At 58.9% G+C, this 57,671-nt stretch carries 50 protein-coding genes, 5 tRNA genes and 2 pseudogenes (1 of these 57 running past the window's edge); 28 read left to right on the forward strand and 29 right to left on the reverse strand.

Annotation, left to right across the window (positions count from 1 at the left end; translation table 11 throughout):
• Positions 1–132: 132 nt before the first annotated feature.
• The 9 genes from MEB48_RS23800 to uvrB all read right to left on the reverse strand — a co-directional run bounded on the left by MEB48_RS23800 (position 133) and on the right by uvrB (position 6,733).
• Positions 133–570 carry an acyl-CoA thioesterase gene (locus tag MEB48_RS23800; protein WP_237886296.1) on the reverse strand — a complete coding sequence of 146 codons (438 nt, stop codon included), beginning with the start codon at positions 568–570 and terminating at the stop codon, positions 133–135.
• A 48-nt stretch (positions 571–618) separates the two neighbouring features.
• Positions 619–1,452, reverse strand: a complete 834-nt coding sequence (locus MEB48_RS23805) for an alpha/beta fold hydrolase (RefSeq protein ID WP_237886297.1) — start codon at positions 1,450–1,452, stop codon at positions 619–621.
• A 29-nt stretch (positions 1,453–1,481) separates the two neighbouring features.
• A complete protein-coding gene (locus MEB48_RS23810) occupies positions 1,482–2,021 on the reverse strand; it encodes a TetR/AcrR family transcriptional regulator (protein ID WP_237886298.1) in 540 nt (179 codons plus the stop codon).
• Positions 2,022–2,206: 185 nt separating this feature from the next.
• Positions 2,207–2,282 (reverse strand) — tRNA-Glu (locus MEB48_RS23815).
• Positions 2,283–2,362: 80 nt separating this feature from the next.
• Positions 2,363–2,438, reverse strand: a tRNA-Ala gene (locus tag MEB48_RS23820).
• Positions 2,439–2,491: 53 nt separating this feature from the next.
• Positions 2,492–2,567 (reverse strand) — tRNA-Glu (locus tag MEB48_RS23825).
• 79 nt (positions 2,568–2,646) lie between these two features.
• A tRNA-Ala gene (locus tag MEB48_RS23830) sits at positions 2,647–2,722 on the reverse strand.
• 223 nt (positions 2,723–2,945) lie between these two features.
• Positions 2,946–4,427, reverse strand: a complete 1,482-nt coding sequence (gene gltX / locus MEB48_RS23835; RefSeq protein WP_237886299.1) for a glutamate--tRNA ligase — start codon at positions 4,425–4,427, stop codon at positions 2,946–2,948.
• Positions 4,428–4,717: 290 nt separating this feature from the next.
• A complete protein-coding gene (gene uvrB, locus MEB48_RS23840; protein WP_237886300.1) occupies positions 4,718–6,733 on the reverse strand; it encodes an excinuclease ABC subunit UvrB in 2,016 nt (671 codons plus the stop codon).
• Between the two features lie 336 nt (positions 6,734–7,069).
• On the opposite strand from uvrB, the gene MEB48_RS23845 reads away from it, so the two are divergent.
• Together MEB48_RS23845 and MEB48_RS23850 are read left to right on the forward strand one after the other, a co-directional pair.
• On the forward strand, positions 7,070–8,266 hold the full coding sequence (locus MEB48_RS23845; protein WP_237886301.1) for an amino acid aminotransferase: 1,197 nt from the start codon (positions 7,070–7,072) through the stop codon (positions 8,264–8,266).
• A gap of 234 nt (positions 8,267–8,500) precedes the next feature.
• On the forward strand, positions 8,501–8,701 hold the full coding sequence (locus MEB48_RS23850; protein ID WP_095052117.1) for a hypothetical protein: 201 nt from the start codon (positions 8,501–8,503) through the stop codon (positions 8,699–8,701).
• Here the strand turns inward: MEB48_RS23850 and MEB48_RS23855 are convergent.
• A complete protein-coding gene (locus MEB48_RS23855; RefSeq protein ID WP_237886302.1) occupies positions 8,698–8,928 on the reverse strand; it encodes a hypothetical protein in 231 nt (76 codons plus the stop codon). The two genes, MEB48_RS23850 and MEB48_RS23855, sit on opposite strands and share 4 nt — an antisense overlap.
• A gap of 225 nt (positions 8,929–9,153) precedes the next feature.
• Between MEB48_RS23855 and MEB48_RS23860 the strand changes: the two genes are divergently transcribed.
• A tRNA-Asn gene (locus tag MEB48_RS23860) sits at positions 9,154–9,229 on the forward strand.
• Between the two features lie 180 nt (positions 9,230–9,409).
• On the opposite strand, the gene MEB48_RS23865 is transcribed toward MEB48_RS23860, so the two are convergent.
• On the reverse strand, positions 9,410–10,927 hold the full coding sequence (locus MEB48_RS23865) for a nucleobase:cation symporter-2 family protein (protein ID WP_237886303.1): 1,518 nt from the start codon (positions 10,925–10,927) through the stop codon (positions 9,410–9,412).
• Positions 10,928–11,181: 254 nt separating this feature from the next.
• Between MEB48_RS23865 and MEB48_RS23870 the strand changes: the two are divergent.
• Positions 11,182–11,462 (forward strand): annotated as a pseudogene (locus MEB48_RS23870) (BrnT family toxin).
• A 3-nt stretch (positions 11,463–11,465) separates the two neighbouring features.
• On the forward strand, positions 11,466–11,810 hold the full coding sequence (locus tag MEB48_RS23875; protein ID WP_237886304.1) for a BrnA antitoxin family protein: 345 nt from the start codon (positions 11,466–11,468) through the stop codon (positions 11,808–11,810).
• 72 nt (positions 11,811–11,882) lie between these two features.
• Here the strand turns inward: MEB48_RS23875 and MEB48_RS23880 are convergent, their stop codons facing one another.
• The 4 genes from MEB48_RS23880 to MEB48_RS23895 form a co-directional block, all read right to left on the reverse strand.
• Positions 11,883–12,710, reverse strand: a complete 828-nt coding sequence (locus MEB48_RS23880) for an arylamine N-acetyltransferase family protein (protein ID WP_237886305.1) — start codon at positions 12,708–12,710, stop codon at positions 11,883–11,885.
• Positions 12,711–12,823: 113 nt separating this feature from the next.
• Entirely contained in the window at positions 12,824–13,618 is a 795-nt protein-coding gene (locus tag MEB48_RS23885; protein WP_237886306.1) for an exodeoxyribonuclease III, read from the reverse strand.
• 85 nt (positions 13,619–13,703) lie between these two features.
• Positions 13,704–16,289: a bifunctional diguanylate cyclase/phosphodiesterase gene (locus MEB48_RS23890; protein WP_237886307.1), complete on the reverse strand. Its 2,586-nt coding sequence runs from the start codon at positions 16,287–16,289 to the stop codon at positions 13,704–13,706.
• Between the two features lie 183 nt (positions 16,290–16,472).
• The gene (locus MEB48_RS23895) at positions 16,473–18,044 is read right to left on the reverse strand and encodes a sensor domain-containing diguanylate cyclase (RefSeq protein WP_237886308.1); all 1,572 of its coding nucleotides are present in this window, start codon (positions 18,042–18,044) and stop codon (positions 16,473–16,475) included.
• Positions 18,045–18,299: 255 nt separating this feature from the next.
• On the opposite strand from MEB48_RS23895, the gene MEB48_RS23900 reads away from it, so the two are divergent.
• Positions 18,300–18,785: a hypothetical protein gene (locus MEB48_RS23900; RefSeq protein WP_237886309.1), complete on the forward strand. Its 486-nt coding sequence runs from the start codon at positions 18,300–18,302 to the stop codon at positions 18,783–18,785.
• Here MEB48_RS23900 and MEB48_RS23905 read toward each other — a convergent pair.
• A complete protein-coding gene (locus MEB48_RS23905; protein ID WP_237886310.1) occupies positions 18,782–20,533 on the reverse strand; it encodes a L,D-transpeptidase family protein in 1,752 nt (583 codons plus the stop codon). The two genes, MEB48_RS23900 and MEB48_RS23905, sit on opposite strands and share 4 nt — an antisense overlap.
• An 81-nt stretch (positions 20,534–20,614) precedes the next feature.
• Here MEB48_RS23905 and MEB48_RS23910 point away from each other — a divergent pair, with 81 nt between their 5' ends.
• The 10 genes and pseudogenes from MEB48_RS23910 to MEB48_RS23955 all read left to right on the forward strand — a co-directional run.
• Positions 20,615–21,319 carry a murein L,D-transpeptidase catalytic domain family protein gene (locus MEB48_RS23910; RefSeq protein ID WP_237886311.1) on the forward strand — a complete coding sequence of 235 codons (705 nt, stop codon included), beginning with the start codon at positions 20,615–20,617 and terminating at the stop codon, positions 21,317–21,319.
• Positions 21,320–21,463: 144 nt separating this feature from the next.
• Entirely contained in the window at positions 21,464–23,155 is a 1,692-nt protein-coding gene (locus tag MEB48_RS23915; RefSeq protein ID WP_237886312.1) for a copper resistance system multicopper oxidase, read from the forward strand.
• 11 nt (positions 23,156–23,166) lie between these two features.
• On the forward strand, positions 23,167–24,078 hold the full coding sequence (locus tag MEB48_RS23920) for a copper resistance protein B (protein WP_237886313.1): 912 nt from the start codon (positions 23,167–23,169) through the stop codon (positions 24,076–24,078).
• A gap of 55 nt (positions 24,079–24,133) precedes the next feature.
• Complete coding sequence (gene copC, locus MEB48_RS23925; RefSeq protein WP_237886314.1) at positions 24,134–24,505, forward strand: copper homeostasis periplasmic binding protein CopC; 372 nt, start codon at positions 24,134–24,136, stop codon at positions 24,503–24,505.
• Positions 24,506–24,508: 3 nt separating this feature from the next.
• The gene (copD, locus tag MEB48_RS23930; RefSeq protein WP_237886315.1) at positions 24,509–25,438 is read left to right on the forward strand and encodes a copper homeostasis membrane protein CopD; all 930 of its coding nucleotides are present in this window, start codon (positions 24,509–24,511) and stop codon (positions 25,436–25,438) included.
• Between the two features lie 145 nt (positions 25,439–25,583).
• Positions 25,584–25,994 carry a hypothetical protein gene (locus MEB48_RS23935; RefSeq protein WP_237886316.1) on the forward strand — a complete coding sequence of 137 codons (411 nt, stop codon included), beginning with the start codon at positions 25,584–25,586 and terminating at the stop codon, positions 25,992–25,994.
• A gap of 85 nt (positions 25,995–26,079) precedes the next feature.
• Entirely contained in the window at positions 26,080–26,286 is a 207-nt protein-coding gene (locus MEB48_RS23940) for a DUF2933 domain-containing protein (protein WP_237886317.1), read from the forward strand.
• A 102-nt stretch (positions 26,287–26,388) separates the two neighbouring features.
• Entirely contained in the window at positions 26,389–28,470 is a 2,082-nt protein-coding gene (locus MEB48_RS23945) for a copper-transporting P-type ATPase (RefSeq protein WP_237886353.1), read from the forward strand.
• A gap of 90 nt (positions 28,471–28,560) precedes the next feature.
• Positions 28,561–28,830, forward strand: a complete 270-nt coding sequence (locus MEB48_RS23950; protein ID WP_237886318.1) for a heavy-metal-associated domain-containing protein — start codon at positions 28,561–28,563, stop codon at positions 28,828–28,830.
• Positions 28,831–28,968: 138 nt separating this feature from the next.
• Positions 28,969–29,118: pseudogene (locus MEB48_RS23955) on the forward strand (transporter substrate-binding domain-containing protein); the annotation flags it as partial.
• A gap of 146 nt (positions 29,119–29,264) precedes the next feature.
• On the opposite strand, the gene MEB48_RS23960 reads toward MEB48_RS23955, so the two are convergent.
• A complete protein-coding gene (locus MEB48_RS23960; protein WP_237886319.1) occupies positions 29,265–29,462 on the reverse strand; it encodes a hypothetical protein in 198 nt (65 codons plus the stop codon).
• Between the two features lie 398 nt (positions 29,463–29,860).
• On the opposite strand from MEB48_RS23960, the gene MEB48_RS23965 reads away from it, so the two are divergent.
• From MEB48_RS23965 to tal, 3 genes are all read left to right on the forward strand, one after another.
• On the forward strand, positions 29,861–30,319 hold the full coding sequence (locus MEB48_RS23965; RefSeq protein WP_237886320.1) for a hemerythrin domain-containing protein: 459 nt from the start codon (positions 29,861–29,863) through the stop codon (positions 30,317–30,319).
• 356 nt (positions 30,320–30,675) lie between these two features.
• Entirely contained in the window at positions 30,676–31,671 is a 996-nt protein-coding gene (gene dusA / locus MEB48_RS23970) for a tRNA dihydrouridine(20/20a) synthase DusA (protein ID WP_237886321.1), read from the forward strand.
• 416 nt (positions 31,672–32,087) lie between these two features.
• Positions 32,088–33,014: a transaldolase gene (gene tal / locus MEB48_RS23975; protein WP_237886322.1), complete on the forward strand. Its 927-nt coding sequence runs from the start codon at positions 32,088–32,090 to the stop codon at positions 33,012–33,014.
• 175 nt (positions 33,015–33,189) lie between these two features.
• Here the strand turns inward: tal and rssC are convergent, their stop codons facing one another.
• From rssC to MEB48_RS23990, 3 genes are all read right to left on the reverse strand, one after another.
• Positions 33,190–33,672, reverse strand: coding sequence for an anti-sigma factor antagonist RssC (gene rssC, locus MEB48_RS23980; protein WP_007897104.1), 483 nt, complete (start codon positions 33,670–33,672; stop codon positions 33,190–33,192).
• Positions 33,672–34,853 (reverse strand): two-component system response regulator RssB, encoded by a 1,182-nt coding sequence (gene rssB, locus MEB48_RS23985; protein ID WP_237886323.1) that lies wholly within the window; start codon positions 34,851–34,853, stop codon positions 33,672–33,674. The genes rssC and rssB overlap by 1 nt, the downstream gene beginning before the upstream one ends.
• 402 nt (positions 34,854–35,255) lie before the next feature.
• A complete protein-coding gene (locus tag MEB48_RS23990) occupies positions 35,256–35,945 on the reverse strand; it encodes an MlaA family lipoprotein (protein WP_237886324.1) in 690 nt (229 codons plus the stop codon).
• Between the two features lie 200 nt (positions 35,946–36,145).
• Here MEB48_RS23990 and MEB48_RS23995 point away from each other — a divergent pair, with 200 nt between their 5' ends.
• The gene (locus MEB48_RS23995) at positions 36,146–36,766 is read left to right on the forward strand and encodes an HAD family phosphatase (protein WP_237886325.1); all 621 of its coding nucleotides are present in this window, start codon (positions 36,146–36,148) and stop codon (positions 36,764–36,766) included.
• Positions 36,767–36,875: 109 nt separating this feature from the next.
• Positions 36,876–37,139, forward strand: coding sequence for a DUF4404 family protein (locus MEB48_RS24000; RefSeq protein ID WP_205889667.1), 264 nt, complete (start codon positions 36,876–36,878; stop codon positions 37,137–37,139).
• 171 nt (positions 37,140–37,310) lie between these two features.
• Here MEB48_RS24000 and queF read toward each other — a convergent pair whose 3' ends face one another.
• Together queF and copI are read right to left on the reverse strand one after the other, a co-directional pair.
• Positions 37,311–38,141 (reverse strand): NADPH-dependent 7-cyano-7-deazaguanine reductase QueF, encoded by an 831-nt coding sequence (queF, locus tag MEB48_RS24005; protein ID WP_237886326.1) that lies wholly within the window; start codon positions 38,139–38,141, stop codon positions 37,311–37,313.
• Positions 38,142–38,202: 61 nt separating this feature from the next.
• Positions 38,203–38,739, reverse strand: a complete 537-nt coding sequence (gene copI / locus MEB48_RS24010; protein ID WP_237886327.1) for a copper-resistant cuproprotein CopI — start codon at positions 38,737–38,739, stop codon at positions 38,203–38,205.
• 154 nt (positions 38,740–38,893) lie between these two features.
• Here copI and MEB48_RS24015 point away from each other — a divergent pair, with 154 nt between their 5' ends.
• Positions 38,894–39,574: a heavy metal response regulator transcription factor gene (locus MEB48_RS24015; RefSeq protein ID WP_218399094.1), complete on the forward strand. Its 681-nt coding sequence runs from the start codon at positions 38,894–38,896 to the stop codon at positions 39,572–39,574.
• A complete protein-coding gene (locus MEB48_RS24020) occupies positions 39,574–40,923 on the forward strand; it encodes a heavy metal sensor histidine kinase (RefSeq protein WP_237886328.1) in 1,350 nt (449 codons plus the stop codon). The genes MEB48_RS24015 and MEB48_RS24020 overlap by 1 nt, the downstream gene beginning before the upstream one ends.
• A 125-nt stretch (positions 40,924–41,048) precedes the next feature.
• Here the strand turns inward: MEB48_RS24020 and MEB48_RS24025 are convergent, their stop codons facing one another.
• The 3 genes from MEB48_RS24025 to MEB48_RS24035 form a co-directional block, all read right to left on the reverse strand.
• Positions 41,049–42,293, reverse strand: coding sequence for a lipoprotein-releasing ABC transporter permease subunit (locus MEB48_RS24025; protein ID WP_237886329.1), 1,245 nt, complete (start codon positions 42,291–42,293; stop codon positions 41,049–41,051).
• 65 nt (positions 42,294–42,358) lie between these two features.
• A complete protein-coding gene (gene lolD, locus MEB48_RS24030; RefSeq protein WP_020700644.1) occupies positions 42,359–43,042 on the reverse strand; it encodes a lipoprotein-releasing ABC transporter ATP-binding protein LolD in 684 nt (227 codons plus the stop codon).
• A 7-nt stretch (positions 43,043–43,049) separates the two neighbouring features.
• Entirely contained in the window at positions 43,050–44,300 is a 1,251-nt protein-coding gene (locus MEB48_RS24035; protein WP_237886330.1) for a lipoprotein-releasing ABC transporter permease subunit, read from the reverse strand.
• A 94-nt stretch (positions 44,301–44,394) separates the two neighbouring features.
• Here MEB48_RS24035 and MEB48_RS24040 point away from each other — a divergent pair, with 94 nt between their 5' ends.
• Both MEB48_RS24040 and MEB48_RS24045 read left to right on the forward strand, forming a co-directional pair.
• The gene (locus tag MEB48_RS24040) at positions 44,395–44,976 is read left to right on the forward strand and encodes a PilZ domain-containing protein (RefSeq protein ID WP_237886331.1); all 582 of its coding nucleotides are present in this window, start codon (positions 44,395–44,397) and stop codon (positions 44,974–44,976) included.
• A gap of 14 nt (positions 44,977–44,990) precedes the next feature.
• Complete coding sequence (locus MEB48_RS24045; RefSeq protein ID WP_237886332.1) at positions 44,991–45,713, forward strand: glycerophosphodiester phosphodiesterase; 723 nt, start codon at positions 44,991–44,993, stop codon at positions 45,711–45,713.
• Positions 45,714–45,755: 42 nt separating this feature from the next.
• Here MEB48_RS24045 and sthA read toward each other — a convergent pair whose 3' ends face one another.
• From sthA to MEB48_RS24060, 3 genes are all read right to left on the reverse strand, one after another.
• Positions 45,756–47,150: a Si-specific NAD(P)(+) transhydrogenase gene (sthA, locus tag MEB48_RS24050; protein WP_237886333.1), complete on the reverse strand. Its 1,395-nt coding sequence runs from the start codon at positions 47,148–47,150 to the stop codon at positions 45,756–45,758.
• 206 nt (positions 47,151–47,356) lie between these two features.
• Complete coding sequence (locus tag MEB48_RS24055) at positions 47,357–48,301, reverse strand: FAD:protein FMN transferase (protein WP_237886334.1); 945 nt, start codon at positions 48,299–48,301, stop codon at positions 47,357–47,359.
• A 333-nt stretch (positions 48,302–48,634) separates the two neighbouring features.
• Positions 48,635–50,098 (reverse strand): glyceraldehyde-3-phosphate dehydrogenase, encoded by a 1,464-nt coding sequence (locus tag MEB48_RS24060; protein ID WP_237886335.1) that lies wholly within the window; start codon positions 50,096–50,098, stop codon positions 48,635–48,637.
• A gap of 362 nt (positions 50,099–50,460) precedes the next feature.
• Here MEB48_RS24060 and mfd point away from each other — a divergent pair, with 362 nt between their 5' ends.
• From mfd to MEB48_RS24075, 3 genes are read left to right on the forward strand one after another with little or no spacing between them, the layout of a single operon-like run.
• Positions 50,461–53,910, forward strand: coding sequence for a transcription-repair coupling factor (gene mfd / locus MEB48_RS24065; protein WP_237886336.1), 3,450 nt, complete (start codon positions 50,461–50,463; stop codon positions 53,908–53,910).
• A gap of 10 nt (positions 53,911–53,920) precedes the next feature.
• On the forward strand, positions 53,921–54,499 hold the full coding sequence (locus MEB48_RS24070; RefSeq protein ID WP_237886337.1) for a CsiV family protein: 579 nt from the start codon (positions 53,921–53,923) through the stop codon (positions 54,497–54,499).
• A gap of 11 nt (positions 54,500–54,510) precedes the next feature.
• Positions 54,511–57,207 (forward strand): DEAD/DEAH box helicase, encoded by a 2,697-nt coding sequence (locus MEB48_RS24075; protein WP_237886338.1) that lies wholly within the window; start codon positions 54,511–54,513, stop codon positions 57,205–57,207.
• A 151-nt stretch (positions 57,208–57,358) separates the two neighbouring features.
• On the opposite strand, the gene MEB48_RS24080 is transcribed toward MEB48_RS24075, so the two are convergent.
• Positions 57,359–57,671, reverse strand: partial view of a DEAD/DEAH box helicase gene (locus MEB48_RS24080; RefSeq protein WP_237886339.1) — the 3' portion only. 2,993 nt of this gene lie beyond the right edge of the window; the window shows 313 of its 3,306 coding nt (coding positions 2,994–3,306); the start codon falls outside the window, past its right edge — the gene reads right to left on this strand; the stop codon is at positions 57,359–57,361.

Raw genomic sequence — 57,671 nt, forward strand, 5'->3', positions numbered from 1 at the left:
AAATCCTGCCTTCAGGAGCGATCGGCCTCCCCCAGAAACGCACTTGCTGTTGTATGACTCCTTGAGCGTAACCTCTCTCGTTGGAGTCAGGGACAACATACAAGGAGCGAGGCTTGCCCGCGAAGGCTTCAACTAGCCCGCGACTTGCAACGCGGGACCATAGCCTTCGATAAATTCCGCCGGCATGCGCTTGGGCTTGCCGGTCGACAGTTCGATGCACACGAAAGTGGTCTGCGCCCGCAGCAACGTTGTGTTGTCACTGGGTCGCTTCAACTGAAAGTGTCGAGTCATTTTCAGGCGCTGGTCCCAATCGACGATCCAGGTCGCCAATTGCAGTTCGTCATCCTCATAGGCCGCCACCAGGTAATCGATCTCGTGCCGCACCACCGCCATCGCCCGATCCAGTCGACGATACTCGACCAGATCCAGGCCCAGCCGTTGCGAATGGCGCCAGGCGCAGCGCTCGAGCCAGGTCACGTACACCGCGTTGTTCGCGTGACCCAACCCGTCGATGTCCTCGGCGCCCACTTGCAGATCAATGATAAACGGCGTTGCCCGATCCCAGCCCATACCCCACTCCCCGTCAGATTATTTCGACCGGGGCAGTGTAACGGAAGCTCAGGCCGATTGGCGCGATTGCAGGCTTCGACCAGCCAGTAGCGAGAGAACGCCGTCGATCACCCGCGGATCGGCCAGGACCCGTTGATGACCGCCCTCCTCCAGGCGTAACAAACGGCTGTCGAACCAGGCTTCGTGGATCGACTGGGATTCCTTGACTGGAACAAAGTTGTCGTCCTCGGCATGGACGATCAGCCCCGGCATGTCGAGCTGATAGCGCGCGACATCCAGCGCAGCGGCGCGCATGCCGACGTCTTTCTCGACCTGGCGAATGAATGCAGAACGGGCTTTGGGCGGCAACCCCACATAGCTCGCGAACCCACGCAGTACCCCGAGAATTCGCGCCGGAGCGGCGATCGAGACCAGGGTTTCGGTGCGCAAGCCCAACTGAACTGCGAGCATGGCACTGGCGCCGCCCATGGAGTGACCGATCACCGCTTGCAGCGGCGGCAATTCAGCGGCCGCTTCGAGCATGGCCCGGGCGAACAGCACCACATTGGCCTCATTGCCAGGCGAGCGACCGTGAGCCGGGCCGTCCAGGGCAACCACGGTGTAACCGGCATCAACCAGCGCCGTGATCAGTGAGGCAAACTGCGTTGGCCGGCCTTCCCAACCGTGCATCAACAACACCGCCGGGCCTTGGCCCCAGCGCAGCGCGGAGAGACCAAAGCGCAAAGTGATTCGCTCGGACTTCGCCAGCAGCGGCAATTCCCAGTCACGCGGCAGTAATTGCCGCGGGGTCATGAATGCCAGACGCATCTTGCTCGCCACCAGCTTCGGCGCGAACCAGCCCAAGGTGCCATTAACGCCACGAACCCAGCTCAACGTGTTCATCGCCATCTCCTCAGGCTGACGCCTTTAGGTCACAGCACCGCCGACTTGGCGGCGCGCAGCAATCGATCGGACAACTCTCCTGGCCCCAGCGCCCGCGCCAGAGCCAAACCACCCACCATCAAGGCCATGTCGGCCAAGGCTTTGTCAGCCTCTTCCGGGCTGGCCGCCAACTGCGCGACCATCAACTCGACATGCTCATTCAACGCCACGCGGAATTCATCCGGCAGACGGCCCAGTTCGCCGACCGACGCCGGAATCGGACAGGCCTGCTCGGTGGAATCGCGGTGCCTGCGCGACAGGTAGAACGCAGCGACCAACGCGCGACGCTCTTCGCCGGTCAACTTGGCGTCCATATCGTCGATCAAATCCCGACGATGGCTGAGCAGCTGCTTGAATGCTTCCAGCATCAATGCGTCCTTGCTTTCGAAGTGCGCGTAGAAGCCACCGACCGTCAGGCCGGCCGCGCCCATCACTTCGCCCACGCTCGGCTCGGCCGGGCCGCGCTGAATCAGCGCTGCACTGGCAGCCTTGAGGATGCGTTCGCGGGTTTGAGCTTTTTTATCGTTCATCGTTGCCTCCGAATATTACGAGTAGAATATTATTCTCATAATAATTTTTCGCAAGTCGGGAATGCGACCGCTGGTCTGAAGAGAAATAGTTTTGAGGAAAAAGGAGAGTTGGCCAAACGCCAGACAAACAAAAGGGCCATTCAATAATTGAATGACCCTTAAAAATCCCGCAGAGCGGGTAATCGTGGCGTCCCCTAGGGGACTCGAACCCCTGTTACCGCCGTGAAAGGGCGGTGTCCTAGGCCACTAGACGAAGGGGACACAAACCCTTCTATACAATTGATCAGTGCTGAGAGCTGATCGATTCAAGGCCGGTGTGGCCAGACCTTGAACTGTAAAATTGGTGGAGCTAGACGGGATCGAACCGTCGACCTCTTGCATGCCATGCAAGCGCTCTCCCAGCTGAGCTATAGCCCCGGATTTTTCGCCTCGCGGCGGAGCGACATCTTGCAACATCGCTTCTGTAAAACTGGCGTCCCCTAGGGGACTCGAACCCCTGTTACCGCCGTGAAAGGGCGGTGTCCTAGGCCACTAGACGAAGGGGACGCAAACCCTTCTATACAACTGATCAACGCTGAGTGTTGATCGCTTCAAGGCCGGTGTGGCCAGACCTTGAAGTGTAAATTGGTGGAGCTAGACGGGATCGAACCGTCGACCTCTTGCATGCCATGCAAGCGCTCTCCCAGCTGAGCTATAGCCCCTCATCGCTGAGGACGGGGCGAATCTTAATGGCGCATCGAAAGACTGTCAAACTTATTTTCAACAATTTTCAAAATTTTTTGCCCACATAACAATCACTTACCGCCCTCCCCCCGCAAATTCGGGGTTTTTCCCCTGTAGGAGCTGGCTTGCCAGCGAAGACGACCGCAAGATCGATGCAAAGCTTCGAGGTCGCCTTCGCCGGCAAGCCGGCGCCTACAGGTGTCAGGCGATGGCGCCCAACAGCTTTTCCCACTCCTTGTTTTCCTTCTTCGACACGCCGCCCAGCAGGTCGATAGCCTGGCGCAGACGGAAACGGGTCAGGTCCGGGCCAAGGATTTCCATCGCATCGAGTACCGACACCGAGCTGGCCTGCCCAGTGATCGCGGCGAACATCAGCGGCATGGCGTCACGCAGTTTCAACTCCAGCGATTCAACCACCGCCTGAATCGTCGCGGTAATGCTGTCCTTCTCCCACTGACGCAGGCTTTCCAGCTTCCACAGGATCAACTGCATCAACTGCCGAACCTGATCGCCCGAAAGCTTCTTGGATTCGAACAGTTTGGCATCCGGGTTCACGCCACCGGCGAAGAAGAACCCGGCCAGCGGTGCGACCTGGCTGAAGATTTCAACCCGGCCCTGCACATGCGGTGCGATTTTCATCATGTAGTCAGGGTTCAGCGCCCACTTCTGCACACGAGCGGCAAACTCCTCTACCGGCAGATCACGCAGCCACTGACCGTTGAGCCACGACAGCTTCTCGATGTCGAAAATCGGCCCGCCGAGAGAGACACGTTTGAGGTCAAAATTATCGACCATCTCTTGCAGAGAGAACTTCTCGCGCTCATCCGGCATCGACCAGCCCATGCGGCCCAGGTAGTTGAGCATTGCTTCCGGCATGAAGCCCATGCGCTCGTAGAACGTCACCGAGGTCGGGTTTTTGCGCTTGGACAGCTTACTCTTGTCCGGGTTACGCAGCAGCGGCATGTAGCACAGCTGTGGTTGTTCCCAGCCGAAGTACTCGTACAAAAGGATCAGTTTCGGTGCCGAAGGCAGCCATTCTTCACCGCGCAGAACGTGGGTAATGCCCATCAAGTGGTCATCGACCACGTTGGCCAGGAAGTACGTCGGCAGGCCGTCGGTCTTCATCAGCACTTGCATGTCCATGCGATCCCACGGGATCTCGACGTCGCCACGCAGCATGTCTGGCACCACACACACGCCTTCGCTCGGCACTTTCATGCGGATGACGTGCGGCTCGCCGGCGGCCAGGCGGCGCGCGACTTCTTCCTTGGACAGCAACAGCGCACGGCCGTCGTAACGCGGTGTTTCGCCACGCGCCATTTGCTCGGCGCGCATCTGATCCAACTCTTCGGCCGTGCAAAAACACGGGAAGGCATGACCCATGTCGACCAATTGCTGGCAGTATTTCTGATAGATATCGCCGCGCTCGCTCTGACGGTAAGGACCGTGCGGGCCGCCGACGTCCGGGCCTTCGCTCCAGTCGATACCCAACCAACGCAGGGCGTCGTAAATCTGCTGTTCGGACTCGCGGGTCGAACGCAGTTGATCGGTGTCTTCGATCCGCAGGATGAACTCACCGCCATGCTGCTTGGCAAAGCAGTAGTTGAACAAAGCGATGTAAGCGGTACCTACATGGGGGTCCCCGGTAGGCGATGGCGCGATGCGAGTGCGGACGGTGGTCATGGCATGTCTCGAAAAGAATAAAAAGCGAAGATCAAAGCGAACTTCCAACAAGAGCCGAATGGTAACAGGCGTAGCCTGCCACGCTCCAGTGAGTGGGGTATTTACCTCCACATTACTTGTAGGCCGAGGTGGGTTGAGGGCGGGGGAAGCGCTTTAGCTGACGAATATGGCGTTCAGTCGTACGCCTTCGCGAGCAAGCCCGCTCCCACATTAGACCGCGTCCGCCTGGACAACTCGGTCAATTGTGGGAGCGGGCTTGCTCGCGAAGAGGCCCTGACAGACACCACAAATCAAACTGCGATCAACCGCTCCCGCAACTTGCCAATTTCGTCGCGCAACTGCGCCGCGGCTTCGAATTCCAGGTCGCGGGCGAGCTGGTACATCTTTTCTTCCAACTGGCGAATGCGTTTGCTGATCTCGCTCGGCGAGCGCAGTTCGGCCTCGTACTTGGCACTTTCCTCGGCGGCCTTGGCCATGCCTTTGCGCTTCTTGCTGCGCGAACCTGGCACGACCGCGCCTTCCATAATGTCGGCGACGTCCTTGAACACCCCCTTCGGCGTGATGCCATTGGCCAGGTTGAAGGCGATCTGCTTGTCGCGACGACGCTCGGTTTCGCCGATCGCCCGCTCCATCGAGCCGGTAATGCGATCCGCGTACAAAATCGCTCGACCATTGAGGTTGCGCGCCGCCCGGCCGATGGTCTGGATCAGCGAACGCTCGGAGCGAAGAAAACCTTCCTTGTCGGCATCGAGAATCGCCACCAGCGAGACTTCCGGCATGTCCAGGCCTTCACGCAGCAGGTTGATCCCCACCAGCACATCGAAGACGCCGAGACGCAAGTCACGGATAATTTCGACCCGTTCCACGGTGTCGATGTCCGAGTGCAGATAACGCACGCGTACGCCGTGGTCGGCCAGGTAATCGGTCAAATCTTCGGACATACGCTTGGTCAGCGTGGTGACCAGTACCCGCTCTTCCAGGGCGACACGCTTGGTGATTTCCGAGAGCAAGTCGTCGACCTGAGTCAACGCCGGACGGATTTCGATTTGCGGATCCACCAGACCGGTTGGGCGCACCAATTGCTCGACCACTCGACCGGCGTGTTCCGCCTCGTAATTGCCCGGCGTGGCCGAGACAAAAATCGTTTGGGGACTGATGCTTTCGAACTCATCGAAACGCATCGGCCGGTTGTCCAGCGCGGACGGCAGGCGGAAGCCGTACTCGACCAGCGTTTCTTTCCGGGAACGGTCACCTTTATACATGGCGCCGACTTGCGGCACGCTGACGTGGGACTCGTCGATTACCAGCAAAGCGTCGGCCGGCAGGTAGTCGAACAACGTGGGTGGCGCCTGGCCGGATTCACGCCCCGACAGGTAGCGCGAATAGTTTTCGATGCCATTGCAGTAACCCAGTTCGAGAATCATCTCCAGGTCGAAGCGGGTGCGCTGTTCCAGTCGCTGGGCTTCCACCAGTTTGTTGTTGGAGCGCAGGTATTCCAAGCGCTCCTGCAATTCGACCTTGATCCCTTCGGTGGCCTCGAGCAGGGTTTCCCGCGGGGTCACGTAGTGGCTCTTCGGATAGAAGGTGAAACGCGGCAGTTTGCGGATGACTTCACCGGTCAACGGGTCGAAGGCGGACAGACTCTCCACTTCATCATCAAACAGCTCGATGCGGATCGCTTCGAAATCGGATTCCGCCGGGTGGATATCAATCACATCGCCGCGCACCCGAAAGGTCGCCCGGGCGAAGTCCATGTCGTTGCGGGTGTATTGCAGGTCGGCCAGGCGACGCAATAGCGCGCGCTGGTCGAGCTTGTCGCCGCGATCGACGTGCAACACCATCTTCAAATAAGTTTCCGGACTGCCCAGACCGTAGATGCACGACACCGTGGTGACGATGATCGCGTCCTTGCGCTCCAGCAGTGCCTTGGTCGCAGACAGGCGCATCTGCTCGATATGGTCGTTGATCGAGGCATCCTTCTCGATGAAGGTGTCGGACGACGGCACGTAGGCTTCGGGCTGGTAGTAGTCGTAATAGGAGACGAAGTATTCAACCGCATTGTTCGGAAAGAACGCTTTGAATTCGCCATACAACTGCGCGGCCAGCGTTTTGTTGGGCGCCAGCACCAGCGTCGGGCGCTGTATCTGGGCGATCACGTTGGCGATGCTGAAGGTCTTGCCCGAGCCGGTCACACCGAGCAACGTCTGGTGCGCCAGCCCGGCCTCAATGCCCTCGACCATCAGGCGGATGGCTTCCGGCTGATCGCCGGCGGGCTCGAAGCGGGTGATTAGCTGGAATTCAGACATACGTACCTCTGGTTCACTCTTGTCCGGCTACACCGGACAGGAACGAGAAAGACCGCAAACGACCGATGTCGCCCGAGGAAAAAACTGGATTGTGCTCAATGTGGAGCCGTTTGCCATCGCTTTCAAGGTAAACGTCCTACATCGGGTAGAACCTTTGACGACATCACTCGACCAACGATCGAAAAATAATTCGAAAAACTTACCGTAAAAGCCGAATCGCCTGTCGCCATCAATCGCTGATGACCTCTATACTAGCTCCCCGTTTGTGCACCGCTCTAGTGCATTCGGCTGGAGCGCGACACGTCCCTCCACACTCCATTCAGAGCCGCCGCAATAATGAGCCTGTTCTCCGCTGTCGAAATGGCACCACGCGATCCAATCCTGGGCCTCAACGAAGCATTCAATGCCGATACCCGTACCAACAAGGTCAACCTGGGGGTCGGTGTTTACTGCGACGAGGAGGGGCGAATTCCACTCCTGCGCGCCGTTGTCGAAGCCGAGACGATTCGCGCTGCTCAACACGTTTCCCGTGGTTACTTGCCGATTGATGGCATCGCCGCCTACGACCAGGCCGTGCAGAAACTGCTGTTCGGCAATGACTCGCCGCTGATCGCTGCTGGCCGGGTCATCACCACTCAAGCCGTTGGCGGTACTGGCGCACTGAAAATCGGTGCCGACTTCCTCAAGCAACTGCTGCCGAACGCCGTCGTGGCGATCAGTGACCCGAGTTGGGAAAACCACCGCGCACTGTTTGAAACCGCCGGTTTCCCGGTGCAGAACTATCGCTACTACGACGCGGCCACCCACGATGTTAACCGTGCAGGCCTGCTGGAAGACCTGAACGCCCTGCCGTCTGGCTCCATCGTTGTGCTGCACGCTTGCTGCCACAACCCGACCGGCGTGGACCTGAGCCCGGCGGACTGGAAAAACGTGCTGGACGTGGTGAAAGCGAAAGGTCATGTGCCGTTCCTCGACATGGCCTACCAGGGCTTTGGCGACGGTATCGATGAAGACGCTGCGGCCGTGCGCCTGTTCGCCGAATCGGACCTGACCTTCTTCGTTTCCAGTTCGTTCTCCAAATCCTTCTCGCTGTACGGCGAGCGCGTTGGCGCCTTGTCGATCGTCAGCGATTCGAGAGAAGAAAGCGCGCGCGTGCTGTCGCAAGTCAAACGCGTGATCCGCACCAACTACTCCAACCCGCCAACCCACGGCGCAAGCATCGTCGCCGCCGTGCTGAACAGCCCGGTACTGCGCGCCCAATGGGAAGAAGAACTGGCAGAAATGCGCCTGCGGATTCGCGGCATGCGCATCCAGATGGTCGACCTGCTGGCGAAAAATGCTCCGCAGCGCGATTTCAGCTTCGTCGGCCGTCAGCGCGGCATGTTTTCCTACTCCGGCCTGACGGTTGAGCAGGTAACCCGTCTGCGCAACGAGTTCGGCATCTATGCCCTGGACACCGGCCGCATCTGCGTTGCCGCGCTGAACCAGAGCAACATCGACGCCGTGACCAAGGCCATCGTTCAGGTGATCTGAGTCGTTGCGTGATTAAAAACGGGAAGCCAATGGGCTTCCCGTTTTTTATTTGTCTTTGATAATTCCCAGTTCGGCGACCGGTCGCTCTAGACTGCACGCAGATCAAAAATGTGGGAGCGAGCTTGCTCGCGAAAGCGGTCTATCTGTCACATTGATGCTGGATGTGCCACCGCCTTCGCGAGCAAGCCCGCTCCCACAGGTTAAGAGTACACCCGAGAATTCTTGAGAACCCACATGAAAAACGATGACCTACGCGCCGACCGCGACGAGCTAGACCACTTCGTGCCCCGCTCCTCGGCCAAACGCGGTAATAACCTGGTGCTGCAAATAGCGGCGGGCGTATTCCTTGGCGGCCTGGCGTTGTGGCTGGTGCAACTGGCCGCCACGACGCTGTACGCCAAACTGATGCTCGCCACCATCACCTTCGGCGGTTAGGCCAGTTCGCTCGCGCGTTGGCTGGCCGCGTCGTCGTAAGCCACATAAAGCAACTCGGCCACCTGGCTTTTGATCGCTTTGGTGCTTTCCAGGCCCAGGACAAAACCTTCTGCCTTGCCGCCCGCGCGATTCAATTCGTCAGCGGTGCTGGCCTGAGTGATAGCGTCGAACAGTTTCTCGGCGTGTGGGCCGACGCCTTTGGGCAGGCTGATCTGAGCGATGCTCATGCGAACACCCCGCTGTTTTGAGGTGTGAGGGTTGGGTGATTCATGGCGCATACCTTTTCGGCGGAGGGCCGGCAGCGCGTGTCACCACTTCCGGGCGGCCATGGTAGACCTCTAACGCGTTTCTGGTAACCGCCAATGGCCGATAACCCCCTCTGATCCGATGAAAACCTCAAACAGCCAATAGAGGCTTGACTTCTCTTTTTGAATCAGTAACATAGACGCCATTCCGCGATAGCTCAGTTGGTAGAGCAAGTGACTGTTAATCACTGGGTCCCTGGTTCGAGTCCAGGTCGTGGAGCCAGACAGCAAGATCGAAAAGCCCCTGAATCAAAAGGTTCAGGGGCTTTTTTGTGCACGCCATAAAAGTCAAAAGATCGCAGCCTGCGGCAGCTCCTACGGGGATCGCATCGCACACGAATCCCAAGGAGCTGCCGCAGGCTGCGATCTTTTGATCAACCTGCCTTTTTACCGGGTACCGCCGTCAGACATGCTCACTGCTTTTCGCATGCACCGCTCGCGGCTCTGCATGCCCATGCTCTGTCTCCACCACCGGAATCTCATTCCCGTCGCAGTCATGAAGCTTACCTTCGCTGAAGTAATCCCCTTCCCGCAACGCCGCCAGATCCTGATAACGCAAGACGCGCTCGGTACCGGCGGCAAACACTGACTGCTGATCCGAGTTGCCGGCAGTGAGGTGGTTGAAGGCCAGGTTCAGCACGATGGCCATGATCGCCGAGGAGCTGATGCCCGAGTGGAAGATCGTCGCGAACCAGCTGGGGAAGTGGTCGTAGAAGTTCGGTGCGGCGATGGGGATCATCCCAAATCCGATTGAAGTGGCGACGATGATCAGATTGACGTTGTTGCGGTAGTCGACCTTGGATAACGTCCGAATGCCGCTGGCCGCCACAGTGCCGAACAGCACGATGCCAGCGCCGCCGAGCACGGAGGTCGGTACCGCGGCGATCACCCGCCCCATGAACGGCAGCAATCCGAGCACCACCAGGAACACACCGCCGGTGGCCACCACGAAACGGCTCTTGATCCCGGTTACCGCCACCAACCCGACGTTTTGGGCGAAAGCACTCTGGGTGAAGGAGCCGAAGATCGGCGCGATCATGCTCGACAGCATGTCGGCGCGCAGGCCGTTGCCCAGGCGTTTGGAGTCGACTTTGGTGTCGATGATTTCACCGACGGCCAGAATGTCGGCCGAAGTCTCCACCAAGGTCACCATGATCACGATGCACATCGACAGGATCGCGGCGAAGTGGAAAGTCGGCATGCCGAAATGGAACGGTGCCGGGAAGCCGAACATCGGGCCTTGGGTGACGGACGAGAAATCCGCCATGCCGAGGAACACGGCGATGACTGTGCCGATGACCATGGCCAAGAGGATCGACAAACGGGAGATGGTCGCACTGCCGATCTTGCTCAGTAGCAGCACCAGCACCAGCGTCACAGCCGCCAGGCCAATGTTCGCCATGCTGCCGAAGTCAGGGGCATGGCTGTTGCCGCCCATGGCCCAGCGCGCGGCCACCGGCATCAGCGTCAGGCCGATCGTGGTGATCACAATGCCCGTCACCAGCGGCGGAAAGAACTTGGTGATTCGCGAGAACACCGGTGTGATCAGCAAGCCGATCAGTGACGCGGCAATCACCGCCCCGAGAATCGACTGAAAGCCGCCCTCCCCGCCACTGCTGACAATCGCCACCATGGTCGCAACGCCAGAAAACGACACGCCCTGTACCAGCGGCAACTGACAACCGAAAAACGGCAAACCCAGGGTTTGCAGCAATGTCGCCAGCCCCCCTGCAAACAATGAAGCAGCAATCAACAAACCGATGTCCGCCGGCGAGAGCCCGGCCGCCTGGCCGATGATCAAAGGCACCGCGACAATACCGCCGTACATGGTTAGAACGTGTTGCAAGCCATAAGCCATATTCGCGCCGATCCCGAGATTTTCATCCTCAGGCCGCTGGAGTGAAACATGGGGCGTTTTCATGGTTGGGGGGTTCCCTGGTTTTTGTTGTGCGCATACTGTATTCAAAACTCAGGACAACTGTCTATAGAGTTGTATACAACTACCCGGTCAGATTATGGACATGTGCCCATGCCGCCCTTTAGCCGTCGTGCCTCCAGTTCAAAAACTCCTTGAAATACATCCTTCCTCCCCGCTCCTCCCCCACCACTAGTCTTTTGTTTTCCAAACGACCGTCGGCACGGTTGCCTCTCGCTAATACATATAAAGTATGCATAATGAAGTCATTCGAAATTCAGTATCACAAGGCAAAGAACGCGGCCAACAAACTGAAGCATCGAGGCGTCAGCCTCGCGGAGACAGAACCCGTGTTTTATGACGAACGAGCCCTAACGCTTCAGGACAATCATCATGACGAGCATCGGTGGATCATCATCGGCTGGATGCCAAAGGTCGCTTGCTGGTCGTTGCATATACCCACCGCGACCCGAATTTCGTGCGAATCATTTCCGCGCGCATCGCCACCAAAAACGAGCGGCGCCGCTATATGGAGGCTTGACCGATGAAAGATGAATACGACTTCAGTAATGCCAAGCGTGGAGCGATTGCCTCCAGCAAAGGCAAGACCCGAATCACCATCATGCTCGATGATGTCGTCATAGAGACCGCGCGCGCGCTGGCAGAAAGCGAGGGATATGGCTACCAGACGGTGATCAACAACACCTTGCGCCAGGCATTGCTCAGCGATAAAGGCAAAGCGACGAAGACCGATCAGAACACTGCGGTTGCAGATGCCGGGCATTTCAAAAAAGGAATAACGGCCTCCGAGCTGAAAAACCTGGAGAAAAAACTGTCAGAGGTCCTCAACGAAATCCATCACGTGATGGAGCTTGAGGTTCGTTCCTAGCTTGGGTCGACCATAAGAAAAAAAGGGGCGAATTAACCAATCCGCCCCTTTACGTGTTGCTTGATTTGACTGCTACACAGACCCGATCAACCGTTCAAATACCCGCTTCAACGCTTCCTGCGACGGCACCCGGATACCGAATTCATTTTCCAGCAACCCGATCAGTTCCTCAGCGTCCGTCACCTGGCGCCGTTCGCTCTCGCTGCCCATGCGATGAATGGCAAAACTGCCGTTATTCAGCGTGCGTCGCCATCCCTCCCCCGTCCTCGCCACCATCAGTTGTTTGACGAAGGACGATTCGGGATGGGTCGAGACGTACCAGTTGCCCAGGGTGTAATCGATGTCTTCCTGACGTTGCAAATCGAAGATGTACATCGCCCGCCATTCACCGCCGACGTTGGCGCGCAGGGTGTAGCCATCGGCGTGCGGTTCGATGCGATAGGATTCGTGGGGGGTGAACTGCTCGGCTCCGGTATCCAGCATTAGCGGTGCGGTGGGCACCATGCCGCCGAAGCCGACGTCGGTGATGTAGCGCACGCCGTCGAGTGTCACCAGACTCAGGCGGTGAGTACGTGCGGTCCATGCGTCTTCGGGCTGGCCCATGACCACGCGGCCGGTGATGCCACGTGCGTCGAAACCCAATGTCTGCAGCAAAGCCAGGAACAGATTGTTGAGTTCGTAGCAGTAGCCACCGCGACCGTCGTGCAGGACTTTCTGTTCTATGGACGGCAGGTCGATGAGCACTGGTTCGCCCAATAACGTGGTGAGGTTTTCGAACGGGAAGGCACCGGTGTGACGCAGCTGCAGTTGACGCAGGGTTTCCAGGGTCGGCGCCGGGGGCGCGTCGAAGCCCAGGCGTTGCAGATACAGCGCAAGATTCATTAGTCGTGGCTCGCTCATCGCTCAATCCTTTATGCAGAGTTCCGCGGATCGCTCCGCCGATGGGCGCCATGTATAAGGGAAAACACGGTCGGACTGACAATTGATTTAGCCAATCGCCGCACGCACCAAGACTATCGACGCTTGCGCGAGCCCAATCGAATCCATGCCGGCGCATGATCGCTGGCATGCGGTTCGTTGCGGACCCAGGCATCGACGCCGGCGTCTTGCAGGTAAGGACTCAGTGCCGGGTTAAGCAGCAGATGATCGATGCGCAACCCCGAGTTTTTCTGCCAGTGCTGCCGGAAGTAATCCCAGAAGGTATAGATTCGCTCTTCCGGATACAGATGACGCAGGGAATCGGTCCAGCCCTGATCCAGCAACCGCTGATAACACGCGCGACTCTCGGGTTGCAGCAGCGCGTCCTTGAGCCAGGAGCGCGGGTTGTAGATATCCAGATCGGTGGGCACCACGTTGTAGTCGCCGGCCAGCACCACCGGATGCTCGCTGTTCTGGAGCTCCTTGGCATGCGAGATCAGCCGCTCGAACCACGCCAGTTTGTAATCGAACTTCGGCCCTGGCTGCGGGTTGCCATTGGGCAAGTACAGACAGCCCACCACAATCCCGTGCACGGCAGCTTCCACGTAGCGGCTATGGGTGTCGCTGTCATCCCCCGGCAAACCGCGCCGGCTCTCCAGCGGCTGCGCATCACGCGCCAGAATCGCCACCCCGTTCCACGACACCTGGCCGTGCCAGATAGCGCCATAGCCTGCCGCCTCCAGCTCGGCGACGGGGAATGCGCCGTCCACCGATTTGAGTTCCTGCAAGCAGGCGATGTCTGGCTGTTCCCGCGCAAGCCAGGCCAATAGATTCGGCAAGCGGGCGCGCATGCCGTTGACGTTGAAGGTGGCGATTTTCAGGTTCTTCATGATCCGACGCTCGCAACGGATTGGGCGATATCCAGTTGTGACCGGGGTGCGCCACGGCAGTTGCCATGGCGCACGAAACAGGCGACTAAAGGTGCGTGCCCTGCGCTGCAAAATCCTCTCTGGATGCCTTGAGCAATGGCAGTAGCGCATGCTTGTCCACCGGCCGACTGAGGTAGAACCCCTGCACCTCATGGCACTGGTCCGAGATCAGGCAGTCCAGTTGCTCCAGCGTTTCGACGCCCTCTGCAGTGACGGTCAGCCCCATGGCCTTGCCCAGATTGATGATCGCCTGCACCACGGCGCGGTCATTACTGCCGTTGCTCATGGACGCAATGAAACGCTTGTCGATCTTGATCCCGTCGAACGGATACGTGCGCAGGTAACCCAGCGAAGAATAACCGGTGCCGAAGTCGTCCATGTTCAGCCGTACGCCCAACTCCTTGAGCGCAGTCATGGTCGCCAAGGCGCCATCGACGTCGATGAGCATCACGTTTTCAGTGATCTCCAGTTCCAGTCGACTGGCGGGCAATCGGCTCTGGATCAACGCCTCCCGGACATCCTCGATCACATCGCTACGGGCAAACTGCACCGGCGACAGATTGACCGACACCATCATCGCACCGGGCCAGGTCAGGGCCGTCTCGCACGCCTCGCGCAACACCCAGCGGCCCAGTGGCACAATCAGATCGGTCTGCTCGGCCAACGGAATAAACGCGTCGGGGCTCAACAAGCCTTGCACCGGATGCTGCCAGCGCAGCAGCGCTTCGACCGAGACGATCTGCTTGCCATCGACGTGATAACGCGGCTGGTAATGCATCACGAATTCGTTGTGCTTGATCGCCCGACGCAGGTCGTTTTCCAGTTGCCGGCGGTGCTGGATCTGATCGTTCATGTGCGCCGCAAAGTAGCACCAGGTCTTCTTGCCGTCGGACTTGGCCTGATACAACGCGATATCGGCACAGCGAATCAGCTCCTCCGCAAGGTGCCCCTGGCGCCGACTCAGGGCGATACCGATGCTCGCGCCAATGTGCAGCGTGTGGTGATCGTGATGAATCGGTTGATGCAGGCTGTCGAGCAAGCGCTCGCAAAACCGGTCGATTTCCGCGTGGCTGTCCATGCCGTGGAGCACCAGCACAAACTCGTCGCCACCCAATCGGGCAACCAGATCGATGTCCCGTGTGCATTCGCGCAAACGAATGGCAACCTCCAGCAATACCGCATCGCCGGCCGGGTGACCGAGGGAATCGTTGATCGGCTTGAAGTTGTCCAGGTCGATCATCAACAGCGTCAGCGCCGTCGATTGCTCTTTCAGCGCCAGCGCGTCTTCGAGATAGCGCGCCAGTTTGTTGCGGTTCGGCAGGCCAGTCAGTGCGTCGTGCATCGACAGGTGCTGGATCTGCGCATGGGCGGCGACCTCATCAGTGATGTCGCTGGCCGTCCCGCGAAACCCCAGCACTGTGCCCTTGCGCTGGATCGGTCGCGCCGACACCCGACAGACCCGTTGTTGCCCCGATTGATCGCGGTAGGAACAGCGCAAATGGCTGACGGCCTGTTCTTCATCGAGTTTGTTCAGCCACAGCGACAAGGGCGTTGTTTCGCAGTTGAGCAGTTGCCCGATGTTCTGCCCCAGCCATTGCTGATCGGAAAACCCGGTGACGGTGCTGAAACGCCCCGACAGATAAGTGATGCAGTGCTGATCGTCGATTTCCCAGATCCAGTCAGACGCGGCTTCGGCCACCGCACGAAAGCGTTCTTCACTGGCCTCCAGCGCCTGGTTCGACAAATCGAGGCTGGTGTAACTGGCATCCACATGCCCGGACGTGCGCAGGACATATCGAAAGAAGTAAGCGGTCAACAACCCCAGAATCAGCAGCGCCCCGCCCAGTGGCGGCAGCAGCGACCAGAGCAATTGGTGACCCGGCTGCTCGAGCCGGGAGACCAGGCTGTAATCGGTGCCGGCAAGGGCAACGGCCGGTTGACCGGGCGCAATAGCGCCGTCGGACATCAGGCTCAAGTCATGCAAACCGTAATCGGCACTCAAGGCACTGAGCTTTTCAGGGTTTAACTGATCGACGTATATCAGCACCGAGGTGCTCTTGGGATCGACCGCAGGGCGTTCGTCATTGGGCACGATCGCGGCTGCCGTCAACAGCGCCGGTTTACCTTCGAACAAGGTGTACCGGTGGACGGGCTCGATGAGGCTCTCCTGACTTTGAAGTTCCTCTATAAGTGTCGCCATAGAGGTCGACAGATAGGTTTTCGCCTCATCCTGAACCTGCAGCCCGCGCACCACGGCGTATTTTGTTCGCTGAGCATCGACCACGAAAACGCCATCGTAGTGGTCCATGGTGAACAGGGTTTTACCCAGGTTCTGCTCGACATAGGCCCACTGTACATCGACCTCGCCGTTCAGATGATCGTAGGCCGTCGTCCAGTTGGCATAACTGGTGATGTAGTTTTTCGTCGCGGTGATACGGTTTTCCAGCGCGCGCTGGGTATAAAACGTGGTCTTGGCCAGGTCCTCGGCATCGAGCCGCCCGGCAATGCTGAACAGAGCCATCAGCGCGATCAACACCCCGACCACAAACAGCAGGCCGACGACGAATATCAGGTTGCGAGTAATCGGTGTATGACGCACAGGTGCAGCGGTGTTAGTGGCACTCAAATCCATGCACTTGATCCTGTCAATCGATCGCCTGATCGGGTGAGACCGGCGGGGTCTGGTCTGTCGTCATGACAGCCAGGCTCTCCACAGACCATAGCAGATGCTCGGTCATCGCCCCTGAATAACGCAAGTGGTTGTCGCACTTGAAGAACAGATCACATCGCCATTGCCAATCAATGGCCGCACGCTTCATCGGTCCGAGCGCATCAGCGCCTCGGCGCCTCCTTCCATGGACAACACCGCCGAACGATTTCGCCCCGAATGCTTGGCCTGGTACAGCGCCGCATCCGCGCGTTTGATCAACATTTCGGTGCTGTCGTGCCCGGTCGGCACAAACGAATAACAGCCAAGGCTGACCGTCACGTAGCCCGTGGGTGAGCCGCTGTGGATGATGTTCTTGTCCATGACGCTGCGGCGGATCTGCTCGGCGATCGTCAGCGCACCATGGATGTCGGTGTCCGGCAGCAACACCGCAAACTCTTCACCGCCGTAGCGCACCGCCAGATCGGCTTTGCGGTGACAGCAACTCTTCAGTGCCCGCGCCACTTCGGCCAGGCAATGGTCCCCGGCCACATGACCGTAGGTGTCGTTATAGCGCTTGAAATAATCGATATCGAGCATGATCAGGCTCAGCGGACTCGACCGCCGGGCACCGCGCCCGAACTCGACCTCCAGCGCCCGCTCGAACAATCGACGGTTGGCCAACCCGGTCAGGCTGTCGTGGGTGGCGATCAGTTCCAGGGTTTTCTGCGCCTTGCGCAAATCTGCCTCGATGCGCTCGCCCGCACGCACCTGATGAATGAACACCCAACCGAACAACCCCACGCCGAGGACGACCAGAGCGACGATCACACTGGATTGAATCGCTGTGTCGTACCAGCCCTTGAGGATCGCGTCTTTGGAAGATGCTGCCGCGACCACCACGGGATAGGCATCGAGCTGACGGTAGCCATACAACCGGACGATGCCATCCACCACCGAGTCAATCATGGCGTTGCCGGATGTCGCGCCGGGCAGAAGTTTCTGAAAAATCTCGCCCTGGGCCAATGAGGTGCCGATCTGCGATTCCACAAACGGCCGTCGCGCCAGCAGTGTTCCATCGGTCAATCCCAAAAACATCGCACCGTTATCATCGATGCTGAAGCTTTTGAAGAACTGATCGAAGTACGACATCTTGATCCCGGCCAGCAACACGCCCTGAAAACCGCCGTTCTTGTCGTCTATCCGCTTGGAAACCGGAATGATCCACTCGCCATTTTCCCGACTGCGAATTGCCGGGCCGATGTGCGCCAGGGCTGACGCGTTTTGCTGGTGAAACCGGAAATAATCACGGTCCGCCACACCTGGACCACGGGGCAGGTTCTTGAACGACGTCACGACCCATTGCCCCTGCCTGTCGAACAGAAATATCCCGTGCAATTGATGCAGCGCCTGCACTCGCCGCGCGAAGGTTTTCTGCAAGCGTGGCGTCTGGGCAGCGTCGAAACCCTCAGCCTGAATCCAGTCCACCAGACTGGTCAGCACCAGGTCGGATTTCATGAACGTGTCTTCAGCCTGCTGTGCCATGGCCCGGGTCAGGTTCGACGAAGACACCTCGGCCAACGCCAGATCGTGACGGCGCGACTGCTCCAGTTGCAGGTAAAGCAGCCCACAGAGACAGAGGCACACCGCCGCAATAAACAGCACCGCAGCTTTGAGCAGGGGCAGCCGCTTCAAGGCACCCTCGGGGGCGTGGTGCGGATCGGGAATGGGGATAGGCAAAAGCGAGTCCTGAAAGGATAAGGCATGGGCAGAGGCCCAAAACCCTTATTTTTTATGCGCTTAGTCTACGGGGTTGTGCGGAGTAAACGCAGGGTTGGGGGATCAATGGTCGTGACGCTATGCTGTTGAGCGACTCTCGATGAACGTCGCGGCATCGATACCGCCTCGTTTTGTCACGCGAAGCACATGACGCAAGGCAAAACCGCATTATCTTGAAGGAGCTACGATTAACTGACATCACAACAGGAAATTGAAATGAGTAAGGCAGACGAGCTCGCCGAGAAGCTGAAACAATCCCGGCAAACCAGTGCCGACGCGACCATCGCCGATCAGGCCATCGACAGCTGGCCCGCCCAGGTCTATGAGCTGTATCACCAGATTGAAGCCTGGCTGCAGCCACTGATCGAAGTGGGCCTGAAGCTGCGACGCAATTCCACTCATGTGTTCGAGAGTGCCCCGGATGGGGCAAGTTACGATTACGCCATCGACCAACTGCTGATCGAAGGCAACCACCACAGCATCACCTTCGACCCTGTCGCTCGCTTCACCGCCGACGGTGCCGGGCGGATCGAAATACGCTCGGCAGACAAGGAACTCGCCCACCTATTGCGAACCGTGACCGAACACGGCAAGACGCAGTGGTGGCTGCAGGCGATCGAGCAATCCGTACAACAACCGGATGCGATCGCACTGACGGAACATAATCTGCTGCTGGCAATACAAGAAGGCCTGGGGCTTTAAAGCTTGCTTTGCCCCACCGCCATCGAGGGAGGCACCGCTCGCCTCCCGTCCAGCGACGGCCACTCCGAAGGCAGATTCAGTGCCCGCAACACCGGGTTATCGTACCCATACACATCGGGCTTGAACGTCACTCGCCCATCAAGGCTCAGGTCTACCGTCCAGTAGGCCAATAGCACCGGCACTTTCACGGGGAGTCTGATGTTCTCTGTCTTGCCGTTGGCCAGCTGCTTTTGAATCCCTGCGCTGTTCCAGCGAACCGGGTCGTTGAACAACAGCTCCACCAACTGCAGCGGGTTTTCTACCCGAATACAACCGGAGCTGGTCGCGCGGTTGGATTGCGCAAACAACTCGCGATGCGGTGTGTCGTGCAGATAAATGGCGTAATCATTGGGAAAACGAATGACCACCTGCCCCAACGAGTTATCCGACCCTGCATCCTGACGCAGCGTAAGGCCGCGCGGGTTGTCCCAATCGACGGTCAACGGGTCGAGCACATTGCCTTCTCGATCGATCACCCGAATCCGGTTTGCATCAAGATAACCGGGATTGTTGCGAATCTTCGGCAGCATATCCTTGACTAGAATGGTCGGCGGCACGGTCCAGGTCGGGTTGAACGTGACGTAGGTGATCTCCGATTGAAAAATCGGCGTGCTGCGATACGGTTTTCCCACCTGCACCCGGGAGCGCCATATCAGCTTGCCATCGCGATAGAACGAAACCTTGTACCCGGCGATGTCGACGATGACAAAGGTGCCCTGAAGCTTGTACAACAGCCACCGCGCGCGCTCCATGTTCACGCGGACCTGGTCGATTCGCGCCTCGACCGGCACGTTCAGCGCCGCGAGTGTCGCCGGCCCCGCCACACCGTCCGCCCCGAGGTATTGCTCGGCCTGATACTTCTTCACCGCCGCCATGACGGAGTCGTCGTAGTCGGAGCGCCCGTTCATTTTCGCGGTCAGGTAACCCCCCGCCACCAAACGAGCGCGCAACTGCGCAACCGAGGCGTCGTCCATACCCGGCCTGAGCGTCTGCCCGCCTGGAATCTTTGGCCAGCCGCCACTGTTGCGAACCCTGCGCAGTTGCGCCAGGCCCTGCCGCAACGTGCCATAAATCGCTTCTTGTGGCGGCGCCTGGGCGAACGCCCGCGCGACGTCATGGTTGTCGAGGGCGGCGAAGAAAAGATTGACGTCTTCCCGAGGATCGATGCCAACCGGATCGAAATTCCAATGGAAGTCCAGCCGCGAAGGGTCGACCTTGCCGCGCCGCAATTGCAGCAGCGCCGTGATAAACGTCTGGGTCGCGGTGATGTCAAAAGCTGCCTGTTGCCCGGGAGTGGGCGCTGTTGTCTGCATCGACATTCTGGCCGCGACCAGTTCGGGAATCCGAAAATCCTCAGGTTCCAGGCCATCGACTTCGGTATCGCTCAGGCTTTTCAATAACTGCACGACATCGTCATCATCAGTCCAGGCAGCGCGATAACCACGATGGCTATAAAAATCCATCACCGCCCGGTTGACGTCGACCCGTTGATGACCCGGCGATGTAAGCAACGGCGGAAACGCCGAACGCAATGGCGCCAGCGTCGACTGAATCGCTTGAGCAACGTAATCGCCAGGCGCTGCATCCGCAACGACGCTAACGGGAGATGACGGCTCAATCGGCGAAGTTTCCGCCATTGCCATGCCGCTGATCAGAAAGCCCATAAAAAATATGCGGCTTATGACGAATAACCTTGTTAATTGCCCCATGGATAATCCTTAATCTCCCGTTTTCAACCGGCTAGCGTCGTGCGCGCTGCTAGACTCGAAATTATCAGATGAGACTTGCATATGGCCCCAGATCGCTTCGGCTTTTTAATGACGGCGCTGTTGCTGACCGCTTTTACCTTACCAGCAGCCTACGCCGATTCGCTTGAAGCCGCGCTGATCAAAGCGGCCCCGAATGCCAACGCCAAGGTGATTGCCCTGGCCGTACGCGCCTCCCAATGCAGCCGGGCTCGAAGCACAGCCCCGGCTCAAAGACTAGCAGTCATCGATTATTCCCTGCCCTCGACCGCGCAACGTCTTTGGGTGTTCGACCTTAAACAACGCAAGTTGTTGTTCCACGAACTGGTCGCCCATGGTCGCAACAGCGGCGAAAACATGGCGCGTCAGTTCTCCAACCGCAATGCCAGTTACGCCACCAGCCTGGGTTTGTACCGAACCCAGTCCAGCTATGTCGGGCAGAACGGCTATTCGTTGCGCATGGAAGGTCTGGAACCGGGCTTCAACGATAACGCTTTCGAGCGGGCGATCGTTATTCATGGTGCACCGTATGTCAGCCCCGACCTGGCGCGGGCGAATGGCCGAATCGGTAGAAGCCTGGGTTGCCCGGCGGTGAGGCCTGCGATTGCCCATCAGCTGATCGACTCGATGAAAGATGGGCAGCTGTTGTTTTCTTACTATCCGGATCAGCGCTGGTTGAAGTCTTCTTCGTATATCAATTGCGGTAATGCCACCGTGGCGGACTCGGCCAGGCCAACTGGAAATCATTGAATACGGGGTGAAACTGTCAGAAATGTAATCTTCGCCTCAGTCTGCTGAAAGGCGCCGCCCGCTAGCCTCCTCTTATAGAAGTTCCCTTCCTCCGCTCAGGATGGACCTGAGGGCTTCACCAGATTGACGGACGGGAAAAACGGCATGCATTCCAACACCTCAAGACGCACTTTCGTGAAGGGCCTCGCCGCTGGCGGAGTCCTCGCTGGCCTCGGGCTGTGGCGCACGCCGGTCTGGGCGGTCACCAGCCCTGGCGAACCAAACGTGCTGGCCGGTACCGAGTTCGACCTGTTCATCGGCGAAACCCCGGTCAACATCACTGGCAAACCTCGCACCGCGATGACCATCAACGGCGGCATTCCCGGCCCTCTGCTGCGTTGGCGTGAAGGCGACACCGTCACGTTGCGGGTGAAGAACAAGCTCAAGGACACCACCTCCATTCACTGGCACGGCATCTTGCTGCCGGCCAACATGGACGGCGTACCGGGCCTGAGCTTTCACGGCATCGAACCGGATGGCATGTACGTCTACCAATTCAAGGTCCGGCAGAGCGGCACTTACTGGTACCACAGCCATTCGGGCTTTCAGGAACAGTCCGGGGTTTACGGACCATTGGTGATCGACGCCAAGGAACCGGAGCCGTTCCAGTACGACCGCGATTACGTGGTGATGCTGACCGACTGGACCGACGAAGACGCCGTCGGCCTGATGCGCAAACTCAAGAAACAATCGGATTACTACAACTACCACAAACGCACCGTGGGCGATTTCATCCACGATGTCAGCGAGAAAGGCTGGGGCTCGACGGTCGCCGATCGCAAGATGTGGGCCGAGATGAACATGAACCCCACCGATCTGGCTGATGTCAGCGGTGCCACTTATACCTACTTGATGAACGGCCAGGCGCCGAACATGAACTGGACCGGCGTATTCCGCCCCGGCGAAAAGCTGCGACTGCGTTTCATCAACGGCTCGTCGATGACGTACTTCCACGTGCGCATCCCCGGCCTGAAAATGACCGTGGTCGCGGCAGATGGTCAATACGTCAAACCGGTGAGCGTCGACGAATTCCGCATCGCGGTGGCGGAGACCTTCGATGTGATCGTCGAGCCGACCCAGAACGCCTACACCCTGTTCGCGCAATCGATGGATCGAACCGGTTATGCGCGAGGCACGCTTGCGGCGAAGGCCGGGTTGTCGGCACCGGTGCCACCGCTGGATCCGCGACCGCTGGTGACCATGGATGACATGGGCATGGGCGGGATGGATCACGGTGATATGGCGGGGATGGATCACAGCGGCATGGCCGGCATGCAATCCCATCCCGACACGGAAAAAGACAACCCGCTGGTGGACATGCAAGCCATGAGCACCTCGCCGAAACTCGACGACCCGGGCCTAGGCTTGCGCGACAACGGTCGCCGCGTACTGACCTACTCCGACCTGCGCAGCACCTTCGAAGACCCGGACGGCCGCGAGCCCGGCCGCACCATCGAGCTGCACCTGACCGGGCACATGGAGAAGTTCGCCTGGTCGTTCGACGGCGTGAAATTCTCCGACGCCGAACCGCTGCGCCTCAAGTACGGCGAGCGAATCCGCATCGTCCTGGTCAACGATACGATGATGACTCACCCCATTCACCTGCACGGCATGTGGAGCGACCTCGAAGACGAGAACGGCCAGTTCATGGTGCGCAAACACACCATCGACATGCCACCGGGATCAAGGCGCAGCTATCGGGTCACCGCCGATGCGCTCGGGCGTTGGGCCTATCACTGCCATCTCCTGTACCACATGGAAATGGGCATGTTCCGTGAAGTTCGCGTGGAAGAATGAGGCGCTACCCGATGACCAAATTGATTCGCTCTACCCGCCTCGCTTTGGCGCTCGCTGGCTTTACGGTTTCTTCAGCCATGGCTACCGATGACATGCAGGGCATGGACCATAGCCAGATGCCGGGCATGGATCACAGCCAAATGCAGAGCATGGACCACAGTCAAATGCAGAGCATGGATGACGGCCAGATGCAGCCCGCCGCGCCGACCCAAAGCCGCACGCCGATTCCGGCACTGACCGAAGCCGACCGCGCCGCCGTGTACGCCAGCCCTGCCGGCCACGCCGTACATGACACCGCACTCAACTATTATTTCCTCGCCGACAAACTCGAGTGGCAGGACGCCGACGACGGCAGCGCGTTGGCATGGGATCTGTCCGGCTGGATCGGCGGCGACATCGATCGCCTGTGGCTGCGCTCCGAAGGCGAACGCGTCAATGGCAAAACCGAAGACGCCGAAGTCCAGGCCCTGTGGGGTCACGCCATCTCCCCCTGGTGGGACGTAGTGACCGGCGTGCGCCAGGATTTCAAACCCGGCGCCCCGCAAACCTGGGCCGCGTTCGGCGTGCAAGGCATGGCGCTGTACAACTTCGAAACCGAGGCCACGGCCTTCATCGGCGAAGGTGGCCAGACCGCCGCACGGCTGGAAGGTGACTACGACATCCTGCTCACCAACCGGCTGATTTTGCAGCCGACCGCCGAGCTCAATGTCTACGGCAAAAACGACCCGCAACGGGGCATCGGCTCCGGGTTGTCCAACACCGAAGCCGGCCTGCGCCTGCGTTATGAAATCCGCCGGGAATTCGCGCCCTATATCGGCGTGACCTGGAACCGCACCTACGGCAAAACCGCCGATTACGCCAAAGACGAAGGCGAGGACCGCAGCGAAGCCCGTCTCGTCGTCGGCGTTCGGTTGTGGTTCTAAACGCTTCAATTCAAAAACCTAAAAACCAACCGCTTAAAGCGGTAAGAGGCCTTGCATGCGCATGATTAAAACTACCGCTGTTGCCATTGGGCTGCTCATGAGCGCACTGGCTCAAGCCCACCCGAAACTGCTCTCCTCTACCCCGGCAGAAGGCGCGGAAGGCGCAGCACCGAGCACTATCGAACTGCGCTTCTCCGAAAACCTCGTGACCCAATTCTCCGGCGCCAAACTGGTCATGACGGCCATGCCCGGCATGGCCCACTCGCCCATGCCGATGAAGGCCAAAGTCTCCGGCGGCAGCGACCCGAAAACCATGGTCATCACCCCGCTCTCGCCACTGCCCACCGGCAGCTACAAAGTCGAATGGCGCGCCGTGTCTTCGGACACTCACCCGATCACCGGCAACGTTACGTTCAAAGTGAAGTGATGGATGAGCGACTCAATCAGCATTGCCCTGCGGTTTGCGTTGTATCTGGATTTGATGCTGTTGTTTGGGTTGGCGCTTTTTGGGCTGTACTGCCTTAAAGGGCAAGAACGGATGTCGGGGGCAGTGTTGCCGTTCCGGTCGATGTTGGCGGGGACGGCAGTGCTGGGTGTGATGTTGTCCGTTGCCAGCATGTTGATGATGGCAAGTGCCATGAGCGGCGAATCGGACTTCGCAGAGCTGCGTCCGCACATCGAGATGATGATGCTTGAAACGGACGTGGGGTTGGCCTGCATGGCTCGCACCGTTGCGCTGGTGGTCGCTGGTTTAGCGGTGATGCTCCGTGCGCCTGGCTTCAGCTTGTGGGTCGCGGCTTTTGCTGGCGGTATCGCCCTCTCCAGCCTGGCCTGGAACGGGCATGGCGCGATGGATGAAGGCAGTCGTCGTGATTGGCATTTTGCGGTAGACATTCTGCACCTGCTGGTGGCGGGGGCATGGTTGGGTGCATTGGTGGCGTTTGCGCTGATGGCGAAAACCAACGCTCTGCAAACTGAAGCCCACATCAGGTTGCTGGCACGCGCGGTCAATCGATTTGAGGTGATTGGCGCGGTCATCGTGGTGGTCATCACGGTGACGGGGGTTGTGAATTATCTGTTCATCGTCGGGCCGAAACTGGATGAGGTTTTTCTCACTACTTATGGAGTTTTGCTGTTCATCAAAGTGGTGCTGTTTGCAGGGATGCTCGTGCTCGCCGCGTTGAACCGGTTTCACCTTGGGCCGTTTTTGGAGCGGTCGCTGCAGGACGGGCAATACACGGTCGCCGCCAATGCGCTGCGGCGCAGTGTGGTGGTGGAGTTGGCAGCGGCGGTGTTGATTGTGGGGTTGGTGGCTTGGCTGGGGACGTTGAGTCCGGAGATGGAGATAGCAGCGCAATAAGTCTGGAGGCTTCATTTGATATGGATCAACAACGCCCTCCGGTCGTGGCGTAAGTTCGGGATTATTCCTTCTATCGGGAACACGACATGCTCTGGTCCGCAGCCGTCTTAGCGCTGCCGATCCCCCTAATATTGTGGAGGTTGTCATGCACACCTACGTCAAATCGCTCATAGCCGCACTGCTCATCAGCAGCCCATTGCCAGTGCTGGCCACCGACGAACATCACCCCGAAACAGCGCCTGCCACCCCCACAACCGACTCAACCCAGACCACGCCCATGCAAGACAAGGCCATGAGCGAACAGATGCAGAAAATGCAGGCGGCCCACGACAAAATGATCGCCGCCAAAACCCCGGCCGAGCGCCAGGCGGCGATGCAGGAAGGCATGACCACGATGAAAAACAGCATGGGCATGATGCACGACCATTGCACAGGCATGGGGATGGGTAAAGGCATGTCCGGCAACAAGGACGGTTCGGGCACAGCGATGATGGACATGATGATGAAAATGATGGATCAGCAATCCAGCATGATGAAGATGCCGATGAGCCAATAAACCTCGCCCCCGTCGCTGAGGGTCGTACTGGCCGGCATGGCAGGACGAAATCCCAGGACATGTTCGTCAGAACGGAGCTTGCCATATGAACCACTCTCCTCCCTCGACATCTCCAGCCCCCTCCTTCTGGCGCAGCAAACCCGGCATCGCGCTGGGCATGCTGCTAGTAATCGGCCTGTTTTACCTGGCCCGCGAGCATTACGGCCATATCTACCCGTTTCTGCCCTACCTGATTCTATTGCTGTGCCCGTTGATGCATCTGTTTGGCCATCACCACGGCGGCAGGCACTGACCCATGCATCGCCATAGCGATCATCTGGATGACTTCAAGTCACCTGCCCAGACGCAGCAGACACCGGAGTCGGCGGCGAGCGAAAAAGAGTACACCTGCCCCATGCACCCGGAAATCCGCCAGCGCGGCCCGGGTACATGCCCCAAGTGCGGCATGACCCTGGAACCGGTATTGCCCGAACTGGAGGAAGCAAGCAATCCTGAGCTCGAGGACTTTTCCCGGCGCTTCTGGTGGACCCTGCCGCTAACCCTGGCCGTCACCGCGCTGGCCATGGGTGGTCATGCCTTGAACCTGTTTCACGGTGCCACACAGAACGCGGTCGAATTGGTACTCGCCGCGCCTGTCGTGCTGTGGGCCGGCTGGCCGTTCTATGTGCGCGGCGTGCGTTCCGTCATCCAGCTCAGCCCCAACATGTGGACGCTGATCGGCCTCGGTACCGCCGCAGCCTTCCTCTACAGCCTTGCCGCCACGCTGGCACCCGGCCTGTTCCCAGCCATCTTCATGATGGACGGTCGGGTTGGGGTGTACTACGAAGCAGCGGCAGTGATCATCTCCCTGACGCTGCTCGGGCAGATTTTCGAACTCAAGGCGCGCTCGCAAACCTCGGCCGCGATCAAATCGCTGCTCGGCCTGGCGCCCAAGATCGCGCGCCGGATCAATGCCGATGGCAGCGAAACGGACATTCCCCTGAGCCATGTGCACAGCGGCGACACCTTGCGCGTGCGCCCCGGCGAGAAAGTCCCGGTCGACGGTGTGGTGCTGCAGGGTGAAAGCGCGGTGGACGAATCCATGCTCACAGGCGAACCAGTGCCCGTGATGAAACGCCCTGGGGACGGACTGATCGGCGCCACCCTCAATACCCACGGCAGCCTGGTGATGCAGGCGCAGAAAGTCGGCTCAGCGACTGTACTCGCGCAAATTGTGCAGATGGTGGTTCAGGCACAACGCTCCAAGGCACCGATGCAACGCCTGGCAGACGTGATTGCCGGCTATTTCGTCATGGCAGTGATCGCCATCGCCGTTCTGACCTTTGTCGGCTGGGGACTGTGGGGGCCGCAACCGAGCTGGGTGTTCGGCCTCATCAATGCGGTGGCCGTGCTGATCATCGCCTGCCCGTGCGCCCTCGGCCTGGCCACACCGATGTCGGTGATGGTCGCCACCGGTAAGGCTGCCAGCAGCGGCGTGCTCTTCCGGGATGCGGCGGCAATCGAGAACCTGCGCAAGGTCGACATCCTGATCGTGGACAAGACTGGCACTCTCACCGAAGGTCGACCGGCATTCCACAGCGTCGAACCTGCGCCGGGCTACAGTGCTGACGAAGTGCTTCGCCTGGCCGCCAGCCTCGACCAGGGCAGCGAGCACCCGTTAGCCCACGCCATCGTCGATCGCGCTCGCGCCAACGGCCTGGTGTTGAGTACAGCGCAGACGTTCGAATCGGCGTCAGGGATCGGCGTGCGCGGACAAGTCGACGGGCACCGTGTTCAACTGGGCAACACCGCCCTGATGGCTGAAGCCGGCGTCGCCATCGAAACCCTGCAGCCCCACGCCGAGCAGCTGCGCAGCGACGGAACCAGCATCATGTACCTGGCCGTGGATGGCGTGCTCGCGGGGCTACTCGCCGTCGCCGACCCGATCAAACCCACGACCCGGCTCGCCGTCGAACGCCTGCAAGCCGATGGCGTACAGGTCATTATGGCGACCGGAGACGGCCTCACCACCGCCCGCGCCGTCGCCCGCCAACTGGGCATCAAAGAAGTCCACGGCGAGGTCAAACCACAGGACAAGGAACGCTTGGCCGCCGAATTGCAGGAACGCGGGCACCGTGTGGCAATGGCCGGCGATGGCATCAACGACGCCCCGGCCCTGGCCCGTGCCGACGTCGGTATCGCCATGGGCACCGGCACCGATGTCGCCATGAACAGCGCTCAAGTCACCCTGGTCAAGGGCGACCTGCTCGGCATTCTGCATGCCCGCAGTCTGTCAGTGGCAACCGTACGCAATATGCACCAGAACCTGGCTTTTGCCCTGGCTTACAACGCCATGGGCATCCCCCTCGCCGCCGGATTGTTCTACCCGCTGACCGGGCATCTGCTGTCCCCATTGGTGGCTGCACTGGCCATGAGCGTCAGCTCTGTCTCAGTGGTATTTAACGCCTTGCGCCTGCGCCGGGCCTCGATTGACTGAGCACGAAACAAGCGCTTGACCTTGCCATCGTGACAAGGTCAACGATGACTTCAAGCGCTGATCGGCGCCGCCACCAAAGAGGTTTTATCCATGAACAGTATTGAACTGCAAGTTGAGGGCATGAGCTGCGGCAGTTGCGTCAAACACGTCAACGCGGCGCTGCAACCGCTGGCGGGGGTTGGCGAAGTGACTGTCGATCTGACCCATGGCCGGGTCAAGGTGACGGGCGATGTACAAAGCAACACCCTGATCTCGGCGCTGACGGAGGCTGGTTATTCGGCAAGCCTGCTGGCCGCGGACAATGATAAGCGTGTCAGAAAAACGTCCGGGTGTGTGGGCTCCAGTTGCTGCTGTCATTGAGCCGGGCCATCGGTGGATGTCGTGGCATCGTGCGGCCGCTGCGGCCTCTCCACTGTGATGGATGACATGACAGTCAAGAAGCGGTTTCACTACACTGATCCCGCCTTGCCCCTACTCCATCACAAAAGCCCGATAACAATGAAAACCCTAAAAAGCACAATGATGCTCTGCGGCCTGCTCGCGCTAGCCAATGGCGTTCAGGCACAGCAAAGCCCTTCGCATCTGGATACCGTCCTGCAACAAGGCCAACTGCGGGTTTGCACGACCGGCGACTACAAACCCTATACCCAAAATAGCCCGCCGTTACACGCTCCATGTAATTGAATGGACTCGCCCACGCCGAGGCGTCAATGCGCAGCAGTCGCAAAACCAGAACGCGCGATGCATCAGGCAGATCACGCAACGGCGGGTACACCTCAGCCGTTGCGTCACCCTTAATCGTGCAACAAGTTCGAGCTGTATTCATTGAAGCTGTTGCCGATGGCACTGCCGCCGAGGTTTAACTTGTTGGGGTTATGGCTATCTAACTGTTGGCAGGCTTCTGAAAAACAGGTGCTGGTGCTCATGCCCGAACAGGCGCTCAGGAGCTCGGCACTGGAGATCATCACGACTTTGAAGAGGTTCGAGATCATTTTTCAGTTTCCTGTGGGATGGGAGCGTGGCGACACAATCTTAGGTGGTCATCCTATGCTGCGGGCCTGCCGAAGTTGATGAAACATTGCTGAGCGACAGCGTTGGTTCAGCATCCCTGGTATGAATCGCGTCGATTTGGGTGCTGCTTTTCCTTCCGTTTTCGCTATCCGACAGATCAAATAGTGCATATAAACACACACTTGATATTTCAATTTCTTCCAAGGGCGGAAAATCTCCTGAGGTGAGAGCTTTGTGCTCGCCTATACTAAAAAAGTTAAATAGTGCTGACGAGTGCGTTTGGCAAGGCATTGAAAATATTGAAATTTAAAATTGTAGGCTCCCTTGGAGGTTGCTGGTTTTTTTCTGGGATGGTTTGGTGTCGTGTCGAGGATTTGATATGAACGTCTTGTTGAAAGAACTTCAGGCCTATCATCATGAAGTAAGTATGAAAATTACTCAGATCAAAGAGTTGCTGAGAAAGATGAGACATGAATCCGATGATGCTGATGACTGCAAGCTGTTGTTCAAGATGCTGGAAGCCTTGCATGGTGATGCAGAGCGACACCATCATGAAAATGAAGAACTTATTCGGCTGGCCTTGTTAGAGACTGAGGCGCCGATCCACCAACGGGTCAAGGATATCGAGCGAGATCACAAGGCATTTGGGCGCATTGCTGGACAGCTGAAGATGTTGGAGGACACAACTCAGGAAACGAGAGTAATTGCTGACACTATCAATGACTTCATCGAGAAATATTACGACCATATGGCCGCTGAGGAGAATATTTTCTTTCCGGCGTCAGATCAGTGGCTGTCAGACAACCAGTGGCAGGAAATCAAGCGTCAATGGCATTAATTGGAGGTCGCCGTATACTTTCAAAATTTAGCCACTACTTAGTACTGACCTCACTAAGTAATTACGCGGACACCACGTATTAACTTACAGAGGTGTCCGTATATCGACGACTCCTCATTGCAAGTCCCTTCGCTTTGGCGCCTGTGCCGACCACACAAAGATCCAAGGCTATTTACCAATGGGGAAAGCGGAATGGAAAGAAAAATCGAGACAGTTATCCGGTCTCGTACCAAGTCGCTCACTCTCCCGTTCCTGTGTTCATTCTCTCAACTACCTCAGCAAGACTCATCTGAGCTCCGCAAGCCCAATCCTGATAAACTCCCCACCTCCCAGCCTCACCCATTCCAGAAACGCCAATGCCCCTAATCACCGCCACACCCGCCCCGCTCTCCCGCCGCTTCTCCGTCGCCCCGATGATGGATTGGACAGACCGCCACTGCCGTTTCTTCCTACGCCTACTCTCCAAACACGCCCTCCTCTACACAGAAATGGTCACCACCGGCGCGCTCCTCAACGGCGATCACGACCGCTTCCTGCGTCATAACGAAGCCGAACACCCGCTCGCCCTGCAACTCGGTGGCAGTGTCCCACTAGACCTGGCCGCCTGCGCACGCATGGCCCAGGAGCACGGTTACGACGAGGTAAACCTAAACGTCGGCTGCCCGAGTGATCGGGTGCAGAACAATATGATCGGCGCGTGCCTGATGGGGCATCCGCAGTTGGTGGCTGATTGTGTGAAAGCGATGCGCGATGCGGTGTCGATTCCGGTGACGGTGAAGCATCGGATCGGGATCAATGGGCGGGACAGTTACGAGCAGCTGTGTGATTTCGTCGGCACGGTTCGGGATGCCGGGTGCACGAGTTTTACCGTGCATGCGCGGATTGCGATTCTGGAGGGGTTGTCGCCAAAGGAGAACCGCGACATTCCACCCCTGCGCTATGACGTGGCGGCGCGGTTGAAGGCGGATTTTCCGGAGTTGGAGATTATTCTCAACGGCGGGATCAAGACGCTGGAGGCCTGTCACGAGCATTTGCAGACGTTTGACGGCGTGATGCTGGGCCGTGAGGCGTATCACAATCCTTATGTGATGGCTGAGGTGGATCAGCAGCTGTTTGGCAGCAAGGCCCCGGTGATCAGTCGGGCCGAGGCGCTGGCGCAGTTGCGGCCTTATATCGCCGAGCATCTGCTGGCGGGTGGATCGATGCATCACATCACTCGGCATGTGCTGGGGCTGGGCACCGGGTTTCCGGGGGCGCGGAAGTTTCGGCAGTTGTTATCGGTGGATATTCATAAGGCTAAACAGCCTTTGGCATTGCTGGATCAGGCGGCGGAGTTGTTGGAGGGGCGCTGATTCCCCTACCGCTCATTTGCAAAACGGAACGGAGTAATCATACGGATCACCCTTCCAGCCGAGCTTCGCGCCTCATGGGGCTTCGCGTCGGTGATCGTGTTCAGTTTGTTTCGTTAAAAAATGGCAGCGTTGAAATCGTGGCCGCCACTTGTTCGGCCCGAGCGCTCAAAGGTCTAATCCGCAAACCGGCCAAACCGGTATGTATTGAGGACAGGGCCCAGGGCTGCCCAGCACGCTAACCGTCACTTGCATTGAACCTGCCTCCCATTTCAGCATCGTATTTACCGATACCCGCCCCGCCTTTCAAACATCCGTTTTCAGGATGTTGCCGCTGGGGCCGTCGATACACGTACACGCCCTTGAGTGGCTGCAAGCGCTCGGGTAATGTCATTGGACCCATAGGACAGAGCACGCTCATGACTTCCAAGCTGGAACAACTCAAACAAATGACCACCGTGGTTGCGGACACTGGCGACTTCGAAGCAATCGCTCGCGTTAAACCCGTGGACGCCACCACCAACCCTTCCCTGTTGCTCAAAGCGGCAGCCATTCCCGGCTATGCCGAGTTGCTGAACGCTTGCGTTCACGACTGCAATGGCGATGTGGGCCTGGCCAGCGACCGTTTTGGCGTTGCGGTAGGGCAAGAAATTCTGAAGGTTGTACCGGGCCGTATTTCCACCGAAGTGGATGCGCGCCTGTCGTTCGACACTGATGCCGTATTGAAGCGTGCGCACCGTCTGATCGACCTGTACGAAAAGGCCGGCGTTGGTCGTGACCGTGTGCTGATCAAGATCGCTTCGACCTGGGAAGGCATTCGTGCTGCCGAGAAGCTGGAGAAGGAAGGCATTCAGTGCAACCTGACGCTGCTGTTCTCCTTCGCTCAGGCGGCCGCTTGTGCCGATGCCGGGGTGTTTCTGATTTCGCCGTTCGTGGGCCGCATCTACGACTGGTACAAGAAAGCCACCGGCAACGACTACACCGGCGCGGATGATCCGGGCGTGCAGTCGGTGACGCGTATCTACAACTACTACAAGGCCAATGACTACAAGACTGTGGTGATGGGCGCGAGCTTCCGTAACCTGAATCAGATCGAGCAGTTGGCCGGTTGTGATCGTCTGACCGTTAGCCCGGATCTGCTGGAGAAGCTGGCGGCGGATACTGGCAAGCTGGAGCGCAAATTGGCGCCGGGGCATGCCGGTGAAGCGCGTCTGAGCTTGAATGAAGCGCAGTTCCGTTGGTTGTCCAACGAGGATGCGATGGCGACTGAGAAGCTGGCTGAGGGGATCCGTCAGTTTGCTCGGGATCAGGAGAAGCTTGAGGCGTTGTTGCAGGCCAAGCTGTGATCTAGTTCAGCGCAATGCAAAAAGGGCGAACCTTGGTGGGTTCGCCCTTTTTTGTGCGTGTTGGGTAGTGGGGACTGGGTTGGCTTCGCGCTGGGGGATGTGGTGATTGTTATGACGCCTTCGCGGGCAAGCCTCGCTCCTACAGGGGATCGGGGGCCACAGCATTTTCTGATAGTCAGTGCCGCTCCAGCGCATTCACCAGGTCATGGAACGCCTCACGGTTGGAGTCGTTCAGGCCCATAAGGATTTTGTGCGCTTCGAGAACTTTGACCCGCACCACTTCTTCGGACTGATCCTGATCTGGCAGGTCGGTCAGGCATTCAGGGCAGGGGATCGGGCGGTCAACGATGTTGAACACTTGCTCGAAGCCCATGGACTGCAGCAGACGGGTGATGTCTTCGTGGGTGGTGACGACGGTCGGCAGCAGGCCGACCTTTTGCCGCGACAGGATCGACAGTTTGGCCAGCAGGCCCAGGGTGGTGCTGTCGATGCTGCGGGTTTCGGTCAGGTCGATCACGATGGCGTTGAAATTCAACGCGGTGAAGATCCGCTCAATAGTCGCATCCAACGCCGAACACAGGGTCAGGCGAACTTCACCGACGAATTTCAGGACGAAGGTGCCGTCCTGCTCGGCGAACTGGATTCTACCGGTACTCATTAAAGATTCCTGCTCAACACCAACAGGGCGATATCATCCGGCATCTCCCCTAGCGTGGCCAATCCAAAAATCTGGCGCAGACCATCCAGGCTGCCGCCCGCTGCTTTCACCCGTTGAGGCAAAGCAGCTTCTTTATCTTTGAGTGTGGGTTCTGGCAAAAGATCCAAAATGCCATCAGACATCAGCGTCAGGCTGAACACTGACGGCAATTCCAGTACGTGGTCTTCATAGGTAGCTTCATTGAAGAGGCCCACCGGCAGACCGCGCCCTTCCAGATAACGAACACTGTCTGGCGTGTACAACACAGGCAACGGCAGATGACCGCCGATGCTATAGGTCAACAAACCGGTCTCCTCGTCGATGACTCCACCGACCATTGTGACGTGTTTACCCAGCTTACAACTGATCAGGCCCCGGTTGATATGACCAAGAACCTCTGAAGGCTTGAATTCCGGCAACGTGCCGTTGCGCTTGGATTCGAACAGCAAGCGCGTGGTCATGAACTTCAACAGTACGGTGACGAAGGCTGAAGAGGCGCCATGACCGGAAACGTCCGCCAGGTAGAACGCTACCCGACGCTCGTCGACCCGAAAGTAGTCGACGAAATCGCCCGACAGGTACAGCGACGGGATGATCTGGTGCGCAAACTGGAACTCGTTGATGCTCCAGGGGCTGACCGGAAGCATGTTCATCTGCACCTGGCGACCGGCGTTCTGGTCTTCCTGGAGCAGGTTCAAACTGGCTTCGAGCTCACGGTTGGCCTTTTCCAGCTTCTCACGGTAGCGCTGGTTTTCCAGCAGCAGGCGCGCACGATCCAGGGCTCGACGCACGGAATGCTCGAGCACGGCCAGATCTTCGAGAGGCTTGATCAGGTAGTCCGCCGCGCCCAGGCGCAAGGCCTCGACCGCGTCGTTCATCACGCCGGCGCCCGACACCACGATTACCGGGGTTTGCGGCGACAGCTCAGTGACTTGGCGAATGAGTTCGAGTCCGCCCATCTGCGGCATGCGCAGATCGCAGATGACCAAGTCGGGCTTGTCTTTCTCGAATACCTGAAGACCCTGCTGGCCATTGCTGGCCTGCAGGACACTGAAACCACTGTCTTCCAAGTAGGCCGCGAGGCTCGCGCGCACTACTTCGTCATCATCGATTATCAGCAGCGTGGCACTGGTTTTTGGCATGTGGGCAAACGGCGCCAGAATTAGGTTGGCGTAGCAGGCTGGGCATTGGGCCCTGCACACACTACTGGATTCGCTTTCTAGCCTCTCTGCCGCACCGTTTTCGAGCGCTTGCCCGATTCACAGGTACATCAAAGGTGCCCTTCTAAGGCGCAGACGGTACTCCCATCCGCGAGGCGTTTCAAGCTCACGCCGATGGTCGCTTGACGTCTTTACTTATCAAATCACCGGGAGTTATAAGAACAGGCAAAACCGTAACCCAAAGGAAGGATCGAGCCCATGAGCCAAACAGAGGCCTTGAGGCCGATACCGAGGTGGTGTGGTTGAAAAAAACCCGATCCAACCTGCAAACCAAACGAAAGAAGGCGGCCAATTGGCCGCCTTCTTCGCTTTACCGGTCGAGATTTAAAAATCGTCTTCGACCTGGCCGTCCTTGACCTTGAATTCGCGGTTTTGCAGGTATGCATTGCGAATGAAGGTGTATTTGTCGCCGCTGATCAGTTTCTCGGCCGACAGCAGGTTGGCGCGGGTGTCGAGGATGTTCAGGCCGAAGATCGAATTACGCACCGGCACATCGTTGATGTAGCGATACGGGCCGGTATAGCCGTCGATATATTTGGAAGGCGCATCACGCAGGGTGCTTGGGCCCAGAAACGGCAGCATCAGGTATGGGCCGCTGCCCACGCCCCAGTAACCGAGGGTCTGGCCGAAGTCTTCGTCGTTGCGATGCAGGCCCATCTGAGTGCCCACGTCGAAGAAGCCCAACAGGCCGAAGGTGGTGTTGAAGATCAAACGCGCGGTGTCGACGCCAGCCGCGGCGGGCTTGGCCTGCAACACGTCATTGGCGAGGTTGGTCACATCGCCGACGTTGCGGAACATGTTGTGGATGCCCTCTTCCAGAAACTGCGGCGTGACGAACTGATAGCCCTGAGCCAACGGCTTCAGCCCGTAGGTGTCGATAAAATCGTTGAATTTGTAGACCGGGCGGTTAATGCTTTCCCAAGGATCTTCTTCCGTGGCAGCCTGAGCTGCAAACGGAACCAGCAATACACTGGCACACATACAAAGCTGAGCGAGTCGATTGCTCCAGCGCATAGAGAAACTCCTTGGATTGTACTGACGCGGGCGCTCGGCCCAGTCGCAAAAGCCGCTAGTATATGACGGAAAACCCGGTTTAGGCAGCATCGTGCGCGATGGCCTGCGGCTGACTCCTCCTGACTGTGAGCGATTCATATCAGTGTCACTCAACTGTCACCGTCCACGAATAGTCTTGTGACTATTTCAAGGATGTTGATATGCCGCGCGCCGAAACCCCGCCTCTCATCGCACCCAGTCTGACCGCTGTACTGTTCGGCCTCAGTGGATGTCTGGTGGATTTCGGCGCACGCACTCGCCAATCCGGCACATTGACTGCCGAACATGCCGAAGTCACGCCCGGCGCCCTGGATAGCCTGTCCAGTTTGCAACACCAACAGATTCCTTGCGCCTGGCTCGATGAACTGCCCCCTTCCCTCAGCCACTCGCTGGCCACGGCACTCCCGGACTGGATCAAACCTTCGCAACACCCCGCAACAATCAATCCATGGCCAGCCCCGAATGCCTGCTGGCAAGCCTTGATGGCGTTGAATGTCGATCGCCTGGACGGCTGCGTGCTGGTCAGCGGCGAACCGCGCCTTCTGCAATCAGGCCTGAATGCCGGACTGTGGACCATTGGCCTGGCGTCCTGCGGCTCGCTGTGCGGTCTGGCTCCAAGCGAATGGCAGGCCTTGAGTCAAAAGGAACGGGAACACCTGCGCGGCAAGGCGACAATGCAGTTGTTCGGCCTGGGCGTGCATTCGGTGATTGATCATCTGGGCGAACTCGACACCTGCCTCGCCGATATCAGCCTGCGCCGGCTCAAGGGCGAAAAGCCCTGACCGAGATCATGCAGTTTGCCCGGGAGTGGATTAATCTAAAGGTCAGCCCTAGACCTTTGGCGCGCCGCTGCGGTCTATGCCAGTGCCTATCGATAAAAGGAAGAACGCCATGCCTGCCCGCGAACTGCAAGAACAGCTCAATAAACTGCGCGAGCAATTGGAACAGAATCCACCGCTTTCCGAAGCCGAGCGCGCTGACCTGCACGCGCTGATGCAACAGATCGAACTTGAACTTGAGCTGGAAACCAAAACCCAGGACACCAACCTCGCCGACAATGTGAACCTGGCCGTCGAGCGCTTCGAACTCGAACACCCCACGCTTGCCGGCACCTTGCGCAACATCGTGCAAGCCTTGGGTAACATGGGGATCTGAACCCGCCCGATGCAAAAAGCCCCGCTAGTGATAGTGGGGCTTTTTAATGTCTGCGACCTGAAATGCAATCCAATGTGGGAGCGGGCTTGCTCGCGAAGACGTCGGCACATTCAACATCAACGTGCCTGCTAGACCGCTTTCGCGAGCAAGCCCGCTCCCACAATTGGACCTTTACTGACGTACGAGACGATGGTTCGGCAGTTGTACTTCTTCGGTGCTGCGATACGGGTTGATGTCTAACCCGCCACGACGCACATAGCGCGCATACACCGTCAATTTCTCCGGTTTCAGCAACCGTTGCAGGTCGAGGAAAATCCGCTCCACGCACTGCTCATGGAAGTCCGAGTGCTGACGGAAGCTTACGATGTATTCCAGCAAACTGGCGTGATCCAGCGCCGCGCCGCGATACTCCACCGCCACACTGCCCCAATCCGGCTGACTGGTGACCGGGCAGTTGGATTTGAGCAAATGGCTGTGCACGCTCTCTTCAACGATGCGCGACTCATCGCACCGCAGCAATTCCGGGCGCGGGTGCTCATAGTTGCTGACGCTGATGTCCAGGTCATCGATGCACACACCCGGCAACGCCACGACGCCTTCTGTCTCAACCTCTTTCAGGCTGCGAATGCGCACGCCCACCGGTTTACCGGCAGCGGCCGAGAGGTCTTTCGCCAGCGTAGCTTCAAGGCTTGCAATGTCGGTAAACGCGGTCTGGTTCAGCGAGTTGAGGTACAGCTTGAACGACTTCGATTCGATGATGTTCGGCGAATCCGCCGGAATGCTGAATTCGCCAATCGCCACTACGGGCTTGCCGGACGGCAACAGCCACGACAGCTCGAAGCAGTTCCAGAAGTCCACACCCTTGTACGGCAAGGTTTCAGCCGTCAGGCCCAGCTCGGCCCATTTCGCGGTTCGCGGGATCGGGAACAGCAAGGACGGTGTGTAGGTGGCGATGTATTCGCTGGATTTGCCCAGCGGCGAATGTTCGGCTGCGGGATGCATGGCGGAAACCTGACTGAAGAATCAGCGGATTCTACCAGCCTTTGCTCCCGCCTTTGAGTGCTTACTGACTGACTGTCAGTTTGCCGACCATGCCGGCCTGATAGTGGCCGGGAATATTGCAGGCAAATTCCAGATCGGTCGCCTTGGTGAAGGTCCAGGTGAGTTCAGCCGTTTTGCCCGGTTCCACCAGCACACTGTTCGGGTCATCATGTTTCATCCCATGCCCTTCGGAGGAATGCCCCATTCCGGCCATTGAGCCGTGGTCCATGGCCTTCATGCCTGTAGGCATTAGCATGCCGCTTTGCTGCATCTGGAGCATTTCCTGCTGGTGCCGGGCATGCATCGCCGCGTCGCCGAGGTTGAATTCGTGCAGCAACTGGCCTTTATTCACCAGTACAAAACGCACGGTTTCCCCGGCCTTGATATCAATCGCCCTGGAAGTGAAGGACATATCGCCCATCACCACTTCAACGCTGCGGGTAGCCTTGGCGGCCGTCGCAGGTTGACCGAAGTCATAGGAATGCGCGGGTGAAGCCTCAAGCCCCAGGCTCAGAGTCAGCAAGCAAGCAGCCAGTACCAGACGCTTTCGCAAAAACATAGTCGTACTCCAACAAGATGAGGTTCAGCTTGTGGGAAACTCTAACCCGCGGGCTCTGCCGGCCACCTGACAGGCAGATTACAACTTTGTCAGATTGACCTTTATCGCCGCCGCCCACGGTATAACGCACCCGTTCCAATTGCCCGAGTCGCCCATGAAACTGCTGATTGTCGAAGACCAACCGAAAACCGGCCACTACCTGCGCCAAGGCCTGACCGAGGCCGGTTTCACCACCGAGCTGGCGGCTGACGGCAGCACCGGCCAGCAACTGGCGTTGAGCGGCGATTACGCCTTGTTGATCCTCGATGTCATGCTGCCCGGCCGCGATGGCTGGCAGATTCTGCAAGCAGTGCGCGGCGCTGGCCTGGACACACCGGTACTGTTTCTTACAGCGCGAGACGCAGTGGAGGACAGGGTTCACGGTCTGGAACTGGGTGCCGACGACTATCTGGTCAAACCATTCGCCTTCTCCGAACTGCTGGCGCGGGTTCGCAGCCTGTTGCGTCGCGGCAGCGCTACGCCTCAGGAAACCAGCCTGCAACTGGCTGACTTGCGCCTGGACTTGATCCGCCGCCGGGTCGAGCGCAACGGTCAACGCATCGACCTGACCGCCAAGGAATTCGCTCTGCTGGAAATGCTCCTGCGGCGTCAGGGCGAAGTTCTGCCCAAGTCACTGATCGCGTCCCAGGTGTGGGACATGAATTTCGACAGCGACACCAACGTCATTGAAGTGGCGATCCGCCGTTTGCGCCTGAAGATTGACGATGACTTTCCGAACAAGTTGATCCACACCGTACGCGGCATGGGTTATGTCCTTGAAGAGCGCCCTGCCTGATGCGCCGACTGTCTTTGAGCAGGCGTCTGGCGCTGCTGTTTGCAGCCTGCACCGCCGTGGTGTCGTTGATTGCCGGCGTGTTGTTCAGCCGCGCGAGCGAGGCGCACTTTGTCGAATTGGACCAACAGTTGCTCAACGGCAAACTGATGGGGGTGCGCCGGGCGCTGGAGGACATTCAGTCCAGCGAAGCCGAGGCCCGATTGACCGATGAATTGAGCCGACAAGCCGATCTTTCGCTGCGCATCATTGGGAGCGATGGCCAACGTTTGTACGACAGCTCAGCCCGTTTACCCAAAGACTTGCCGCGCCAATTGGGCCTGTCGACGATGAACGACGACGGCACCGACTATCGCGTCCTGAATGCACCGCTATTCCCCGACAAACCCGACTCACCGCAACTGACTTTGCTGCTGGACATCACCCATCACCAACACTTTCTGCAACGCATGCAGCATCTGATTTGGCTGACGGTCGGTTTGTCGGCGCTGGCCACCGCCCTGCTCGGCGCCTGGGCAGCGCGCAGTGGTTTGCGCCCGCTGCGGCGCATGAGTGCGGTCGCCAGCGGTGTTTCGGCGCAATCGCTCAACGCTCGCCTGCCAGAAGCAGACATGCCGCCCGAGCTCGAGGAATTGGCTTACAGCTTCAACGCCATGCTCGGACGCCTCGACGATTCTTTTCAGCGTCTCTCGGCTTTCTCTGCCGACATCGCCCATGAACTGCGCACACCGCTGTCGAACCTGCTGACCCACACCCAAGTCACCCTCACCCGCCCTCGCCCCATTGAGGATTACCGCGAAGCGCTGCACAGCAACCTCGAAGAACTGCAATGGATGGCGCAATTGGTCAACGACATGTTGTACCTGGCCAAGGCTGACCACGGCTTGCTGACGCCCAAACGCGAACCGCTGGAACTGGCCGAAGAAGCCGATGCGCTGCTGGAGTTCTTTGCACCGCTGGCCGAGGACGCCCAGGTGAAGTTAAGTCGTGACGGCAGCGCGAGGGTGCAGGGCGACCGCAGTATGTTGCGTCGCGCGCTGTCCAATTTGCTCGATAATGCGCTGCGGTTTACCCCGGTCGGTGGCGAGGTGCGGGTGAAGATTATCGAGCAGCCGATTGGCTTGAGCCTGACCGTTGAAAACAGTGGTGAAGGGATTTCTGAAGATTTGTTGCCGCGCTTGTTTGACCGCTTCTACCGGGCAGACCCGGCGCGTCGTGAAGGCAGCAGTGAGCATGCAGGGTTGGGATTGGCGATCACCCAATCGATCATCCGTGCCCATGGCGGACAGATTCGTTGCGAATCGGATAACGAATGGACGCGGTTTGTGATTGAGTTGCCGAAGGGGGATTGAGGCCAGCAGGTCTGGCCCCTTCGCGAGCAAGCCCGCTCCCACATTTGACCGAGTTGAATCGCAAATTTGTGACCGACTCAGATCCAATGTGGGAGCGGGCTTGCTCGCGAAAGCGGTGTAACGACTTACGAATACCGCAACGCCGTAGCCGGCTCGACTTTCGCCGCCCGCCACGCCGGATACACCGTTGCCAAAAAGCTCATGATGAAACCGGCGGAACAGATCAACAACACATCCGCCCCCTGCAGTTCCGATGGCAGGTTACTGACAAAGTACACATCGGAACTGAAGATGTGCTGCCCGCTGACCCGCTCCATCCAGCCCACCAGCTCACTGACGTTCAGCGCTGCGATCACGCCTAGCACGCCGCCAATCAAGGTACCGACAACCCCGATCACCGTACCCTGCACCATGAAGATCGCCATGATTTGCCGAGGCGTCGCGCCGATGGTGCGCAGGATCGCGATGTCCGCGCCCTTGTCGTTCACCACCATGATCAGGGTGGCGATGATGTTGAACGCCGCCACCGCGACGATCATCAGCAACAGCAGACCGATCATGGTTTTTTCCATCTTCATCGCGCTGAACAGGCTGCCCTGAGTGTGGGTCCAGTCGTCAGCCTTGTAGGTGGCGCCCAGGCCTGTCGCGATGTCGCTCGACACTTGCGGCGCGGCGTACAGATCCTTCACCGCCAGGCGCACACTTTGCACTTGATTCGGCTGCCAGTGCTGCATCTGCGCAGCATCAGCGAGGTGGATCAGCGCCATCGAGCCATCCAGCTCAGCGCCCACCTTGAACACGCCCACCACATTCAGTCGCTGCATGCGCGGGGTAATCCCGCCCGGTGCGGTGCTGATTTCCGGCACGATCAGGGTGATTTTGTCGCCGACGTTCAAGCGAAAGCGCCGCGCAGTGATCTCACCGATCACCACGCCAAACTCGCCCGGTTTCAAGGCATCGAGACGCCCCTGAACAATGTGCTTGGCAACGATCGAGACCTTGCCTTCCAGCGCCGGGTCGACACCGCTGACCTGGATCGGCTGCATCGTCCCCTTGTAGGACAGCATGCCTTCCATCTCGGTGAACGGCACCGCCGCCGTCACTTCAGGATTCTTCATCGCCGCGGCGGCCACCGGCTGCCAATCATCGATAGGGTTCACGCCGACGATGGTCGCGTGGGGCACCATGCCGAGGATGCGCGAGCTCATTTCGCGCTGGAAGCCGTTCATCACCGACAGCACCACGATCATCGCCAGCACGCCCAGGGCGAGGCCGATCATCGAGGTCATCGAGATGAAGGATACAAAGCGATTGCGGCGCTTGGCGCGGGTATAGCGCGTGCCGATAAAGATCGATAACGGTCTGAACATTCGCTGGGGCACCGTATAAAAATAAAAGACCCGACACACTGTTCAGTACGCCGGGTTTCGGTCAATCAGATGGGTGTCAGGTAACCTTCCTGCAAATGCAGGACGCGATCCATCTGGCGGGCCAGGTTCATGTCATGGGTCACCACCAGGAACGCGGTGCGCATCGAGGTGCTGAGTTCCAGCATCAAATCCTGAATGCCTTGGGCGGTGTGGGAGTCGAGGTTGCCGGTCGGCTCGTCGAGCATCACCAGGCCTGGCTTGTTCACCAGGGCGCGAGCGATGGCCACACGCTGGCGTTCGCCACCAGACAATTCCGCTGGTTTGTGCTCCAGACGATGACCCAGCCCTACCCGCTCCAGCAACGCCGTCGCACGCTGACGCGCTTCCGGGATCGCGGTTTTACCGATCAGCAATGGCATGCAGACGTTTTCCAGCGCGGTGAACTCAGGCAGCAAGTGGTGGAACTGGTAAACGAAACCCAGCGACCGATTACGCAGCAGGCCACGGGCCTTTTCGTTCAGTGCCGAGAGCTCTTCACCGGCCAGCCAGACACTGCCCTTGGTCGGCGTATCGAGACCGCCCAACAGGTTGAGCAAGGTACTTTTGCCCGAACCCGAGGTACCGACGATCGCCACGCGCTCACCCGGATGCAGCTCCAGTTGCAGACCCGCCAGAACCTCTACCGATTCCGGGCCTTCCACGTAGGATTTGCCCAGGTTGCGGCAGCTCAAGATTGCTTTATCACTCATGCCCGACTCACTCATAACGTAGCGCCTCCGCAGGCTGGGTGCGCGCGGCACGCCAGGCTGGATACAGGGTGGCGAGGAAACTCAGGACCAACGCGGCGGCGCAGACCATCAACACGTCCTGGCTCTGCACTTGCGACGGCAGGTAATCGATGAAATACACGTCGGCGTTCAGGAATTTATGACCGATCAGCCCTTCAAGGGCCGAAATCGCGGCGCTGACGTTCAACGCGGCGAAGATCCCGACCACGGCGCCGATTAGCGTGCCGACCACGCCAATGACCGTGCCCTGGACCATGAACGTCGCCATGATCGAACCCGGCGTGGCGCCGAGGGTGCGCAGGATCGCGATGTCGCCCTTCTTGTCGTTCACCACCATCACCAGCGTGGAAATGATGTTGAACGCCGCCACGGCAACGATCAGTAGCAATAACAAGCCGATCATGGCTTTTTCCATGCGGATCGCCTGATACAGATTGCCGTGGGTGCGGGTCCAGTCGCGGGCGTAATACTGATCTTCGCCGAGCTGCTGGGCGATGGTCCATGCGACGCGTGGCGCCTGGAACAAATCGTCGAACTTCAAGCGCAGGCCCTGGACCTGATCCGGCTTCCAGCGATGCAGCTTCGCCAGATCCTGCAGATTGGTGATGCCCAGATAGCCGTCGATCTCACCGGCACCGACATGGAAGATGCCGACCACGGTAAAGCGTTTCATCCGCGGGAACATCCCGGCCGGGGTTACTGTGACTTCCGGCGCGACAAACGTCAGCTTGTCGCCGACCGCCACGCCGAGCTTGGCGGCGGCCTTGTCGCCGATGACGATGCCGAAACTGCCCGGCGCCAGGTCGTCGAGTTTGCCCTGCTGCATGAAGTTATCAATGATCGACACCTGCCGTTCCTGCGCAGGGTCGATGGCATTGAGCAGGACTTTGGAGACTTTGCCGTTGTTGGTCAGCAGGCCCTGCATCTGGACGAAGGGCGCAACCGCCGTCACCTGCGGGTTCTGCTTGACCTTGGCGGCCAGGTTTTGCCAGTCGCTGATCGGCTCACCGGACTCGATGGTCGCGTGGGGCACCATGCCCAGCACGCGGGTGCGCATCTCATGATCGAAGCCATTCATGACCGACAGCACAACGATCATCACGACCACGCCGAGGGCGAGTCCGATCATCGAGGTCAGGGAAATGAACGACACAAAATGATTGCGACGCTTTGCACGGGTATAACGCGTGCCGATAAATACGAAGAGAGGTCTGAACATGTCGGGGCTTGTTCGGAGGGAAAAGGAACGTCCTTGTGGCGGGGGTCGATAACCAGCTTTACACTCAGACCACCGCCGCTACCATGGGTTCGCCATGTCGACATTAGATGAAGAAGATCGCCGCGAATACTACCGTATCGAGGACACGATCGCACTGGAAATTCGGCCCCTGTCCGCTCCCGAAGCCGCAGGCCAGGAAGTGTTGCAGGATGCTTCCCCGCTGTTCAACCTGCTTAGCGAACTGCACCTGAGCGAATTCGAGTCGCAACACCTGCTGCGCCAGATCAGCGAACGCGACCGGACCATCGCCGCATTCCTGAAATCCCAGAACAAACGCATCGATCTGCTGAGCCAGGTAGTCGCCCTGACCGTGCTCGGGCAGATCGGCGAACCACAGCCGGTGATCATCTCCGAAGGGGGCATCGACTTTCAGCATCCGACGCCCATCGCCACTGGTGCGCACCTGTCGATCAAACTGATACTGATGCCGCAAGCCCTTGGCCTGCTGCTGCGGGCCCGCGTCACCCATTGCGACCGCAAGGGCGACGGCTACGACATTGGCACCGAGTTCAAATACCTGTCCGATGCCCAGCGGCAATTGCTGGCCCGTTACATCTTGCAGCGACAGGCACAAGAACGACGCCTGGCGCGCGAACAAAACGAATCAGGCATTTAATTTAAGGAAGAACCGTGACTCTCATCTACGGCCATCGCGGCGCCAAGGGCGAAGCACCGGAAAACACCCTGACCAGCTTTCAGGAATGCCTCAAGCACGGCGTACGTCGTTGTGAACTGGACTTGCACCTGTCCAGGGATGGCGAGTTGATGGTGATCCACGACCCGACTCTCAAACGCACCACTGACCGTCGCGGCAAAGTGGTCGAACACACGGCGGCGGAATTGGTGACCTACGACGCACGCAAGGGTGGCCCGGGCTGGATCAAACCCTGCCCGATCCCAACGCTGGAAGAACTGTTCGAGCAATGCGATTTCGAGCACTGGCAACTGGAAGTCAAAAGCGCTTCACGCACCCGCGCCGCGACCACCGTGCTGGCAATTCGCGAAATGGCGCAGCGTTTCGGTATGCGGGACAAGATCACCATTACCTCGAGTTCACGCGAAGTGTTGAAAGCCGCGCTGGACTTGGTGCCGGATGTGTCTCGCGGATTGGTGGCCGAGTACGCCTGGCTCGACCCGTTGAAGGTCGCGCAAAACTATGGCTGTGAGATTCTGGCGCTGAACTGGACCCTGTGTACGCCGGAACGCCTGCAGAAGGCGCAGCGTCAGGGGCTGCATGTGTCGGTATGGACAGTCAACGAGCCCGCGCTGATGCGCAGGCTCGCCGACTTCGGCGTTGACAGCCTGATTACAGACTTTCCCGGTTTGGCCACCGCCACGCTCGAGAATTGCTGAAATCGGTCTCCCCGGCCGGCTCAGGCCACCGGCCGGAGCCGCTCAAAAAAGCCGGTTGAGGCCATCGTATGCCGCTACCCGATAGGCTTCGGCCATGGTCGGGTAGTTGAACGTCGTGTTGACGAAATACTTCAGGGTGTTGTGTTCGCCTGGCTGGTTCATGATCGCCTGACCGATGTGCACGATCTCCGATGCCTGATAACCGAAGCAGTGAACACCCAGCACTTCCAGGGTATCGCGGTGGAACAGGATCTTCAGCATGCCTTGCGGCTCACCGGCGATCTGCGCACGCGCCATGCCCTTGAAGAACGCCTTGCCCACTTCGTACGGCACCTTGGCCTGAGTCAGCTCCTGCTCGTTCTTGCCGATCGAGCTGATTTCCGGAATGGTGTAGATGCCGGTTGGTACATCGTTGACGAAACGCCAGCTGCCATTGTCGACAATGCTGCCAGCGGCCGAACGGCCCTGGTCGTGGGCGGCACTGGCCAGGCTCGGCCAGCCGATCACGTCACCGGCGCCGTAAATGTTCGGCACGCAGGTGCGGTAGTTTTCATCGACTTCGATCTGGCCACGGCTGTTGACCTTCACGCCGATATTTTCCAGACCCAGCTGATCGGTGTTGCCGGTACGGCCGTTGCACCAGAGCAAGGCATCGGCCTTGATCTTCTTGCCGGACTTCAGGTGAAGGATCACGCCGTTGTCCACGCCTTCGACGCGGTCGTAGTCTTCGTTGTGGCGAACCGTGATGTTGTTGTTGCTGAAGTGGTAGCTCAGCGCCTGGGAAATTTCCGAGTCGAGGAAGCTCAGCAACTGACCGCGGTTATCCACCAGCTCCACCAGCACACCCAGACCACTGAAGATCGAGGCGTATTCGCAACCGATCACACCTGCGCCGTAAACGATGAGTTTACGCGGGGTGTGGCCGAGGCTGAGGATGGTGTCGCTATCGTAGATACGCGGGTGATGGAAATCGATGTCTGCCGGGCGATAAGGGCGCGAACCGGTGGCAATGATGATGTGCTTGGCCACCAGTTTTTCAACCACGCCATTGGCGCAAACCACTTCGATGGTTTGCTCGTCAGCAAAGCTGCCGGTGCCGAAGAACACGTCGACGCGGTTACGAGCGTAGTAGCCGGTGCGCGAGGCGACTTGTTTGGAGATGACTTTTTCAGCGCTTTTCAAAACGTCCGGGAACGAAAACCAGCGCGGCTCACCAATGGCCCGGAACATCGGGTTGGTATTGAACTGCATGATCTGCCGGACCGAGTGACGCAAGGCCTTGGACGGGATGGTGCCCAGGTGGGTGCAGTTGCCGCCGACCTGGCGACGACTATCGACCATCGCCACCTTGCGCCCTGCCTTGGCGGCGTTCATTGCCGCGCCTTCTCCCGCCGGGCCGGAACCCAACACCACCACGTCGTAGTTGTAGACAGCCATGCATACTCCTCAGAACAGGCCGCGGTGCCCTCGGCACCTGCGGCTAAATCACGCCGTTCTGCGGCGTGAAGGAACAATTTGGGGCCAGTGCAGAACCCGGACACAGTCTATAGAAGCGTCAACGCCGGGCACATTAACCCTTGGTCGCGTCGTAGGCTAGTTTTGCCTGCACTACAACGCCATCAAAAATGCTTTTGCTGCCGCAATCACTTGGTTTTCTCACCCACCAGGCGCTCAAAAGCCTGATTGGTGCGGATCACAAAACCTGTATCGGCACGCATCACAAAAAATGCACCAATGCCATGCGCCTCGGCATAGTCCCAACCCCGTTCAGGACCGAGAATCAGCAACAGCGTCGACAAGCCATCGGCCATTAACGCTGAAGGATGAATCACCGTGACTGACGCCAGGGTGTGTAGGACCGGTGCTCCGGTGCGGGCATCGAAGGTGTGGGAATAGCGCTGGCCGTTCTGCTGAAAATAATGGCGGTAGTCGCCGGACGTGGACACTGCGTAGCCATCGACGGCGATGATCCGCTTGGCCACTTGTTGGTCATCGCGGGGTTCTTCCAGGGCAATGCGCCACGCTGAGCCGTCGAGTTTTTTGCCGGCAGCCTTGAGTTCGCCAGTCACTTCAGCGAGGTAGTTGTGGATACCCAACGCTTCGAGTCTTGCGGTAATCGTGTCGACCGCGTAACCGGCCGCGATGCTGTTGAAGTCGACCTCGACCGCGGCGTCCTTGCACAACTGATTACCGTCGATACGCAAGTGAGTGTGGCCGACGCGCTGCTTCACCTCGACCAGCGCTTCGGCACTCGGTACTTTTTCTTCACGCGCCTGCGGACCGAATCCCCAGAGGTTGAGCAGCGGCTCCACCGTCAGGTCGAAGGCGCCTTCGCTTAGCGAAGACAGTCGCTCGCCAACGCGGACCAATTCGAGGATTGGCGCGGGCATCGTCTGACAGTGGTTGGCGGGAAGTGCGTTGAAACGTTCGATATCGGAGTCGCTGCGATAGGTCGACATTTGCTGATCGACTTCAGCGAGGATTTTTTCAACCTGGACACGGACGTCTGCCGGGGCGGGAAGATCGGCGTGGCGCACGTATTTGATCGAATAACTGCTGCCCATGGTAGGACCGCCGAAGCTTTCCATGGAGTCGCCATTGCCGCAGCCGGATAAGGTGCCTATCAGAACCACGAGACCGCACAGCCGCCATCTCAACAAATCCCGCCCTCCCTGAAACCCACCAAAACGGCCATTATGCACCACCTCTGTAGGATCGCCGCACCGCTCGCTCCTACAGAGAAGAGGATCGTTCCCACGCTCTGCGTGGGAATGCAGCCCAGGACGCTCCGCGTCCCTTCCAAAGTCGAACGCGGAGCGTCCGTTGAGGCATTCCCACGCAGAGCGTGGGAACGATCATGCTGGGCGCGCAAACAAAAACGCCCCGAACAAAGTCGGGGCGTTTTTATTTGCGGCTAAGGCTTAGTGCGGGAATGCTGGCGGGTTTACACCGGCCATATCTTCCATCACACGAACTACCTGACAGCTGTAACCGAACTCGTTGTCGTACCAAACGTACAGAACAACGCGATTGTCCTGAACGATGGTCGCTTCAGCGTCCACAACGCCTGCGTGGCGCGAGCCAACGAAGTCGGTGGAAACCACTTCCTGCGAATTGACGTAGTCGATTTGCTTGTGCAGATCGGAGTGCAGCGCCATGTAGCGCAGGTACTCGTTCATCTCTTCACGGGTGGCGGCTTTCTCAAGGTTCAGGTTGAGAATGGCCATCGACACGTTCGGCGTCGGAACACGGATCGCGTTACCGGTCAGCTTGCCGGCCAACTCAGGCAGCGCCTTGGCAGCAGCGGTGGCAGCACCAGTCTCGGTGATGACCATGTTCAGCGCGGCGCTACGGCCACGGCGATCACCCTTGTGGAAGTTGTCGATCAGGTTCTGGTCGTTGGTGTACGAGTGAACGGTTTCGACGTGACCGTTGATGATGCCGAACTTGTCATTCACAGCTTTCAGCACCGGCACGATGGCGTTGGTGGTGCAGGAAGCGGCGGAAACGATCTTGTCGTCAGCAGTGATTTCACCGTGGTTGATGCCGTGAACGATGTTCTTCAGCTTGCCTTTGCCAGGCGCGGTCAGAACAACGCGGTCGATACCCGGGCAGGCCAGGTGCTGGCCCAGGCCGTCGGCGTCACGCCACACACCGGTGTTGTCCACCAGCAGCGCATTTTTGATGCCGTACTGGGTGTAGTCCACTTCAGTAGGGTTCTTCGCGTAGATAACCTGGATCAGGTTGCCGTTGGCGGTGATGGTGTTGTTGGCTTCATCGATGGTGATGGTGCCATTGAACGAACCGTGCACCGAGTCGCGACGCAGCAGGCTGGCACGCTTGACCAGATCGTTCTCGGCGCCCTTGCGGACAACGATGGCGCGCAGGCGCAGGCCATCGCCACCACCGGTTTTCTCGATCAGGATGCGCGCCAGCAGACGACCGATACGACCGAAGCCATACAGGACAACGTCGGTGCCGGTACGGCCGGAACCATTCTGCTTGCCGACCACATCGGCCAGTTCGTCACGGACGAACGCTTCGGCGGTACGGCCATTGCCTTCGGCTTTGAATTTGACAGCCAGCTTGCCCAGATCTACCGAAGCAGCGCCGAGCTTGAGCTCGCTCATTGCCTTGAGCAGCGGGAATGTTTCGTGGACGGACAATTCGCTGTCATCGGACTGGCGATGGCGTGCAAAGCGGTGAGCTTTGAGAATCGCGATGACAGACTGGTTGATCAGACTGCGGCCATAGATCGAGCTCACCACGTTGTTATTGCGGTAGAGCTGACCGATAAGCGGAATCATCGCTTCTGCGAGTGCTTCACGGTCGATCCATTCACCAAGACACTGGTCGGGCTTCTGAGTCACGGTAACCTTCCACATGTAGGGGCAGAAAAAAGGGGCTACATTATGCCGCCGAGTGGCTCCCGTAGCAATGCGCGCTTGTCGCACAGACGGTAACAAAATCCTGTTCAAAAAAATTACGCTCCGCTCCAGCCCAGTAAAACCGGGGCTTTCAGCATCGTCAATTTTTTGGAGACATCACCGCCTTGTCCGTAACCATCCGTAACACGCGTTCGTTTTACCACTACATAATCAGTAATTTTCACTAAAAAACCGCTCGATTTTGTCATTACCACTACATTTTGCCCAACCCGCGTAATAGACATATCTGCAACTGACAGCCGGCACCTGAGGCCGTTACAATTGTCGACTTTGTCGCAACGCTTGGAGCTCAACCTTCCGTGCCCGTTCTGCGTCTACCGCTTCTCCCTGCCGCGGCAGGTAAACAGCATTGGGGCAACCTGCCCGGTGCCGCCCTGAGCCTGGCCATCGCCGAGGCCGCCAGCGCTGCCAAGCGCTTTACCCTGCTACTGACCGCCGATAGCCAGAGTGCTGAACGGCTGGAACAGGAGCTGAGTTTCTTCGCCCCGGATTTGCCTGTTCTGCACTTCCCAGACTGGGAAACCCTGCCCTACGACCTGTTCTCGCCACACCAGGACATCATCTCCCAGCGCATCTCCAGCCTGTATCGGTTGCCGGAGCTGGCGCATGGGGTGCTGGTCGTGCCGATCACCACGGCCCTGCACCGTTTGGCGCCGACCAGGTTTCTGCTCGGCAGCAGCCTGGTGCTGGACGTCGGCCAGAAGCTCGATGTCGAGCAAATGCGCAGCCGGCTTGAGGCCAGCGGTTATCGTTACGTCGATACCGTCTATGAACACGGCGAATTCACCGTGCGCGGTTCGCTGATCGATCTGTTCCCGATGGGCAGCAAACTGCCCTTCCGCATTGATCTGTTCGACGACGAAATCGAGACCCTGCGCACCTTCGATCCGGAAAACCAGCGCTCCATCGACAAGGTGGACACTGTTCGCCTGCTGCCGGCGCGGGAATTCCCGCTGCAAAAGGACGCGGTCACCCGTTTCAAGGCGCGCTTTCGCGAGCGTTTCGATGTCGACTTCCGCCGCTGCCCGATCTTTCAGGATTTGAGCAGCGGGATTACACCGGCGGGTATCGAGTACTACTTGCCATTGTTCTTCGACGAAACCTCTACCCTGTTCGATTACCTGCCCCAGGACACGCAAGTGTTCTCTTTACCGGGCATCGAACAGGCGGCGGAGAACTTCTGGAACGACGTGCGCAATCGTTACGAAGAGCGTCGCGTCGATCCATCCCGTCCTTTATTGCCACCGGCCGAGCTGTTCTTGCCCGTGGAAGACTGTTTTGCCCGCCTGAAGAGTTGGCCCCGTGTGGTTGCCAGTCAACAGGACGTCGAAACTGGTGTCGGTCGCGAGCGCTTCCCGGCTCAGCCGCTGCCGAACCTGGCCATCGAAGCCAAGGCCACTCAGCCGTTGGCGGCGCTGGCCGGTTTCCTCGACGAATTCCCCGGCCGCGTACTGTTTACCGCCGAGTCCGCTGGCCGCCGTGAAGTGTTGCTGGAATTGCTGGAACGCCTGAAGCTGCGGCCGAAAACCGTCGACAGCTGGCCAGACTTTGTTGCGAGCAAGGAGCGCTTGGCAATCACCATCGCGCCGCTCGATGAAGGTCTGTTGCTGGACGATCCAGCCTTGGCCCTGGTCGCTGAAAGCCCGTTGTTCGGTCAGCGCGTGATGCAGCGCCGCCGCCGCGTGAAACGCGCCGACGCCAACAACGATGCAGTGATCAAAAACCTCACCGAGCTGCGCGAAGGTGCGCCGGTTGTGCACATCGATCATGGTGTCGGCCGCTATCTGGGGCTGACGATCCTGGAAATCGATAATCAAGCCGCCGAATTCCTGACCCTTGAATATGCCGAGAACGCCAAGCTGTACGTCCCGGTAGCCAACCTGCACTTGATCGCCCGTTACACCGGCAGCGACGATGCCCTGGCGCCGCTGCACCGCCTCGGCTCCGAGACCTGGCAGAAAGCCAAACGCAAAGCCGCCGAACAGGTGCGCGACGTGGCCGCCGAGCTGCTCGACATCTATGCCCGCCGCGCCGCTCGCGAGGGCTATGCCTTCGCCGATCCGAAAGCCGATTACGCGACGTTCAGCGCCGGTTTCCCGTTCGAAGAAACCCCGGACCAGCAGACCACCATCGAAGCGGTGCGCGAAGACATGCTCGCACCGAAACCGATGGATCGCCTGGTCTGCGGCGACGTCGGCTTCGGCAAGACCGAAGTGGCGATGCGCGCGGCGTTCATCGCCGTGCATGGCGGCCGTCAGGTAGCGATTCTGGTGCCGACCACCCTGCTCGCCCAACAACACTACAACAGCTTTCGCGACCGTTTCGCCGACTGGCCGGTGAGCGTGGAAGTGATGAGCCGGTTCAAATCGGCCAAGGAAGTCAACGCCGCAGTCGCGGACCTGGCCGAAGGCAAGATCGACATCGTCATCGGTACGCACAAGCTGCTGCAAGAAGACGTGAAGATCAAAAACCTCGGGCTGGTGATCATCGATGAAGAACACCGCTTCGGTGTCCGTCAGAAAGAACAGCTCAAGGCGCTGCGCAGTGAAGTCGACATCCTGACGCTGACCGCCACACCGATTCCGCGCACGCTGAATATGGCAGTGTCGGGCATGCGTGATCTGTCGATCATCGCCACGCCACCAGCCCGGCGCCTGTCGGTCCGGACCTTCGTCATGGAGCAGAACAAGAGCACGGTCAAAGAAGCCCTGCTGCGTGAGTTGCTGCGTGGCGGTCAGGTCTACTACCTGCACAACGATGTGAAAACCATCGAGAAATGCGCCGCCGACCTCGCCGAACTGGTGCCGGAAGCGCGGATTGGCATCGGCCATGGGCAGATGCGTGAACGCGATCTCGAACAAGTGATGAGCGACTTCTACCACAAGCGCTTCAACGTGCTGATCGCCTCGACCATCATCGAGACCGGCATCGACGTGCCGAGCGCCAACACCATCATCATCGAGCGTGCCGACAAGTTCGGCCTGGCGCAGCTGCACCAATTGCGTGGCCGTGTCGGTCGCAGTCACCACCAGGCGTATGCTTACCTGCTGACACCGCCGCGCCAGCAAATCACTCCCGACGCGGAAAAGCGTCTGGAAGCGATCGCCAATACCCAGGACCTCGGCGCGGGCTTCGTACTCGCCACCAACGACCTGGAAATCCGTGGCGCCGGCGAACTGCTGGGCGACGGTCAGAGCGGGCAGATCCAGGCCGTCGGTTTCACGCTGTACATGGAAATGCTTGAGCGCGCGGTGAAGTCGATCCGCAAGGGCGAACAGCCGAACCTTGATCAGCCGCTGGGCGGCGGTCCCGAAGTCAATCTGCGTGTACCGGCGTTGATTCCCGAGGACTATCTGCCGGATGTGCATGCTCGATTGATTCTCTACAAACGCATTGCCTCGGCCACCGATGAGGAAGGTCTCAAAGACCTGCAAGTGGAGATGATCGACCGTTTCGGCCTGCTGCCTGAGCCGACCAAGAATCTGGTGCGGATCACGGCGCTGAAATTGCAGGCCGAACAACTGGGCATCAAGAAAGTCGACGGTGGTCCGCAAGGCGGTCGAATCGAATTCGCGGCCCAGACCCCGGTCGACCCGCTGACGCTGATCAAATTGATCCAGAGCCAGCCCAAACGCTACAAATTCGAAGGCGCCACGATGTTTAAATTCCAGGTGCCAATGGAGCGCCCGGAAGAACGCTTTAATACCGTAGAAGCGCTGTTTGAGCGCCTCATTCCGACCACTGCTTGAAGGACGCCGCATGCGCCTGTTTCGCTCACTGACCTTGTTGACGATGTTAATCACGACGCTGGTCGCCCCAACGGCATTTGCCGATGATCTGTATCAGGTTGAAATGATTCTGGTACGGCAAAACGCTGTGCCCGCCATCGTCAGCCGCGCCGCGCCGGAAGACTGGGATGCCGGCGCCCAACGCATCAGCCCCGACAGCTTTCGCACGCCAAGCCTTAATCCCGAAGTGGAAAAACTCACCGCCAGCAACGAATACACGGTGCTGGTGCACAAGGCCTGGCAACAGAACCTGGGTGAAGAAGCCAGCAAAGTCGCGATCAGCGAAGGCACCGAGCAGTTTGGCCAGTTCCCGATCGAGGGCACACTGAGTCTGAAACTGGGGCGCTTTACCGATGTCGACGCCGATTTCTGGGTCAACCAGATCGATGCCAACGGCCTGGTCACCGCCAGCGAACGCCTGAAGCAGGAAAGCCACACCAAGAACGGCCAACTGAACTTCCTCGACAACGGCCACCTGGGCCTGCTGATCAAAATCACCTCGCTGACAGCCCCTGCGCCTCGGTCAGTTCCCGATGTAATTCCGGACTGATTGAAGCCCTTATGTCCTCCGCGACCCTGAGCAAACCCCTGGCAACATCCTGGGTCAGCCGATTCAAGGAACAGAGCCTGGAGCGCGGGCGTCGCTATGCCTTGGAGAACCGCGTCAGGATCGTCGAAGTCGGCGATGCCACCATCACCGCGGCATGCGAAGGGTCCGGCGGTAATGTTTACCGTCAGACCATTCGCCTGCGCGAGTCGGCCAAAGCTACATTGCTGATGGTCGATGCCACCTGCACCTGCCCGGTGCGCAGCAACTGTAAACATTGCGCAGCGGTACTGCTGAAGGTCCAGGAAACCCTGACCTATCCCGCTGCCGCGCAAGACGCCGAGTTACTGGAAAAGCTTCAGGCTGTGCTGGAAAACCGCAGCCCGAAAGCGCCACCACAAATCCTGGTGGACAATGTGCAACCGGTGCCGCGCCTGTGGCTGGCGAGCATTGAGTTCAGTGCCTTCGAACCGCGCAACGGCAAGATGCAGCGGTACATCCAGCATCGCGCGGCGCTGTCCTTCAGCTATCTGGATGAATACGTCAGCGGACAGAAAAACACTGACATCCTGATTCGCCAAGAGACGCAGACGTTGCGGGTAAAGCGTCACCCGGAAGTCGAACAGGCCTACAGGGAACAGTTGCGAATCCTCGGTTTCAAGATCGCCACCCGACAAAGCAAGGCTCTGCCGGAAAGTGCCGGCGAACTCTACGAGATGGTCAACGACAGCGCCTGGCTGACCTTCACCCTCAACGAGCTGCCGAAGCTGCGCGCCCAAGGGTGGGAGTTACAGATCGACGAAGATTTCGGCTTCGACCTGACCGCCGTCGATGACTGGTACGCCACTGTCGAGCAGGCACCGGAGCGCGACTGGTTCGACCTGGAATTGGGGATCATCGTCAACGGCGAACGGCTGAGCCTGTTGCCGATCCTGTTGAACCTGATGCGCTCCCACACCGAAATCCTCAACCCGGAACGACTTGCCCGGCGTCGCGACGATGAACTGATCCTGGTGAACATCCCGCAACGCCGCAGTACCGACCAAGGTCCGTTGCAGGTCGCCCTGCCCTTCGGCCGCTTGAAGCCGGTGCTGGCCACCCTCGGCGAGTTTTATCTGCAAGAGCCCGGCGAAACCACGCTGCGCCTGAGCAAGGCCGACGCCACGCGACTGAATTCGCTGGAAGGTCTGCCATTGCTCTGGGAAGGTGGCGAGCAGATCCGCACCTTTGCCCAACGCCTGCGCGACATCAAGGACCACACCGCTGCGGCCCCCGAAGGCTTGAATGCCACCTTGCGCCCGTATCAGCTGGAAGGCCTGAGTTGGATGCAGTCGTTGCGGCAACTGGAAGTCGGCGGGATTCTCGCGGACGACATGGGTCTGGGCAAAACCCTGCAGACCCTGGCGCACATTCTCAGCGAGAAGAACGCCGGGCGCCTTGATCGGCCGTGCATGGTGGTGATGCCCACCAGCCTGATCCCCAACTGGCTCGACGAAGCCGCGCACTTCACGCCGCAGCTCAAAGTGCTGGCGCTGTACGGTGCCAGTCGCAAAAAGCATTTCGAGAACCTGGCCGATTACGACCTGATTCTGACCACCTATGCGCTGCTGCCCAAGGACGTCGAACGCCTGGCCGCGCAACCCTTTCATGTATTGGTGCTGGATGAAGCGCAGTACATCAAGAACCCCAACAGCAAGGCCGCCCATGCAGCCCGTGAGCTGAATGCTCGCCAGCGTCTGTGCCTGAGTGGCACGCCGCTGGAAAACCATCTGGGCGAGCTGTGGTCGCTGTTTCACTTCCTGCTGCCCGGCTGGCTCGGTGACGTGAAAAGCTTCAACCGCGATTACCGCGTACCGATAGAAAAGCGTGCCAGCGAAGTAAGACTTCAGCACCTCAATGGTCGGATTAAACCGTTCCTGCTGCGCAGGACCAAGGAACAGGTGGCCACCGAACTGCCACCGAAAACCGAGATCATCCATTGGGTCGAACTCAACGAAGCCCAGCGCGACGTATACGAAACCATGCGTCTGGCGATGGACAAAAAAGTCCGCGACGAAATCACCCGCAAGGGTGTGGCGCGCAGCCAGATCATCATTCTTGAAGCCCTGCTGAAACTGCGTCAGGTGTGCTGTGATTTGCGTCTGGTCAACGACGCCGCCCTGCCCGCGCGCGGCAGCAGCTCCGGCAAGCTCGATAGCCTGATGGAAATGCTGGAAGAGTTGTTTGAGGAAGGTCGGCGAATCCTGCTGTTTTCGCAGTTCACCTCAATGCTGTCGCTGATCGAGGATGAGCTGAAAAAGCGTGGCGTGGCGTATGCGATCCTGACCGGACAAACCCGCGACCGACGCACGCCAGTGAAGGAGTTCCAGAGCGGCACGCGTCAGATCTTTCTGATCAGCCTGAAGGCTGGTGGCGTAGGACTGAACCTGACCGAAGCGGATACGGTGATTCACTACGATCCCTGGTGGAACCCGGCGACGGAACATCAGGCGACGGATCGTGCCTATCGCATTGGTCAGGAGAAGCCGGTGTTCGTCTACAAGATGATTGCCAGGGGCACGGTGGAAGAGAAGATTCAGCATCTGCAAAAGGAAAAATCCGACCTCGCCGCCGGCGTGCTGGACGGGCGCCAGACCGGGGACTGGAAATTGCAGAGCGATGATATCGAAGCCTTGTTTGCGCCTTTGCCGGATAAGTTGGAGAAACACTGATATCTGCGGTGATCAGTAGATCGCTTTCGCGAGCAAGCCCGCTCCCACATTGGATCTGTGTTTGCCCGCGATGATTAGGACAACCTAAAACCAATGTGGGAGCGGGCTTGCTCGCGAAAGGGTCACCGCCGATTCCTGAGATGCCGCCGAGTCAGGACCCGGGATTGGGCAATGGCGCGAAAAGCGCTTCAATATCACTCTGTTCGAGCTTCCACCCCCCACTCGCTCCACCTTCGAGTACGGCCCCGGTCAACGCTGCTTTTTCCTGTTGAAGCGCCTGTATTTTTTCTTCCACCGTACCGCGGGCAATCATCTTGTAGACGAACACCGGCTTGTCTTGACCAATTCTGTAGGCTCGGTCGGTCGCCTGGTTTTCCACTGCAGGGTTCCACCACGGATCGAAGTGAATCACCGTATCCGCCGCGGTCAGGTTGAGACCGGTTCCCCCCGCCTTCAGGCTAATC

This window comes from Pseudomonas sp. PGPR40 (genome assembly GCF_022014505.1).
Classification (GTDB): Bacteria; Pseudomonadota; Gammaproteobacteria; order Pseudomonadales; family Pseudomonadaceae; genus Aquipseudomonas.

Excerpts from the sequence above, each read along its gene's own strand:
- MEB48_RS24020 (WP_237886328.1), top strand. The coding sequence starts at position 39,574 with ATGCGCCGACTGTCTTTGAGCAGGCGTCTGGCGCTGCTGTTTGCAGCC.
- MEB48_RS23900 (WP_237886309.1), top strand. The coding sequence starts at position 18,300 with ATGAGTAAGGCAGACGAGCTCGCCGAGAAGCTGAAACAATCCCGGCAA.
- MEB48_RS24000 (WP_205889667.1), top strand. The coding sequence starts at position 36,876 with ATGCCTGCCCGCGAACTGCAAGAACAGCTCAATAAACTGCGCGAGCAA.
- MEB48_RS23800 (WP_237886296.1), bottom strand. The coding sequence starts at position 570 with ATGGGCTGGGATCGGGCAACGCCGTTTATCATTGATCTGCAAGTGGGC.
- MEB48_RS23965 (WP_237886320.1), top strand. The coding sequence starts at position 29,861 with ATGAACGTCTTGTTGAAAGAACTTCAGGCCTATCATCATGAAGTAAGT.
- MEB48_RS23855 (WP_237886302.1), bottom strand. The coding sequence starts at position 8,928 with ATGAGCATCGCTCAGATCAGCCTGCCCAAAGGCGTCGGCCCACACGCC.
- MEB48_RS24015 (WP_218399094.1), top strand. The coding sequence starts at position 38,894 with ATGAAACTGCTGATTGTCGAAGACCAACCGAAAACCGGCCACTACCTG.
- MEB48_RS23810 (WP_237886298.1), bottom strand. The coding sequence starts at position 2,021 with ATGAACGATAAAAAAGCTCAAACCCGCGAACGCATCCTCAAGGCTGCC.
- copD (WP_237886315.1), top strand. The coding sequence starts at position 24,509 with ATGAGCGACTCAATCAGCATTGCCCTGCGGTTTGCGTTGTATCTGGAT.
- MEB48_RS24070 (WP_237886337.1), top strand. The coding sequence starts at position 53,921 with ATGCGCCTGTTTCGCTCACTGACCTTGTTGACGATGTTAATCACGACG.
- MEB48_RS23940 (WP_237886317.1), top strand. The coding sequence starts at position 26,080 with ATGAACCACTCTCCTCCCTCGACATCTCCAGCCCCCTCCTTCTGGCGC.
- MEB48_RS24040 (WP_237886331.1), top strand. The coding sequence starts at position 44,395 with ATGTCGACATTAGATGAAGAAGATCGCCGCGAATACTACCGTATCGAG.
- queF (WP_237886326.1), bottom strand. The coding sequence starts at position 38,141 with ATGCATCCCGCAGCCGAACATTCGCCGCTGGGCAAATCCAGCGAATAC.
- MEB48_RS24025 (WP_237886329.1), bottom strand. The coding sequence starts at position 42,293 with ATGTTCAGACCGTTATCGATCTTTATCGGCACGCGCTATACCCGCGCC.
- dusA (WP_237886321.1), top strand. The coding sequence starts at position 30,676 with ATGCCCCTAATCACCGCCACACCCGCCCCGCTCTCCCGCCGCTTCTCC.
- sthA (WP_237886333.1), bottom strand. The coding sequence starts at position 47,150 with ATGGCTGTCTACAACTACGACGTGGTGGTGTTGGGTTCCGGCCCGGCG.
- MEB48_RS23890 (WP_237886307.1), bottom strand. The coding sequence starts at position 16,289 with ATGGATTTGAGTGCCACTAACACCGCTGCACCTGTGCGTCATACACCG.
- MEB48_RS23920 (WP_237886313.1), top strand. The coding sequence starts at position 23,167 with ATGACCAAATTGATTCGCTCTACCCGCCTCGCTTTGGCGCTCGCTGGC.
- MEB48_RS23850 (WP_095052117.1), top strand. The coding sequence starts at position 8,501 with ATGAAAAACGATGACCTACGCGCCGACCGCGACGAGCTAGACCACTTC.
- MEB48_RS23990 (WP_237886324.1), bottom strand. The coding sequence starts at position 35,945 with ATGCGCTGGAGCAATCGACTCGCTCAGCTTTGTATGTGTGCCAGTGTA.
- uvrB (WP_237886300.1), bottom strand. The coding sequence starts at position 6,733 with ATGTCTGAATTCCAGCTAATCACCCGCTTCGAGCCCGCCGGCGATCAG.
- MEB48_RS24060 (WP_237886335.1), bottom strand. The coding sequence starts at position 50,098 with ATGTGGAAGGTTACCGTGACTCAGAAGCCCGACCAGTGTCTTGGTGAA.
- MEB48_RS23885 (WP_237886306.1), bottom strand. The coding sequence starts at position 13,618 with ATGAAGAACCTGAAAATCGCCACCTTCAACGTCAACGGCATGCGCGCC.
- MEB48_RS24075 (WP_237886338.1), top strand. The coding sequence starts at position 54,511 with ATGTCCTCCGCGACCCTGAGCAAACCCCTGGCAACATCCTGGGTCAGC.
- MEB48_RS23845 (WP_237886301.1), top strand. The coding sequence starts at position 7,070 with ATGAGCCTGTTCTCCGCTGTCGAAATGGCACCACGCGATCCAATCCTG.
- MEB48_RS23935 (WP_237886316.1), top strand. The coding sequence starts at position 25,584 with ATGCACACCTACGTCAAATCGCTCATAGCCGCACTGCTCATCAGCAGC.
- MEB48_RS23875 (WP_237886304.1), top strand. The coding sequence starts at position 11,466 with ATGAAAGATGAATACGACTTCAGTAATGCCAAGCGTGGAGCGATTGCC.
- tal (WP_237886322.1), top strand. The coding sequence starts at position 32,088 with ATGACTTCCAAGCTGGAACAACTCAAACAAATGACCACCGTGGTTGCG.
- MEB48_RS23945 (WP_237886353.1), top strand. The coding sequence starts at position 26,389 with ATGCACCCGGAAATCCGCCAGCGCGGCCCGGGTACATGCCCCAAGTGC.
- rssB (WP_237886323.1), bottom strand. The coding sequence starts at position 34,853 with ATGCCAAAAACCAGTGCCACGCTGCTGATAATCGATGATGACGAAGTA.
- rssC (WP_007897104.1), bottom strand. The coding sequence starts at position 33,672 with ATGAGTACCGGTAGAATCCAGTTCGCCGAGCAGGACGGCACCTTCGTC.
- MEB48_RS23880 (WP_237886305.1), bottom strand. The coding sequence starts at position 12,710 with ATGAGCGAGCCACGACTAATGAATCTTGCGCTGTATCTGCAACGCCTG.
- copC (WP_237886314.1), top strand. The coding sequence starts at position 24,134 with ATGCGCATGATTAAAACTACCGCTGTTGCCATTGGGCTGCTCATGAGC.
- MEB48_RS23960 (WP_237886319.1), bottom strand. The coding sequence starts at position 29,462 with ATGATCTCGAACCTCTTCAAAGTCGTGATGATCTCCAGTGCCGAGCTC.
- lolD (WP_020700644.1), bottom strand. The coding sequence starts at position 43,042 with ATGAGTGATAAAGCAATCTTGAGCTGCCGCAACCTGGGCAAATCCTAC.
- MEB48_RS23915 (WP_237886312.1), top strand. The coding sequence starts at position 21,464 with ATGCATTCCAACACCTCAAGACGCACTTTCGTGAAGGGCCTCGCCGCT.
- MEB48_RS23905 (WP_237886310.1), bottom strand. The coding sequence starts at position 20,533 with ATGGGGCAATTAACAAGGTTATTCGTCATAAGCCGCATATTTTTTATG.
- MEB48_RS23950 (WP_237886318.1), top strand. The coding sequence starts at position 28,561 with ATGAACAGTATTGAACTGCAAGTTGAGGGCATGAGCTGCGGCAGTTGC.
- MEB48_RS24035 (WP_237886330.1), bottom strand. The coding sequence starts at position 44,300 with ATGTTCAGACCTCTCTTCGTATTTATCGGCACGCGTTATACCCGTGCA.
- MEB48_RS24055 (WP_237886334.1), bottom strand. The coding sequence starts at position 48,301 with ATGGAAAGCTTCGGCGGTCCTACCATGGGCAGCAGTTATTCGATCAAA.
- copI (WP_237886327.1), bottom strand. The coding sequence starts at position 38,739 with ATGTTTTTGCGAAAGCGTCTGGTACTGGCTGCTTGCTTGCTGACTCTG.
- MEB48_RS23865 (WP_237886303.1), bottom strand. The coding sequence starts at position 10,927 with ATGAAAACGCCCCATGTTTCACTCCAGCGGCCTGAGGATGAAAATCTC.
- gltX (WP_237886299.1), bottom strand. The coding sequence starts at position 4,427 with ATGACCACCGTCCGCACTCGCATCGCGCCATCGCCTACCGGGGACCCC.
- MEB48_RS23995 (WP_237886325.1), top strand. The coding sequence starts at position 36,146 with ATGCCGCGCGCCGAAACCCCGCCTCTCATCGCACCCAGTCTGACCGCT.
- MEB48_RS23805 (WP_237886297.1), bottom strand. The coding sequence starts at position 1,452 with ATGAACACGTTGAGCTGGGTTCGTGGCGTTAATGGCACCTTGGGCTGG.
- MEB48_RS23910 (WP_237886311.1), top strand. The coding sequence starts at position 20,615 with ATGGCCCCAGATCGCTTCGGCTTTTTAATGACGGCGCTGTTGCTGACC.